This window comes from Zavarzinella formosa DSM 19928 (assembly GCF_000255705.1).
Classification (GTDB): Bacteria; Planctomycetota; Planctomycetia; order Gemmatales; family Gemmataceae; genus Zavarzinella; species Zavarzinella formosa.
On record NZ_JH636439.1, the window covers coordinates 948,389 to 1,006,059 of the forward strand.

Genomic DNA, 57,671 nt, shown 5'->3' on the forward strand with positions numbered 1-57,671 from the left:
TCTGCCCGAGGCCCCAAGCCGTCATGGCCACCTGGATGCCCCCTTCACTGATGGCTTGACGTCGTTGCGCCTCCGTCAGATCCAGGTGGTTGCCCGAGATGATGTCCCGGTCGGTGATCGCTCCGTACACCGTCGAAACACCCGTCAGGTCCGCTCCCGAACCGAGGATCGCCCCCGCGACGGTGTGGCCTCCGTCGTAGTATCGCGTGATGGCCCCGCTGGCCAAGGCGCCGAACGCGGCCGCCGCCATCACCGCCCCGGCTCCGGGAACCAAGATGGTCAGGGCGACACCGCCGGCAATCATGGCCACGGTTTCCCACTTGGGCAGGTAATCCAGCGCGATTTGGAAGTCGCTTTCCGGCGGCGTCGGGTTCGCGGCGAGAGCCTGGCTGCCAAGCGGGGCCGCTGTGTCCGAATTCAGTTTGGCCTGGGCGGCGGCCACGGCGTTTGTCTTGGCTTGCTCAAGTCGGGGGAACAAGCCCGCCATTTCCGCGTCGTGGTCCCCGATTCGTTGGGCCACTTGGGCGTCGGTCGCAGTCCGGATATCAGTCAGCCGGACTTGAATGTCCGCAATGACGTCGGCCACCGCCTTGGTGACCAATTGGGTGGTCTTCTGGTCGGCGTCCGTCGCTCCGTTCCGGACCGCCGTGTCCACTTTCTGGAGATCCGCGACCACTCCGTCATGGCGGGTGGTTGCGGCCTTTTCGTCCTTGGTCTTGGCGGCTGTCGCGTCGTCGGCGGCGCGGGTGTGTCGGGCGTCAGCCGTCTTGTCGTGGTCTTCCTTGGTGGAATCCGCTTCGTCCTTGGCGGCCCGGTCGTCCTGTTCGGCCACGGTCCGTCGGTCATCACGGGCGTCGGACGCTTCTTCTCGCTCTCGCTCGACCTCGGCATCCTGTGTGTCGTCGGCTTCCTTGACGGCCGCTGTCGCCTCGTCTTTGTCATGAGTTGCGGCATCCGCGTTTGCCTCATGCTCATCAGCCTTCCAAGCCGCATCTTCGTCGGCCACCGTGTCGGAGGCGGCCTGGGCATCCGCCTCAAGGTCGGCCACATAATCGTCGGCCTCGGTCTGGACCGTCGCCGGCAGGTCATCGATTTTCTCCTCCGTCAATGCGTCGTCAGCTTCTTCCTCGGTGATGTCCTTTGAGAGTTCGTCGGTGAATTCCGCCTTGGCGTCGGTTGCCTCGGCCGCAATGTCAGACGTTTCCCCGGTGATCCACAGCGCCATTTCGTCCCGCACCAACCCGGCGAACCGGGTTCCGGCCTGGCTCGCCCAAGAATTCACCACCGACCCGACGCTAGACATGATGGACCCGATTTCTGTCTGCCAGGCAGCCAGCACCGTCGTGTCCCACGCAATGAGGTCGGCTTGGGTCGCACTCAGCGCGGCCGTGTCGGCGGCCGTGGTGGTGTCATACCAAGCCTTGATGGCGGTCGCCTCGGCCACCTGACGAGTTTCCCACGCGGTGGCTTGGGCATGGGTCCATGCCACACCGGCCGCCGTATCGGCCTCGTCTTGTGTCACTTGGGCGTTGACCATCGCATCGTCCAAGGCCACGCCGGCGTCGGTGACGGTGTTAATGTACGTTCCGTAAGCGGCTGAGTTTGTCCGCTCCTCGGCTGTCTTCGCGTCCTCGCGGGCGTTCTTCCACGTCTGATCGGCGTCGGAGAATGTGAACTCCATCGCTTGGGTCGCGTCGGCCACCGCCGTGTCCCGCGCCCAAGCCGCCGCGTCGATGGCATCCGCAAGTGTCTTGTCGGCGTTGGCCAGGCCGTCGGCCAGCGTTTTCTTCGCGGCCGTCAGCGTGTTGTCGTAAGCGAACTCGGCGTTGGCCACGGTGTCTCCCCGGGCCTTTCCGGCATCGGCAATGGCGGTCGCGAGTGTCTTTTGGGCGTGGGATTTGGCTTCCTCCCGGTCAGCCGCCGGCTGGGCCATCGCCTGATCGAATGCCAGATTCGCCGCGGCACGGGCCTTCAATTTGGTCGCGTTCGCGTTCGCGTATCCGTCGAATTTGGCCTTGTCGATCTCGTTCATCCGGGGCTGGTGCGCGATTCGAATGTCACCCAGTTTTGTGGCCAGATCTATTCCGGCTTGGTCCTTGAGCAGGGTGTAATCTCTCTGGGCTTGTTGTCGTTGAGTTGTGAGGCTGTCACGAAGGGCGTTCGCGGCGTTTTGATCCCTCATGCGGCTGGCTTTCTTCATGCCCGGATAGTACGTCCGGTCCATGAAGTTCCAGAATGCCTGCGAGCCGTTCCGGAGCGTCTTGGTGTATGCCTTGTCGGCCGCCTTTTCGTCGGCCTTGATTTCGTTTTTCTCACTCAGCCGGTCGCTGTCGTACGTCCGGTCCAAGGCTGTGGTGGTGGTGATCCATGCCTGATCGGCTGCCCGCAGCGCGGGGGCAAGGATCGCCCGCGCGGCCGCGTCGGCTGTGGCATATGTGGCGTCCGCGTTGGAATAAGCAGTCGCCCGGACATCCCTGGCGGCGGCAACCGTGGTGTTGTAAAGAGAATCGGCCTGGGCTTTCGCCGCCGGGACGGTGGGTTCGGCTTGGGCGACGATGCCATCGTAGGTTTGCTGGAGTTGCGCAACGGTGGTGTTGTAAGCCGTCCGGGCGGCCGCCTCAGCCACCGGATAAGCGTCGAGGGCCTGTTGCTTGGCTGTCGTGAACGTGGTCCAAGCCTGGGCCACCGTGTTTGAGTAGGCGTCGTCCGCCGCCTGCTCGTCCGCCGCCCGGTCCGATCCGGCTTGGGCGTTCGCGGCCTCGTAAGTGGTTTTGGCCGCCGCAAGGGCCTGGCTGTATGTGGCCCAAGCCTGCGCCACCGCCGCGTCGCGGGTTTGTTGGTCGGCGGCAATGGTCGCGTCATAGGTCTGGTCGGCCTGCGCCCGGGCGGCGGTTTCCGCGTCGGCCGCATCGATCATCGCCTGATTGTAAGCTGCGGTGGCCGCGTCGTACTGAGCTTGCAGGGTGGCTTGTTCGGCCGCCGCTTGCTGGTCCAGAAGCGCGTCGGCCTGTCCTGCGGTGGATGCGAACAAAGCTTGGGCTGCCGCCTCCGCGGCCAGTATTGTCGGATCTTGGCCAAAGTCCGGGACGGTCGTGCTGGCCTCATCGTCCGTGCCCGCCGAATAAGCCGCCTCCAAAGCAATTTGGGCCGGGTCGTACGCTCCTTGAACCTGGTCAAACGTGCCCTGTTGGATTGCGTTGGCCAACTGTTCCGCCTGTGTTGCGGCGGTTTCAGCGACGGTGTCGGCCTGATCGCGGCTAGTGGTCTGCTGGGTGACTTCATTGAGATACGCCTGCTCGGCGATGGCAATCACCTGTTGAAGATGGGCATCCCCGCCCGCCACTGTGCCGGCGTAAGTGGTTGCATCGGTTTCCACCGTGTTATCCAGTGATTGCTTGAGGGTGGCCATCTGATCGGCCAGCGTTTGGTCGTCCGTCGTCTCTCGCTGCTGGAGCGCGGTTTCGGCGGCCAAGGCGGCGGCCACATAGGCTTGATCGAGGTTGGCGAGATCTGTGGTGTAGCCGTTGTTGGCGCCATCCACGTCCGTGTTGTATTCGTCGTCGGATTGATCTGCGGCCGCATTATAAGCGGCGATCGCCGCCTGGACGGTCGACTCGAAACCGGCGGTGTCCTGGCCAAGGGTGTTTGTGTAGTCCGTGCTGGCGGCGATCAAGGCGGCGGTCTCGGCGGCCGCGTCAGCATTGATCTGGTCCATCAGCGATGTGTCCGGGCCGTCGGATGTCGGCGGGTCCGGGTCTTGCTCAAGCGGTACCAAGGCTGCTTGGGCTGCTTGGTCCGCCGCCGTCTCGGCCGCCTGTTCGGTGGCGATGTCCTGTTGGATGGCCTGTTGAACGGCCGCGTCTCCAGAGTCATCGACCACTTCGTCCCCGACGTCCGGGTCTCCGGTGACGGCAACCACCACGGCGGCTTCCCCGGAATTTCCGTAGGAATCGTAGACGGTCACGATGGCCGCGAAGTCCTCCCCGGCGTCTCCGGAGGGAGCGGCCGGGAATGCGTGTGACGCGCTTGCTCCGCCGCCGCCGAAGTCCCACATGTAGGTATAAGGCCCGCTACCGCCGGTCGCCGACGCAGTGAACTGGACGGGCTGGCCGGGACTGGCCTCCTCCAAGTCACCGGACGCGGTCACGATGAGTTGGGACAGGACGTGGACGGTGACCGACTTGCTGGCCGAGTTTCCGGCGTCATCGGTTACGGTCAGAGTGGCGGTGTAGTCCTGGCCGGAGCCGCCGGCCGGGGGGTCCGGGTAGACGTGCGATGGGTTCTGTGTGTTGTCGGTGTCACCATCTCCGAAGCTCCAGGCGTACTGGTATCCGGTTCCGCTGCCGCCCGACGCGCTGCCCGTGAAATTGGCGGAGTCCCATGTGTTTACGATCGTCGGACCGGTCGCAGTCACTGTCAGTGGCGTGGCGTCGGCGATGAACACCGTGGCCATGCCGCCCCCCGACGCCGGGGTGTACGAGGGCGAGCCGCCTCCTGACGGCGGATAGGTGAGATACAGGTCCACCGATTCGGTCGATTCTTGAATTTGGTCGGCAAGAGCCGTGACAGTGATATCAACGGTGGATTGCCCCGCCGCGAAGGAGACCGATCCGCCGATCGCCGTGTAATCGACGCCCGAGGTGGCTGACCCGCCCACGGAGTAAGAGACGGTAAGGCTCGTGTCGGTGCGGTCGCGGGTAAACCGGAAGTGGCCCGGCTGCGCGGTGTGGCCGGGGAAAGGTTCGGGGGCGTTGTCAAGGGCCTGGACCGAAACGATGGCGTCGTTGTCTTTGATCGTCACCGTGGCCGAGCCGCCGGTGACCGTGTAACCGCCCGAATAGCCGCCTGAACCGCCACCAATAATGGTGGCCACCACTGTCTCGTCCGGCTCTTCCGCATTGTCGTCATACGGGGTGATCGGCACATCGACGTAGCCACCTCCGCTGGGAATGTAGACGGATGAAGTCGGGTAAGAGTAGTCGCTTCCGGGCATGGCCGTGCCACCGAAAGAGAGCATCACGGAGACGCCCCCCGATCCTCCGCTGCTATGTACCCTGATTGTTCCCGGATCAGGTCCATTCTCGGACGCATCTCCGTCTTCGGTCGTCAGCCATACGGTCGCGCCTCCGGAAGTCCCTCCTGAGGTTCCGCCGGAAGTCCCACCCGAGGTCCCTCCTGACGTTCCCCCCGAGGTTCCTCCTGAGGTTCCGCCGGAAGTCCCTCCTGAGGTTCCGCCGGAAGTCCCCCCCGAGGTTCCTCCGGAAGTTCCCCCCGAGGTTCCTCCGGAAGTTCCTCCGGAAGTCCCTCCGGAGGTTCCCCCGGAAGTGCCGCCTCCCGACGAGAAGCTCTGGTCCATTGGCGCACGAAACAGCAGTTTCTGCACTGTTGGCGTGGCTGCCGCCGTCGTCGGCTGATTCGTTGCTGTTGTTTCGCCGCTCCAGAACTCTTCCACGCTTGCCGCGTCGGCATTACTTGGCGAAACAGTGGCAGGAGCCGTCGTCTCGCTTGAGTCTGTCCCGAAAAATCCCCCGGTTTCACCGAACGACAACGTCGTCGGCGTGATCGGTTGCGGCCCGTCGATGGAAAGCGGCCCGGTCGTTTGGCTTACGGCATACTGGCTTGGGTCGCCCAAGTTGAATCCGGCCATCATGGCCGGCATTGTGCGGTCTTCCAGTCGCCAGAGGTCCAGTTTTTTGTTCTTTCGTTTTCCGGGGGGAGTTGATCGGAGCCACGCCCGCAGGCGGCCGAGAAACTCATTAACGGGCCGAGACGGGGCGCGGTCGCGCGGGGAGGCGTGCGATTGCATTTTGGGATCCGTTTTTTTAAGGGACTGGACGCTAAAAGAGTCTTTATTTCAAACTTGATGAACGGACGGGGATTCTGACAGAACCGACAGGGTAATGTCAAACATAAAATTAAAATAATCTTAAAAAATCGTAAACCACAATCCGCATTATCGGAAAAATGCCCTGACATGAAGTTGTTGCGGTGAACACCCGGACACTCTTGCCCTCCGATTGACTCACACCAAGATGACGGAACCGCATTCCCTTTCCACGAGCCGCCGTGCGAACGCCACCACGCATCTTGTTTGCGTCCTACCACGGGTATTTTGATCCGGCCAGCGGAGCCGCCCTTGCCACCCGCGATCTGCTCGAACTTCTCGCCGTGAACGGGTGGCCGTGCGGGGCCGTTTGCGGTCCCGATCTCGATGCTCCCCCGTCGGCTGATCGCGCCGCGTGGCTGGCCGCGCTTGGACTGAGCGTCACGACCAAGGACGTGACGGCCGGGGTTCCGCACCGTCTGTTCCACGTCGCCGGCAGCGTCCGGGCCACGGTGTTTGTCCCCGCCGGATGGGCCGGGAACCGGCCGGCGACCACTGCCGAAGCCGATGAGTTCATCGGCTTTTTTTGTCGGGTCGCCGCCGCCTTCAAGCCTGATATCGTGCTCACTTATGGCGGGCACGAGGTGGGTCGGAGGCTCATGGTCGCCGCCAGGGAACTGGGGGCAAAGGTTGTTTTTGCCCTGCACAACTTCGCCTACGACGGTCCGGCCGCGTTCCGGGGCGCCGACGCCGTGTTTGTTCCGTCCCGGTTCGCCCAGTATGAGTATGCCCGCCGCAGAGTCACGGCGGCCGTCCTTCCGTGCCCGTTTTCGTGGGAACGAGTCCGGGCCATGAACGTCTCGGGCCAATTCATCACGTTCGTCAATCCGGTCCCGGACAAGGGAGTGTTCGTCTTTGCCAGGATCATCGTTGAGTTGGGCCGGCGGCGGCCGGACATTCCGTTTCTCGTCGTCGAGTCCCGAGGCCGGGCTGACTGGCTGGCGAGGACTGGCGTCGATTTGGTCGGTCTGCCGACCGTGCATCGCATGGCCAACTCGGGCAACCCGGCGGCCTTCTATGCCTTGTCCCGCGCCATCCTCATGCCATCGTTATGGAATGAGTCCTTGGGCCGCGTCGCCGCGGAGGCTTTGGTCAACGGCCTCCCGGTGGTCGCCTCTGACCGCGGGGCCTTGCCCGAGACTCTCGGAAGCGCCGGATTATGCTTGCCATTGCCCGCGCACTGCACGCCGGAAAGTCGCCTGCCTCCGTCGGCGGACGAGGTGAGCGCGTGGTGTGCCGAGATCGAACGGTTATGGGATGATGCGGCGTATCACGAAGACCGGCGACAAAAGTCCCTTGCGGCCGCCGGGCGATGGAGGCCGGAAGTCTTGCTCGCCCGGTTTGAAGAGTTCTTTCACCGAGTGGCCGGGACATGACGGAATGAACTCCATTCCGTGCCGATTCGAGCGATCAAAGGCTTATTCTCTCGCCTTCACGAACAAATCGGTCCACGATTGATAGGCGGCGGCGATCTCTGCCACGGCGACCTCTCGCGTGATCTTCTTGGCGAGGAAGTTCACCAAGGGTTCCCAAAAGGTGGTACGGCCGACGGCGAAGCCGATGAAACCGGGAACCTTGGCGGCCGTTGTCAGCCATTGGCGCACTTTCTTGTCGTCCTCGCCCCGGCCTAGAATAATGCAGCCGACTTTGTCTCGCCCGGATCGGCGAGCGGCGGCGACGACGTGTTTGCAATCCTCCGTCTCGTCGAGGCCCTCGATCTTCCAGACATCCGCCTCGACCCCGGCGTCTTGCAACTCGTGGATGGCCTGAATCACCAAGGCGGGCCGCAACCGGAGATCGTAGGCTTTCTTGTCGTTGGCCAAGTTCTGTAATTCGGTCGGTGTCGGAGGCACGAGCAACTCGAACATGAACAGTCGATTGCTTCCCCGGAGGTATTCCGACAGTTGCTTCAGACGGGCCGCCTGCCGCCGGTTTAATTCCCGGTCCCCCTCGGGGTTGTAGCGCACCAACACTTTGCAGAAGGTCGGGTCGAAGCGTTCGATGTGGCGGGCAAAGTCCTGGCCGTATTCAAAATCGAATTCGTCGTGGCCGCTCTGTTCGGCCGGGCAGGCGGTGATGAAACCCTCCCGACGGGCCTCCTCTAAAATGGCCGCCCCGAACTCTTCGTCCACGAGGATACCGGCGTGATCCTTCGGCACCCCGTTCGCCACGGCGGCGCGGAAGCCATCGAAGATTACTTGTTTGGCGGCGGCGATCTCCGCCGTTTGTTCTTTGCTCAGCGGCTCATGCCAGCCAAACAGGTTTTTCGAGAACGTGGCCCGGTGATCAAAGGGCAGCACAAACAGGGGTTTGTCGTAGCCAATCGTCATGATCGTCGCCTCCGTCAAATAGTCGGTCGCCGGTTGATGGGGAAATCTTACGCATCTTCGCCTCCCCATTAATAGCGTTGGGTCGGGACATGTCGGACAACATGACGTGATTAATGATCGGAGGCGAACCGGCATATTGCCGGCCGAACCGAGGAAGCGGAAGAATGGCTTTCGTCTGGTTTCCGGCGTGGCGGGCCAGCGTCAAGCCAAGATGTCTTTCACAACGTGGCCGTGAACATCTGTCAGCCGGAAGTCGCGGCCGCTGTATCGGTAGGTCAGTTTTTCGTGGTCGAGGCCGAGCAGGTGGAGGATGGTGGCGTGCAAATCGTGGACGGCGACGCGGTTCTCCTCGGCTTTGAAACCGAACTCGTCGGTCGCCCCGTGGGCGATTCCGCCTTTCACCCCGCCGCCGGCCATCCACATGGTGAATCCGTAGTGGTTGTGGTCGCGGCCGTCGCCGTTCTCGGACACCGGGGTGCGGCCAAATTCCCCGCCCCAGATGACCAGAGTGTCTTCCAGCAAGCCCCGTTGTCGGAGGTCTTTCAGCAAGGCCGCGATGGGGCGGTCAATCTCTCCGCATTTCTTCTTCAACTCGCCGTTGATCCCGGAATGGTGGTCCCATCCGCCGTTCGATAGTTGCACGAAACGGACACCCCGCTCGACCAATCGCCGCGCCAAGAGACAACCTCGGGCGAATTCACCTTGCCCGTACATTTCACGAATTCGCAATGGCTCCCGGCGGGTGTCGAACGCCTCTCCGGCGGCGGTCTGCATTCGGAAGGCCGTCTCCATCGCCCGGACGCGGGCTTCCAATTGCGGGTCGTTCCCGTTTGCCACGGCATGGTTGTGATTGAATGCCTGGAGTGCGTCGAGTTGCCGCTTCTGATCATCGGGGCCAATGGCCGGGTTTCGCAGGTGACGGATCATCTTCTCCGGATCGGATTCGGTGGCGGATACGCGAGTCGCTTGGAATTGGCCGGGCAGGTAACCGCTTCGCTCGAAGCCGACTTGGCCGAAGCCGCCGCCGAGGGAGACGAAGCCGGGCAGGTCCGCGTTCTCCGAACCCAACCCATAAGAAACCCACGACCCGATCCCCGGATGGGTGGCGTCGATCCGGCCGCTGGCCATGAAGTTGGCGGCCGGCGAGTGGTTCGGATTGGTTGCGTAAACCGACCGGAGGAGGCAGAGTTCGTCCACGCATTCCCGGATGTTTGGAAGCAAATCGCTCACCGGCAATCCAGATTTTCCGCCCGGCCGGAACTTGAACACAGAGGGAAGCAACCCGCCGGTGACACGCTCCGTGCGCAGGTCAGCCGCCCCTGGCCGCTTTCCGGCATGTTTCTCAAGGACCGGCTTCGGGTCGAACATATCGAGTTGCGACGGCCCCCCGGCCATGAACAGGAAGATCACCCGCTTGGCTCGGGGTTTGAAATGCGGTTTCCCCGCCGCCGGAGAAACCGTTGGCGCGTCCACGGCGTGTAGATAGCTTGACAGTCCAAGCAGACCGACGCTGCCGCCGAGTTCACTGAGGAACGACCGGCGAGTTTGGGCGAACGGATCAACAGAATTAAATCGGTTCATAAGAAGTTCGCCGTCAGTTCAGAAACAGAAATTCGTTGCTCGCCAGAAGAGTTTGGGAGAGAAGTTCCCATGCGGGCACGCCTCCCTCTTTCGCCGGTTGAATCAATCGCCGGGCGGTCATCAATTCATCAGCGGTCGGGTCACGCAGAAGCACCCGTCGGAACAAAGCCTTCGTTCCGTCTTCGATTGATTGTCCGGTGGCTGTCGCCTTGGCCAGCGTAGCTGCCGACTGTCGGACGAACGGGCTGTTGAGGAAGTAAAGCTGTTGAACCGGCGTCGTCGTTGACTCGCGTTTCTCCCCGTGGCCCCTTGGGTCCGGCAAATCAAACAAGCGGTGAATGTCGGCGGGGCGTTCCCGGCTTACCCTTCCGTAAACCGTTCGGCGAACACTCTTCGGGCCGTCCAGATTGTCCGACGGTCCGCCGCCGGCGAGACTGAGTTGGCCGCTCACTTGAAGGATCGCGTCCCGCCATTCTTCCAGTTCCAACCGCTTGCGGGGCGCCCGCCACAGCCACCGGTCATCCGGGTCGGAGGCGGCCGCTTTCTCATCGTGCCGGCTCGATTGCCGATACGCGGCGGATGTCACCAATTCCCGGACCAGCCATTTCACCGACCAGCGGTTGGCGACGAACCGGGCCGCGAGGTCGTCAAGAAGTTCGGGGTGGGTCGGGCGGTCGCCGAGCGAGCCGAAGTTGCTGGGGGTGGTCACCAAGTGCCGTCCGAACACCCAGCCCCATACCCGGTTCACGAACACTCGCGAGGTCAAACCGGCGGCATCCGTGGTGATCGCGTTGGCCAATTCACGCCGACCGCTTCCTTCGCGGAACGGTCTTGCTTCCCCGCTTGAAAGCACGCCCAAGAACCGCCGGGGGACGATCTCCCCCGGCCGGGCCGGATTGCCCCGGATGAAGACGGGTAGGTTCCGGTATTGGCCGGGTTTGTAATCAACGACTGTCCACGCCGGGTCGTCGCCGTTGACCCATGTTCCGGCATCACGGACGACGTTCGCGGTCGGCCCCGATGTGTCCAATGCCTGTTCCCGCTTTTTAAGGTCGGCCATCTTCGCTTCAATCGCCTTGATTTTGGGATCAAACACGGTGGCGTCTTTCTTCTCCTTCAGGGCCGTTCCGCGCATTTCCTTCGCATAGCCAAGCCGGAGCGTCGCATCAAGCAGATCAAGCCGGACGGTCATGAGGGCATTTTGGCCCGCGTCGGCATCGGGTTTCAACGGCCGCTCCGCGAGTTGGGTGTTTGCCATCACCCCGGCGAGGGCGTAATAATCTTCTGCGGTGATCGGGTCGAATTTGTGATCGTGGCAGCGGGCGCATGCGACCGTCAGGCCGAGGAATCCACGGGTAATGACGTCCACTCGTTCGTCCCATTCATCGGCGACGAACGCGGCGATCACATCTTTCGAGAGTTTTGGCTCTTTGTGGTAAACCGGCGAAAGCCCCAGGAATCCAAGAGCCGCGTAATCCGCAGGCTGGGTGTCCGGCGCCAAGTCGGCAGCGAGTTGAAGCCGTATAAACCGGTCGAAAGGGACATCGGCATTGAATGTCCCGATCACCCAATCGCGGTATCGATAAGGAAAACGGGGCGGTTTGCAGGTCGCCTCACTCGTGGAATTGTCCTCGGCATAGCGGGCCACATCAAGCCAGTGGCGCGCCCATTTCTCCCCGAATCGCGGCGATGCAAGCAATTCATCAACCAACCGCTCGTAGGCATCCGGCCGGGTGTCGGCGGCGAACGCTTCCACTTGTTCAAACGTGGGAGGAAGGCCGACAAGGTCAAAGTAAACTCGCCGGATTAATGTCCGAGCATCCGCCGCCGGGGCGGGCGAGAGTTTTTGCTCGTCGAGCTTTTGAAGAATAAAGGAGTCTGCTTTTCGGGCCGGCCACTTTGGGTTCGAGACCTTCGGAGTAGGCCGTTCAACGACCGGCTGAAACGACCAGAATTTTCGGGCCGCTTCCCCAACCTCCGGCTTGGCTGTTGCCGCCGCCGGGAGCGGCGCCCCCATCTTCACCCATCGCCCGAGATCGGCCACAATGGCATCCGGCAGTTTCCCCTTCGGGGGCATCGCCGGGGCATCAGCCGCATGGGCAATAGACCGCAAGAGCAGACTCTTCTCATCGTTCGCTTTGACGGCCGGGCCGGAATCGCCTCCCCGACGGATGGCCTCCGGGGTGTCGAGCCGAAGGCCGCCTTTCTCTTTTTTCGCACCCGCCGAGTGACAGGAGTAGCAATGTTCGACGAGGATGGGCCGGACTTTCTTTTCAAAGAAATCAACGCCGTCGTCAGCCCGCCCGCCTGTCGGCATAAAAGTGACAAGCAGGAGGGTGAACGTGGCAAATGTTTGTTGTCGGCGATTCAAAGCTTTGGCTGGACGGGTTCCGGCTTGCATGACCGTCACAAAGAATGGGGATGCGGGTGGGAATACCAAACAAAGTTATCGTAAATGATACAGGCGCCGTTGTCGAGCAACGTCGTGGGAATCCAAAGCCTTTCATCGCGTTTTGACAGTTCATTGAGGCAAGAGTGGTGATTCAGCCGTCATGCGCCTTGGCATAGAATCCATCTCCTGTCGGCGTAACATGTCTTTCGTGTTTGAACCCGCTCTTCCATTCTGATCCGGGAGTATTCATCATGAGCCGAACTTGTCTTTTATGCTTTGGATTGCTGACGGGATTCGTCGTTCCACCCCTCGCCGCGCAAGAACCGAAAACTCCCGGCAAAACAGACGGCACCAAGGAGATCATCGGGACGGTTGAACGTCTTGATCCCCGCTTTGATTCGCTGGTTCCCAAAGACGCCCAACTAGAAAAGATCGCGGCCGGCTACATCTGGACCGAAGGCGCGGCTTGGCACAAATCCGGCAAATTTCTCCTCTTTTCCGATATTCCCAACAACGTCGTCATCAAATGGAAGGAAGGAGAGGGCACCTCTGAATTCCTGAAGCCCTCCGGCTACACCGGCGACAAACCTCGCGGCGGCAAAGCCGGTGACGAACCCGGTTCCAACGGGCTAGCCGTCGATGCCCAAGGTCGGCTGCACCTGTGCGAACACGGTGACCGCCGTGTCACGCGGCTTGAAAAGGACGGCAAAAAGACTGTCTTGGCCGACAAATACTTGGACAAGCGGCTCAACAGCCCCAACGATTTGGCCATCCATCCCAATGGGGATATCTATTTCACCGATCCTCCCTACGGTCTCGACAAAGGTGCCAAACGCGAACTCGATTTCACCGGCGTCTATCGCATCAATGCCAAAGACGGCAAGTTGTCACTGATCGCCAAGGACTTGAACCCAAATGGCATCACGCTTTCGCCGGACGCGAAGAAACTCTACGTCACCAACGGTAGCAAGTGGGTGGTGTTTCCTGTGAATGAGGACGGCACAACCGGCGAAGCAAAGCTCTTCGTTGATCCCGCCCAATGGACGGCCCCCAAGGTGAAGGGCGGCGGGGTCGATGGCTTGAAGTGCGATTCCCAAGGCAATATCTGGGCGACCGGTCCGGGGGGCGTTTGTGTCATGGCGCCGGATGGAACGTTGTTGGGCCGATTCCTCACCGGAGATCGCACGGCGAACCTTTGTTTCGGCGGAGAAGACGGACAAACATTGTTTGTTTGCGTTAATCACCGGATGGCCAAGGTGCGGGTGACAGCCAAGGGAATTGGCTGGTGATCGACCGAGGGGATCATTTCCACGGCGATTCGATCCCCTTTTCTACGAGAGAATTTTACATTTCAAGCCCGGGTTCTTTCCTTCGATCTCGAATAGAATTTTCCCCCTCTCCGAGGTTGTTCACTTTTGGGCGGGGTAATGATTGAGGTGACGCAGCTTTTGAACGCGGCCGATCAAGGCGACCCGCAGGCCGCCGCCCATTTGTTGCCTTTGGTTTATGACGAACTTCGCCGCCTTGCCGCCGCCCGATTGGCGGCCGAGCCGTCCGGCAACACACTTCAGCCGACCGCGCTCGTTCACGAGGCATACCTCCGGCTGGTCGGGGCTTCCGGCGGTGATCAGTGGGATCATCGCGGCCACTTTTTCGCCGCCGCTGCCGAGGCCATGCGGCGCATCCTCATTGACGACGCCCGGCGCAAGGCGGCCGAGCGGCACGGCGGGGCGATGCGACGTCAGGAACTCGATGCGGATGTCTCACCCGTCCCCGAACCCAACGAAGATTTGCTTGCGCTGGACGAGGCTTTGAACCGGCTGGAGGTTGAAGACCCGCTCAAAGCCAATCTCGTGAAACTCCGGTATTTTGCCGGACTGAGTCTCGCCGAGGCGGCGGCCGCCCTTGACCTGCCCGAGCGGACGGCCGGGCGGCATTGGGCCTTCGCACGGGCCTGGCTTCGGCGGGCCGTCGAAGGGTCGTCGGAAAAAGAATCATAAATGTTGGCCAGGTTTTGGCCGGAATCTCGCATTGGGAACAAGGCGACCGGCAATCGTGAGGGTTTCTCGTTATGACGGAGGAACAAGTCTTTCTGGCCGCTCTCGACTTGGACAATCCGGATGACCGCACCGCTTTTCTGGAAAAGGCTTGCGGCGGGGATGTCGCATTCCGTCGTCAGGTGGATGAACTGCTGGCCGCCCATTTCAAACCGGGTGAGTTCCTGAATGAGCCGCTTGGCCGGCAGTTGGGGTCCGGTTTGGCCACACCGGTCCACGACTGCTTGGTGAGTCAGATCGCCAATCAGCGAGGCGGCGCCGGGGCGGGCGAGAAGAAGCCGGAAGAGGAACACGACGACCTGCAATTCTTGAAACCATCCGCCCGTCCCGATTCGCTCGGCCGGATCGGCCACTACGAGGTGCTGCAAGTTCTCGGCCGGGGAGGGTTCGGAATCGTCTTCCGGGCGTTTGACGAGGCACTCCAACGAGTGGTCGCGCTGAAAGCCCTGGCCCCGACGGTTGCCGCCACTTCGCCGGCCCGCAAACGATTCTTGCGAGAAGCCCGGTCGTCGGCGCGGGTTCGGCATGAAAATGTTGTTCAGATCCATGCCGTCGAGGAACAGCCGTTGCCCTATCTGGTGATGGAATTCATCCCCGGCGAGACCCTTCAGCAGCGAATCAACCGCACCGGCCCGCTGGATGCGCCGGAGATCGTGCGCTTCGGCCGACAGATCGCCGAGGCGTTGGCCGCCGCCCACGCCACCGGGTTGATCCACCGGGATATCAAGCCGTGCAACGTGTTGATCGAAGAGGGGCATCAGCGAATCAAAGTCAACGATTTTGGCCTGGCACGCGCGGCCGACGACGCCAGCCTGACCCAGAGCGGCATGTTGGCTGGCACGCCGATGTTTATGGCCCCGGAGCAGGCGAGGGGAGAACCGCTCGATCATCGGGCCGACTTGTTCAGCCTTGGCAGCGTGCTGTATGTCATGGCCACCGGCCGGCCGCCGTTTCGCGCCTCGACCACTTACGCCGTGTTGAGGCGGGTCATTGAGGATTCCCCGAGGCCCATCCGGGACTTGATTCCCGAAACACCGCAATGGCTTTCAGACATCATCGCCAAACTGCAAGCCAAGAAGTCGTCAGACCGTTTCCAGTCGGCCCGCGAAGTGGCCGATGTTCTCGCCGACTGCGAAACCCGGCTTGGGATGAACCCCCCGCCCAAGAGTTTCTCCCGCATCTCCCGGAGCAGACCTTCGGCGTCGAGGTTCGGCCAGTGGAAATGGCTTGTGGCGGCAGTTTTATTTCTCCCGGTGCTTGCTCTCGCCGCGACAGAGTTTATCGGGCTGACACATTGGCTTCATCATCAGCAGCCGATCCCCGACCAATCAAAGAATGTTGAAGGAGAACAGACGCGGCTTGAGCGACCGCAAGACAATGGATTGCCTGTGGATTTCAACAACACGCTGGCAATGAAATTCAAGCTTATCCCGGCCGGAAAGTTTAAGATGGGTTCCTCGCCGGAAGAAATCGAATATTGGCTGAATCTGGTCGAGCAGGAGGGGCACAAACTATTTTTGCGTTCGGAATCGCCCGAGCATGAGGTGGAGATCACGAAACCATTTTATCTGGGCGCCACGGAAGTCACCGTCGGGCAGTTTCGGCAGTTCATTGAGGCGAACCCCAAATATATGCCGGACGATGATCGCTGGAATGATCCGGGGTTTAAGCAAACGAACGAGCATCCGGTCGTTTGGATTTCGTGGCGGGACGCGAGCGAATTCTGCAATTGGTTGAGCAAGAAAGAAGGAAGAAAGTACCGGCTGCCCACGGAGGCCGAGTGGGAGTATGCCTGCCGGGCCGGAACAAATACTCGCTATTGTTACGGCGACGACGAAGCCCAATTGGACCGGCATGCTTGGTTCATCAACAATTCAAAATTTGGAACAAAGCCGGTGGCCGGAAAAAAGTCCAACAATTGGGGGCTTTTCGACATGCACGGGAATGCCTGGGAATGGTGCCAGGACTATCACGATTTCGACTATTACCAGAACAGTCCCGCGCGCGACCCGATGGGGCCCGAAGACGGCATGAGGTACGTCAAACGCGGCGGCGCATGGTGTTTTGGGGCCGTGGATGCCCGCTCCGCTTATCGCAGCCACACCGGCGGCGGCTGCGAGTGCGGCTTCCGTGTTTTGCTTGTCGCGCCTCCCGATAATGCCCCGGCAGAGAACGCAAAATAGGATTGGCCACACACCAACTCGATTCGCCTTCCGTCATTGATCACTTCGTTATCTTCCAATCTGTTTCATCTTCAAAAGCGTTTCCGAGAAAATCTGGAAAATGTTGGCCAGCTTTTGGCCGGAATCTCGCATTGGGTGTGACCAGCGAAGGATTGCAGTCAAACCCCGCACCACAACGGCGGGTGGTTTCGTGCGTGCCGGTTGGTCGGGCCGTGCGAGATGTGACGGGGCTTGGGGAATATCTCCAAGGTCGCGGCTTTAACGAAGGCTCTCCACAATCCGAGGGATGACGAACGGCTTGGTGACCAACCCGATCCGCTGTCGCTTCTCCTCCTTATCCTTGCGGGTGTTCCCATTAAGAACCAACGAAAGCACGGCTCGTTTCGCCTCCCCGGCTCTTTCCGGACGCTGCGTCTGGAATCGCTCGAAAACCGTGACGTTCCGGCGGCTCCGGTGATCAGCGCCCTGAATCCTTCGGCCAACAGCAACACCGTGCCGGTTGGTGGCAACATTCAGGCGACCTTTGACCAGTCACTTAATGCCACCACGGTCACCGGCCAGACGTTTGTGGTCCAAGGCATGCAGAGCGGGCAGTTGCGGTCGGTTGACGGCGATGTCTTTGGCGCAGTCGGATCAACCGTCACGGTCGATCCGAGTTTTAACTTCCACGCGGGCGAGTTGGTTCAAGTAACGGCCACTTCCGGCATTCAAAACAATGCCGCCGAGGGGGCGAAGCCGAATGTCTGGCAACTGCGCGCGGCGACTGCGCCAGCCAGCGCCACTTTCACCAATTCCCAGACCCTGTCGTCGGCCGCCGCCACTTTCAGCGTGGCCTCCGGGGATATTGATGGCGATGGCGATCTCGACATTATCTTGGGGAACTACAACGGGCCAAGCACGGTTTTGAAGAACAACGGCGCGGGTTCCTTCACGGTTTTCCAGTCTCTGCCCGTCAGTTCCAAAGCCACCAGCGTGCAGTTGGCGGACGTGGACGGCGACGGAGACCTCGATCTCTTCGTGGGCAACTACGGCCAGGCCAGCACGGTCTGGAAGAACAACGGAGCGGGTTCCTTCACGATTTTCCAAACCCTTCCTGCCAGTTTTCAAACTCAAAGCGTTGCCTTGGGGGATGTGGACGGCGATGGCGACATTGACGCCGTTTTGGGGAACAACGGCCAGCAAAGCGTCATCTTGAAGAACGATGGCGCGGGCACTTTCACCGCCTCTCAGACTCTGCCGAGCAGCCAAGCCACCACCAGCGTGCAGTTGGGGGACCTGGACGGCGACGGAGATCTTGATCTTTTCATGGGCAACTATGGCCAGCCCAGCATGGTCTGGAAGAACGACGGCACCGGTGCTTTTGGCAATGTCCAGTTACAATCCTCCAACTTCAAGACGTTTAGCGTGACTTTGGGGGATATTGATGGTGACGGCGACATTGATGCCGTTTTGGGGAACTTAAACGAAGCAACCGTCATCCTGAAAAACAATGGTGCGGGCGTCTTCTCCACGTCCCAGACTTTGCCCGTCATCCGGGCCACCACCAATGTGCAACTGGGAGACTTGGATGGCGACGGCGACCTCGATCTCTTCCAGGCGAACAATGGTCAGGCCAGCATCGTCTGGAAGAACAACGGCGCGGGCAGCTTCACCAACTTCAACACCTTTTCCTCCAGCCCAAACACCCGAGGCATGGCGTTGGGAGACTTGGACGGCGATGGCGACCTCGATGTCTTCTTGGGTAACAAGGATCAGCAAAGTCAAGTCTGGTCGAACCTCTCTGGCCCGGTGAACACCCTGCCCGCCGCCACCACCACTGTCGGAACGCCAGTGGCTTTGACGGGTATTTCGGCGGCTGATGCCGCCATCGGTTCGAGCAAGGTCGCCGTGGTCTTCAGCGTCACGAACGGCGCCTTGGCCTTGGCGACCGATGTCAGCGGAGGGATAACCGAGGCCGAGGTTACCGGCAACAACACCGGCACGTTGATCATTATCAGCACTTTGGCCAAGATCAACGCCACCCTGGCCAGCGCGACCGGCTTGGTTTTCACTCCGGCCAACGGCTTTGCGGGGCCGGTCACCTTGACGATGCTCTCCAACGATCTTGGCGCTCTGTCCGGAACACCCCTTGGCACCAGCAGCACGCAGACCATCACCGTCACCACCCTCGTCGGCGTGGGCTCGGAACTGGACTTCACCCAACAACCGCAGGACACACTGGCCGGAGTGGCGTTGCCGCCGGTTGTGGTGCAGATACGCGATGCTTTTGGCAATCCCGCCAACAGCAATGAGATGGTCACCATCCGCTTGCAAAACAACCCGGGCGGGGCGGCCCTCAGCGGCACATTGAGCGTGCCGGCCGTCAATGGCGTGGCCACCTTCACCAATCTTGTGCTGAGCAAAGCCGACGTCGGCGCCACGCTTCTGGCTTCGACGAATTCGCTCCCTTCCGTCGCCTCGAATCCCTTCAACGTGCTGTCCACGGTCAAGAAGTTTACCGTCACCTCCACGGCGGGCGTCACTGTCCCGGCGGGCACGCTGGTGACGTACACGGTCAAAGCGGTCACGGCCGCCAATCAGGTCGTCGATTTCGATGGCGTGGTCAAATTAAGCAGCACAGACAAGCAAGCCGTGATCGCCCCCGCCGGTTCGGTGACCTTGGTCAACGGCATCGCCACCTTCGATGTTCTCTACAAGACGGCGGCCAGCCAGAGCGTGACGGTCACAGATACCGGCAAGGGCCTCATCAAGGGCGTGTCGGCCTTGATGAATGTGGCTCCGGCGGTCGTTGACATGTTTACGGCCACCGGAGTGGCCATGACAACGGTGAACAAACCGTACACGATCACACTCCGCGCCTTGGACACTTACGGCAACTTGGTCACCAATTACACCGGGACGGTGCAGGTGACCAGCGGAGGCGCGTTCAAATCGAGCGCCCCTCTCTCTGTGACGGGCAGTTACACCTTCAAAGCTACTGACAAGGGCACGAAGATCTTCACCGTCACACCGACCGTCGCCGGCCAGCGATCTTTCACGATCACCGACACGACACCGGGTTCCATCGTCAGCCCCGTCTCCGTGCCGACACGAGTGCTGCCGGACAAATCGGCGGTCATGGACGGAGCGGACTTGGTAATCGCTGGTACGGCTGTAACGGATACCATCGTGGTGCGTCCGGTCAATGTCGCCGGGACGCAAGTGGAGGTCTTGATCAATAACGTGGTGGTGGCTGGCGGGCCGTTCAGCCCGACGAGGAATATCCTCGTCTTCGGATTGGCCGGCGATGACATCATTCGCATTGATCCGGGGGTTTCCGGCGGTCCCGCGCCGGGCGCCTTGGTTACCATCCCGGCGGTGATCGATGGCGGCATCGGCAACGATACGATCAGCACCATTAACAGTCTGGCCAACAACATCTTGGTCGGCGGCGACGGCAACGACAAACTCACGGCCGGCGCGGGGAATGACATCCTCTTGGGCGGCTTGGGCGCGGACATTCTCCGGGGAGGCAACGGCAGCGACTTGTTGCTGGCTGACAAGTCCGCTGTTGAAGCCAACACGGACGCCTTGCTCCAGTTGATGGCCGAATGGGGAGGCGGGGGCACCTACCTCAATCGCGTGAACCATCTCCGGGGAACCTTGGCGGGGGGAGCCAACGGCACCGTCGTCTTGTCGCCCGCAACGATCACCAAAGACACTTTGGCCGATCAACTCTTCGGTGAGGGTGGTGCGGAAGACTGGTTCTTGTATTCCTCCCTTGACATGATTACCGGCGAAGTCGGCGAGATTTTCACCAGTCTGTGAATTGAAGCGTGAATTTCCTGAATTCCCTGCCCGCCGTTCAACGGCGGGCAGGGGGTGTTTCAGATTGGCCGTTTTTCCCCCGATCATGCCGGATTCAGCATAATCCGATTGCGTTGATCGGCCGGGTCGGGTAATTTCATGCTTAACTCTCCAATTTTTCCCGCCGTTGGTCCGGTCACCCCGGAGTCCGTTTTAATGCCTCATTCGCATCCTCATGCGTTTACCCATTTCAATCCGCTTGTGCGCGAGGGATTGGCCCTCCCCAGTCGTCGAAACCTGCTCAAGGCTGGTTTGGCGGGGATTGCCGGGTTGTCGGTGCCATCGCTGTTGCGTCAGCAGGCGATGGCGAACAGCACGGCCCGCAAGGGGAAGAGTGTCATCCTGTTGTGGATGACCGGCGGCGCAAGCCATATTGACACGCTCGATCCGAAACCAGATCGCCCCATCGAGAACCGGGGGCCGTTCAAGACGATCAACACCAAACTGCCCGGCGTGCAAATTTGCGAACACCTGCCGATTTTGGCGGGAAAACTGGATCAGTTCACCATCCTCCGGTCGGTTGATTCGGCCGGGAGCAACCACGAACCCAATCGTGTGATGCAATCCGGCTATCGGGATGCCGAGCCTCGCGAGAACCGCGATGCCGAGCGTCGGCCGGCGATTGGCAGCATTGTCTCGCGGCATCACGGGCCGAATCACCCATCAATGCCCGCTTATGCGACGTTCATGAAATCCCGGTCGCATGTGGCGTTTGCCGGTGATGCCGGGAAGGCCCATGATCCGTTTGTCCTCAATCAAGCGGCGGCCGGTTTGCCCGTGCTGGATCTCGTCGGTGGAAACACCGGAACGGTCACCGAGGCGAATCTCTTCAAACTGGCGAACGGAGTGAGCTACGACCGCATTGACGAACGTCGGGGACTGTTGAAGAACTTTGACACGGTGCGAAACGAACTGGACCGCACCGATTCGATGGCGGTGATGGATCGGTATGGCCAAAAAGCCGTGGACATGCTGATCGGCGGTCGGATGGCCTCGGCTCTTGATCTCTCCAAGGAACCGGAAGCTATCCGCGAGCGATACGGCAAACATCTCTGGTGTCAACAGGCCATGCTGGCCCGGCGGATGGTGGAGGCGGGAACGGCGTTCGTCACGCTCGACCTGAGTTATCACACGGCCTCCGGCACATGGGACAATCACGGGGACAATATCCCTCCGTATGGCGGCATTATGAAGGGCTTAAAGCCTTTGCTGCCTTTGTTCGATCATCTCATCACCACGTTGGTGGAAGACTTGGCCCAACGGGGGAAGTTGGATGATTGTTTGGTGATTGCAATGGGGGAGTTTGGCCGCACGCCGCAAACGGGAACGCAGGCCAGCACCGATGGCCGAAACCATTGGCCGCCGGTGATGTCGATGCTGATGGCGGGCGGGGGGTTCCGGCATGGACAGGTGATCGGAGCCACGGAACAAGACGGTGGCCGCATCAAAGAACGCCCGGTCACCCCCGGCGATCTCGCGGCCACTATTTACAACCACTTCGGCGTCCCGCAAGACACCGTCTATGTGGACCCGACCGGCCGACCGATCCCCGTGGTGCAGGAATCAGGTCGGCCGATTGCCGAATTAGTGTGAGCCGACGACCAGCATCACACCGGCCATCACGGCCATGCCCAAGTCTTCGATCAGCGTCACGGAAGACATCGGCAGGTTGAACACCGTGCCGAGACAGGCGCATTTGATTTTTCGCCGGTTGAGCAGACTATTCATAACTCCCGCTGTGCCGAGCAACATCAAGACCAGCGTGACACTATTCACGATCATCGGATTTACCGGGGACAAATAGGCGATCCCCAAGCCCAATTCGATGAACGGGTAGGCTAACGCATACGGCCGCGAGCGGGCGGCAAGCAGATCGTACATCGCGTAGGAATCGGCAAAGGCCCGCACATTCAACATTTTGAAGAACGAAAACACCAAGAAGAATCCCGCCATGAAATGGGTCATGGCCCGCGACCATTCAAAGCCGCCAAAGGAAACTTCGAGCAATCCGACCGCCAGCAACAGATAGCCGACGATCAGAAACAACGGAGTGTAACTCGTCTTTGGTTCTTCGGCCGCTGCCGGAACCGGGGTCGGCGGCGCGGGTTTGTCATCGGGAATCGGGTCAAGAATCTTGAAACCGGCGGCGGCGACTTTGTCCGCGATTTGGCGGGGGGTCACGTTGTCGACGTCCACCCAAAGCCACTTTTCCGGGGCTTCCGTCATCACTTTCCAATCGCGCAGACCTTGCAATTGTTCGAGATGCGGCCGGACCTTGGCCACGCAGTTGCCGCAGTTGAGATTGGTTCGGAAAATCATCGTGCCGCTGGACATGGCGAACTCCGGGAGAGATTTCACACGGGGCGAGGCCGGTTCGGACGCCACCGACCTCACCCGACAACCAATTTGATGCTCGGATCCTCGCCGGGATTCCAATCAAACAGCATGAGTTTGCCAGAAGACCCTGATTTTAATTCCCACAGAGGCAAGCCAAACAAATGCCGCGGATGGGCCGAGGCCATGTCAATCGCTTCGGCCAAAGTCACCCCGGACTGACGGATGACCGTGCCAATGCAAGTGTCCGTGAAGACTCCAGAACCGGCGAGGAAGGGAGTGCCAGGGACGATTACGCGTCCCCCCGCTTGTACTTCAAATTCATTTCCCCATTCTCGATATCGACCCGGAGGCAGGCCCGCAAGCGAACTGGCGTCGCAGGTGATGATTGACCGGGAAACGGTTTTCCCCCGAATGATGCTTTTGACCACGGCTGCCGGGAGATGATGACCGTCGGGGATGAAACTGGCCCAGAGATCATCGTTGGCGAGTTGTTCCCAGATGTAGTTATCGTGTCGGGGCAGGATGGCATGGGAGCCGTTGCCCAAGTGCGTGCTGAGGCTGGCCCCGGCTTGAACCGCCTCCCGAATCCGGGCGGGGGTCGCGGAGGTGTGCCCGATGGCCACCACCACCCCAAGAGCGGTGACTTCTTCGATGAACTTTAACGCCCCCGGCAATTCCGGGGCGAGCGTGACAAGCCGGATCATCCCGTTGGCGGCTTCCTGCCAGTGGTTGAATTCGTCGAGATCCGGGTTGCGCGAATGGGCCAACGGATGCGCTCCGCGCGCTCCGTCTTCGGAGGAAATGTACGGCCCCTCCAGATGGAATCCTGGCACGGCCTTGGCCACCGTCGAATCCTGCTTGACGGCTTGGGCCAGCGTGGAGAACCCGTGTCGGATCGCCTCAAAAGAGTTGGTGACCAGCGTGGGCAACAATCCGGCGATGCCGTGTTTTCGGGAATGATCGACAACGTGCCGCACTTCGGCGACAGTGAGTGTCGGGGCGTTGAAACTGATGCCGTGGCAGCCATTGATTTGCAGATCAAACAGGGCAGGAGATATCCACCCGGCCTCGGCATCCGGGGTGGTTGATCCCGCCAGGGCGACCGACATAATCCGGTCGCCATCGAACACCACATCGACGAGATCGCCCGTTGAGTAGTGTTTTGCACGCAACAACATGGTTCACCCCACTCGGGCGATGACGCATTTGAGATAAGAGGTTTCCAGACAACTCAGCGCCGTGGGATGGTCCGGGGCTGGTCCGCGTTTCTCGATCAGTTGCACCGGCCGATGTGCTTGGGCGGCCGCCTGAGCCATTACATCAGTCAAAACATCGGAGCTAATCAGCCCGGAACAACAACACATCACCAAAATCCCGCCGGGGGGCAGGAGCAACAGCCCTTGTTTCAACAGGTGCCGATACCCCTTGATGGCATCCGGAATGGCCGACCGGGTGCGGGCAAACTTTGGGGGATCAAGGACGACCAGATCGTAATTCCGGCCTTCGGTCACGTATTCATCCAGTTTGCGAAACACATCCCCTTTGGTGAACGTCATTCCCGTCAGGCCGTTGAGTTCGGCATTCTCGCGGGCCAAGTTCAACGCGGCCTCGGAGACATCCAGACATTCGACACTTGCCGCCCCGGCTCTCGCACAATTGAGACCGAAACCCCCGGTGTACGAAAACGCATCCAGCACCCGTCGGCCCTTGGCCAGTTTCGCCACGGCCGCCCGGTTGTCCCGCTGGTCGTGATAGTACCCGGTCTTTTGTCCTTCGGCGATGTTTACCCGAAGTTTCAGGCCGTTTTCGATGAACGTGAGATCCGGCGGGGGAGACTCGCCCCGGAGCAGGCCGTCCTGAAGTTCAAGCCCTTCCAGTTGGCCGACGCCTTTTTCCGTCCTCACATACACGCCTTTGGCGGCGGTCAGTTCTTGGAGAATTTCGGCCAGCATTTCCCGCCGGTTGGCCAGTCCCAAGGCGGTGAACTGCATTGACAGCCAGCCATCGTATTCATCGACAATGCAGCCCGAAAACGCATCGGCTTCGCTGAACACCAGCCGACAACCCAAACCCGGCCGGTGAAGGCCGAGGTCGTCGCGCAATTTAATGGCTGTTTGAAATTGCCCCCGGAAGAAATCGGCATCCAACGGCCGGTCCGGTTCCCAAGAATAAAGCCGGGTGACAATCTTGCTGCGGGAGTTGTACAACCCGCGGGCGACAAACTTCCCGGCGTTGGTCACCAAGTTCACTTCGTCGCCATCAGCGGGGGAACCCTCGGTCCGTTCCACGGCCCCGGCGAACACCCAAGGGTGTCGGGCGTAAAACGGGAGGACCATCTTGGGCTTGAGAACCACGGAGGGGATGACGGCGGGCATCAGACGGCTTTTTCTTCAATGGCTTTGAGGTATTCGAGCGTGCGGGGGAGATCATCGCTCACCGATTTGGCCCGCAGGAGTGCCCGCACCCGCATGAGGAGTTCGGTTTTGTTGATGGGTTTGGTGAGAAAGTCGTCCGTTCCCAGATCGACGGCCCGGTCAATGTCGGCGGGTTGGTCGAGGGCGGTCACCATCAGGATACCGATGTTCCGTGTCGCCGAATTCGCCCGGATTTGCTTGCAAACCTCGAAGCCGCTGAGTTTCGGCATCATCACGTCGAGCAAGACGACATCTGGCTGCCACTCGGCGACGAGCTTCAAGGCTTCTTCGCCGTTATGGGCCAAACGAGTGTCGTAGGGAGTCTCGGCCAGATAGGCTTCGAGCAATTCAGCCCCCGGCACGTTGTCTTCGGCAATCAGGATTTTGGCGCTCGTCGGCATGCTCACTCTGCGAAACTCCGGCAACATCCATTCGTGGGGATATTGTACGGATCATGCCTCTCGATGCCCTTCCGTCACTTCACCAACTTCATGAGTTCTTGGTGGGATCGCAAGATTTGCTGGAAGCCCTCCAGTTTGCGAAGCGGCTCGGTGTCGGGATCGGTGGCCAGCATTTCCCCGCCATAGCCCCGGCCGACGGACCACGCGAGCAATCGGATGGCTTGGGCCGAGTATTCTGGCCGAGTCTTCCCGGCGTGGGCATAGACACCCGCGAGTTGATACAACGCGAGCGGCGACGAATCCAACTTCCGGCATTCGCTTGCCTCCCGCAACGCCTCGTCGATCCGGCCAAGACGGGCAAGCACGACGGCCCGGCCCCGGCGGGTGAGCAAGTCGTTCGGATGATATTTTCGCAGCTGATCAAGCACTTCGGCGGCCTTCTTGTCGTTCCGCAACGGACCCGAATAAATCCAGGCGAGGTTTTGCATGGCCGGGTACGAACGCGGATTGATGCTCAAAGCCGCTTCAAAATCTCCCACGGCCGCCGCCGGTTCTTTGTTGGCGCGGGCCAGGCCACGTTCCACCCAGCCCGCTTCGTCCGTCGGCGTCAGGCTCATGGCCAGCTTCATGTCATCCTCGGCCCCGGTTTTGTCCCCGGCGCCGGCCTTGGCGCGAGAACGCATGATGAACAACCGGGGAGAGTGTTCGCCGAGATCGATGGCTGCTGTGAAATCCACAACCGCGTCGGCGTGGCGATTGAGGAATTGCAACGTCACGCCGCGACGGACGAATCCTTCCATGAATTTCGGTTCCATTCGCACCAGACGATCAAAATCCGTGAGGGCTTGCGGGTAATCCCGCATCGCGTGGTACGAAATCCCTCGTTGAAAATACGCCTGTGAGAATTGCGGACGCAGAACAATACACGTGCCAAAAGCGCCCGAGGCTTCCGCATGCTGACCAAGCCGGGCGTGTGAATGCCCCCGCAAAAACCATGCGCCAACATGCCCCGGCTCATCGGCGCAAATTTGCCTTAACAATTCCAAGGATTCCTTGTCGTGCTGGGAGGCCGACATATCACACGCCAACCGGAAGCGTTCCGTTCTGGTCAACGACCCGACTGGTTTCGCCCGCAGTTCGGCGGCATCCGTCCGGCTGGCCCGATCCAACAGGAACAACAGAGTGTCCGTGTCTTCCAGCAACCGCCGCCGGTCTTCGTTGGATAGATACCGAACAGCTTCGCGCTCGGACCAGTCGGCATCCTCCCGAACACCGTAACGAGAGAGAATCGTCTCCCCTTTCTCGGCGGCCTGTCTGATGGCGGCCGAGTCGTCCGGCGCCGTGGCCAGGGCGAGTTGCGCTTGCTGAATCTCCGGTTGCAAGATGGCAAACTGCTCGGCCGCCGACTCGTGATGCAAGTTGATTTCCCGCAAATGACGATGTCGGACCACGATGAGGGAAACTGCCGCCACGGCGAAAGCGATCATTGCCAAACCGCAGGCAAGAGCCGGGCCGGAAGTGAGCCAGCGATTTCGGCGAACCCACTTGCGAATGCGTTCCCGATAAGAAGGTTCCCGGCTGAATCGGAGGGGTCGATTTTCCAATTGCCGTTCGAGATCTTCCGCGAGTTCGTTGGCTGATTGATATCGTTCGCCTTGGTCCGCCCCCAGACACTTCAAAATGATGGCTTCGATGGCCGGCGTGACGGCCGGGTTCGATTCTCGCAATTTAAAACCGGCCGAGCATTGGGCCTCCGTCATGCGGCGCAGGGCGGTCCCCACGTCATCCGTCCAGACTTCATAAGGCAAACGGCCGGTGAGCAGTTCAAACAACACCAAGCCGAGGGAATACAAATCGCTCCGACCATCGAGCCGGACGGGTTGGTCCGCAACCGCCAGTAATTGTTCAGGGGACATGTAGGCCATCGTCCCCCCGATCACCATGCCTGCGGACGAATCCCGGCTCATCTCCATTGCCACGTTGAAATCGAGGAGCATGGGAATGCCATCGTCGGAGAACAGCACGTTCGCGGGTTTGATGTCGCAATGCACCAACCCGCGTTGATGGGCATGAGCCAGCCCGTGCGCCAGTTGCAAACCGATCCAAAGCACCGCCTCGACGTAAGATTTTCCGGCCAGCGGATCGAGGGCGACGGTTGTCGGTACGCCGGGATAGTCGGCGTGCCGCAATTGTTCGTGAAAATATTCTCCGTGGGCGGGAAGGCCCGTTTGCCTCATGTTGCGAATGATTTCGGCGAGAGTGACCGCGCCGAGGTAGGGCATGCAAAACGCTTGAAAATTTCCGTCTTGGTGCGTGGAGTAGACAGGAACAATATTGGTGTGTTGCAATCGTGCGAGTGTCTGACATTCACCCCAAAGCTGGCGGGCGATCTTCAGAACCACGGGGCGGTTGGCAAGGTTATCCTGATGAGCCAAGTATACCCGGCCGATCGCGCCACTGCCCAAAACCCGGATGAGATGAAATCCCGCGAATACTTCGCCCGGTTCGGGAAGATTCTCATCCGGGGCCAGGTCGTGAAGGGATTTCTCCGGGTTTGAACCGGCAAAACGGCCTTCAAGAACATGGGTCGGGTGGTGGGGGACATCGGAGGAATGTCCCGGCCGTTTCCAGACGGCCACCCGGACGACAACGGATGTCGGGCAATCCGGATCACGAGAGGGCGCGGGCTCTGTGGCTTCCTCACTTTGGTTGGAAGGGGAGTGATTCGAGAGAGACAAACCGTGGAAAACTCTCGTCGCTTCGTTTTCTCCGCTGTCAAGCATTTCTCTCCCATCACACCAAGTGCTTTTCAACGCTCAGCAATGCAAATCACGGACCGGTCGTCGGGGGCGGATCGCTCGGGGGCGGATCGCTCGGAGGCGGATCGCTCGGAGGCGGATTCGTCGGGGGCGGATCGCTCGGAGGCGGATCGCTCGGAGGCGGATCGCTCGGAGGCGGATCGCTCGGAGGCGGATCCGTGGTTGTCGGATCCGTGGTTGTCGGATCCGTGGTTGTCGGATCCGTGGGCGGCGGGCTAGCCGGTGGGGTTTCACTGCTGTCAGGTGGAGGATCTGATGGCGGCGGGGGAGGCGGGGGGACGCCGGGCAAGCCGCCGTCGCCAAGTGATGTTGGCCCGGTTGATTTCGGAGTTCCTGGCGGCGGGCTGCTACCAGGGTAAGGCACCGGTGTTCCCGTTGAATCCACCGGTTGGGCTCCCACCGGGTCGGTCAATGTCAAATAATCGAGGTCATATGTCACCGATGAACTCAGCAGTCCCCCGGATTTGTAAGCCGTCAGTTTCGTGGTGTATGAACCATCTTCGAGCCACACATTGAATGTTTGTGATTGTCCGGCGATGACTGTCAGGCGGGCGACTTCATGATTCTGCGAATCAAGAATCACAAGGCTGACACTCATTTGGCCCAGCAGACCGCCGCCGTTGGCCGAGAGGGAAAATTTGGCGAGGGCTGGTTGATCGACAGTGAGCGAGGCGGTGGTTGTGGCATTCGGAGCCAATGTCCCTTGGCCAAGATCTTGGAAGTCAACCAACACGTTTCGGAACGACACCTCAATTTGATAAGCCCCGAGGGAGGCCAGGTCCAGCAACCCGTTTGTGGCCACTTGCAGGTATAAATTTTGGTCGGCCGGGGTGAAAAATTGGAAGGTGGCCGTGTCCGCATCGCTGGTAATCAATTCGGTGGCGATGGCCCGGCCGGAGCTGTCAGACAGGTAAATGGCGGGCAAATTGCCGCCCGTCTGTAAGCGGCGGATGGTGACCATTCCCACCCCTTGCTGTTGCCCGTTGGCCGGGGCCGCTTGAAACTGATACCAGTCGCCAAGCAACGGCAAATCCAACCGGCCGTTGACCCGGTAATAGGAATGCGAATCATGCCCTTGGGGAGTAATCAACGAAAGGGCACTGCTTAGGAGGTTGTTTGAGCCTTGATGGTCGGGGGCCGTGTCGCTGTTCGGAGTCGATGAAGGATTGCCGTAAAGCGATTGAATATTGGCGATGTCTCCGTTCGTCAGGCCGGTGCGAATTCCGGAGTACTGTTCGTACATCGGCGAGGCCGGGTCGTTGCTGTTGCCGATTCCGAAGGCGTGACCGGCTTCCTGAAGCATCGCCGAATAAAGATCGTACCCGTTACCCCCGTTGATCGAGAATAAAATATTGCTGTTCAGCACAATATCGCCGGCACGGGTGTCACCAGTTGTTCCGGGGGGTTCGGTCACGGCCAGCACACTAGTGTCCATCGCGCGGGCCGCGATGCGGATATCGCCGAACCGGCCGTCTCCCTGCGAGGAACCGGAGACCCCGATGGGATACCCCATGTCGTTCGCTTCAAAGAGTTTCACCGGCGTCTGATCCGCCCAAGTGTGCAACGCCCGCAAGATGATGGCTTTGCCATCGGTGGCTGAAATCCCCTCATTCTGAAACATCAAAAAAAGATTGCTTCCCACGCCGTTCACCGACGTGCCATCCGGAACGAAGCTGACCGTCACTTGTTCGGCATCACCCCAGGGGATGCCAAAAGTGGCGGGCGTGCAACGATCTTCCAGACGGCAAACATTCAAACGGAGAGAGTTCATGAGAGCATTCCTCGCATGGATCTGAGGGTGGTTTGCTGTGGTTGCTCAATGGCCGACAAAGACCCCGTCCCCTCAATGGGGGCATGGAGTGATGTCATGCCGCTTGCGGTCGTGGAAAGGAAGTGATTGGTTCCAAGTGCTGGTGGCGAGAGCAGTCGCCGACACCTGTTCCACAATCCGCAAGATTCACCCAAACACTACAACCGAAATAATCGGAACGTCAGAAATTTGATTGAAATCAGTAACTTTTGTGATTTTCTGACAGGGCTGAAATAAATTCATTCTTTGGCCATAAATCAATTCTCCTGTGGAAATAAGAGACCTGCAAACAGTCATAATCGGCGTCGGCAAAATCCGTATCAAATCAGCATGATTATCAACGAGACACTTCCATACCTCACGGCAGCTCACCTTGGCCTTGGGGGACGCATCAAGGAAACCCCCTCCGACTTTGAAGTGGAGGAAATTCCGGCCTACGATCCGTCCGGCGAGGGAGAACACCTTTACCTATGGGTTGAGAAGACGGACATGGGCGCGGAGTTCTTCAGCCGACAAATTGCCAGGCGGTTGAACATTCCTCCCGGCGACATTGGCACGGCCGGTTTGAAGGATCGTCGCGCGGTCACCCGACAGTGGGTCTCCGTGCCGGTCAAAGCCGAGACCGGACTGCCCGGCTTGGAGGGGGAGGGGATCCGGGTGTTGAAGGTCACCCGGCATGGGAACAAACTCCGGGCGGGCCATTTGCGGGGCAATCGCTTTCGGGTGTTGATTCGCGGGGCCAGCCAAGATGTTCCGCTTGCCCCGGTCTTGGACGCCATCCGCCAGAACGGTTTGCCGAACTTTTACGGATCGCAACGTTTCGGCCGCAATGGCGAAACACTTGCCCTTGGCTGGAACATGCTCATGGGGCAATCAGTCAAAGTGCGCAACCCCTTCATGAAGAAATTGACGCTCTCGGCCGCCCAGTCCTATCTCTTTAATCGTGTGTTGACCAAGCGAATGAGCGATGGTCTGTTTCGCACCGTGTTGGCCGGGGATGTTTTGGCAAAGTGGCCGGCCGGAGGAATGTTTACCAACACGGATGTCTCGGCGGATCAGCCCCGTTTTGACGCTCGGGAAGTCGTCCATGCCGGGCCGATGTTTGGCAAGAAAACCTTCCCCACCACCGGGGTGGCCGCCGAACGGGAGCAGGCTGTTCTCACGGAGTCAGGTGTTCCCACGGAAGCGTTCGACAAATTCGGTCAATTGCTGTCAGGAACCAGACGACACAATCTCGTCTACGTGGAAGACCTCGCGGCCGAATGGGAACCGGAGGGTCTTCGTTTGACGTTCACATTACCCGCCGGCAGTTACGCTACGGTGTTGCTCGGTGAGGTCATGAAAAGCGAAGTGGCGGGAGATGATTCCCCGGATGCGGTCGATGGATAATGAGTTGATCTTTGTCTTGGTTGTTTCCAAGCCGGAGCGATCATCCCCAGATCTGTAATGGTTTGACAATCCGGTGGCCGAAGAGGAGCAGGGCAAGACCCATCGCCGTCAACCGGATGACAAGCACCGCCCCGGCGGCCATCGCCCGGCACCGTTCCCGCTCATCTTCCGGCATGGAGTCGATGTGCGGCATGAGTTGGCGAACGACATCGTTGAACAACTCGGCGGCGAACAGCCCGCCAAGGCCGCCAAGGAGGATGGCCCACTCCCAAACTTCACAAGAGAGAGTGATTGCCCCGGCCACGATGAGCGCGGCCGAGAAAATATGGACGGCGAACCCCGAATGGCTTCGCAAGCCGAGTTTGACTCCATGAAGGGCCGCGCGCTGTCGGGGGCGCCGGCAGGAGCGCACCACGAGCGGCACTCGGTCGGGATGGCTGGCGGTTGTGGCTTCGCTGCTCATCTCCGCAACATACCGTCATCGATCTTCTCTTGGAAGACGAAACGGCGAACTACACTATCCTCTTCCCGATCAAGCATGTGGAGGATGATGGATGGCCCGGCTGAACTCTCAACCCAAGTTGGAAAGCCGCTGGCGGCACTCAATCGGCGATCATGTTATTTCATTGGCTTGGTCTTCGGATGGTTCGCTCATCGCGGCCGCCTCCGTCAGCGGGCCAATCACTATTTTTGACATGGCAACAGGGGAAACCAAGCATACCCTGCCTGGACATGCCTTCGGCACAACCGCCATCAGCTGGCATCCGAAGGAACTCCTGCTGGCCTCGGCGGGGCAGGATGGCAAAGCCCGGATATGGAATCCCGTGACCGGGGCCGAGGTGATGGCGGTTGCGGGCGGTTCCGCTTGGGTGGAACATATTGCCTGGTCTCCCAAGGGAGATTCGCTGGCCACAGCCGCCGGGCGAAAGGTGCGGCTTTGGGGCAAACAGGGCGAAATGCTGCGGGATTATCCCCCGTTTGCCAGCACTGTTTCGGGAATTGAGTGGTCGGCTCGCGGCAAGGATTTTGTCGTTTCCGGCTACGGCAAGGTTTCGTTTTACCGCCCCGATGCGGCGGATGTGGTGAATACGTTTGAGTGGAAAGGCTCCATTCTTGGTCTGGCGTGGTCCCCGGACGGAAAGATGCTGGCGGGAGGCGGTCAGGATTCCACCGTGCATTTCTGGTATGTGAAATCGGGGGACGACCTGCAAATGTCCGGCTACCCGATGAAAATCACGGCTGTGAGTTGGGATTCCACCAGCCGATATCTGGCCACCAACGGCGGGGAAATGGTCATCGCCTGGGATTGTTCCGGAGACGGCCCGGCCGGGTCCAAGCCCCTGATGTTCGAGCGGCATCCACAACCTGTTGCCGATCTCTCCTTTCAAAACAGAGGTCCGGTGTTGGCCTCCGGGTGCCAGGGGGGGATTATCGCGTTGTGGTATCCGGGCGGGACGAAAAAAATTCAGGCGGAGGCGGATTTTGGGGAAGGCGTCTCCAAGGTGGCATGGTCGCCGGGGGACGGGCGGCTGGCCATCGGGGGAGAGCAGGGCGGAGTGGGGCTGTTCACCGTGTGAACAGGGGATTCTTGGCGAAACCAAGAAAGGAAAAACCGCCACGGCCAGCTTTTTTTGACGACCACTCCGCCGAGACCGGCGTTCACCGCCATCTCTTTCATTTCCGAGGGGGTGTAAGCGGCGGTCACACTGACCGGACCATCGTAGTGCATGATCGGGGAGCGGCTCAGCAATCGCGTCATGGCATAGGCCGCCCACCAGCCCAGGTGGCATCTCCGCAAATCGCTGACGAAAACACCCTTTCGGGCGACCTCGGCCATCCGTTTCAAGAGGAGGATGGTGTCCGGCGGGTCCAGATGGTGCAGGAACAGGGAACACACCACGGCGTCATATTCGCCGGGGATGCAGTCCTGTAACACGTCACACGTGAAGAAACGGACGGCGGCCCCGTTCATCTCCGCGCGTTTTGTCGCCTCGGTCACAGAAGACGGGTTAATGTCGCAGGCGGAAATTTCGACCGGGATGCCGGCTCGCTGAAATCGTCGCCAGAGTTTCACCGGGAGATCCCCGGAGGCCGTGGCGATATCCAGCACGCGAAACGGCGTTGGGCCGTGTTGGCGGGCCAATTGCCGCAACGATTTCCAAAGAGCCGCATCGGGTCGGCTAATTTTGTTGACGCGACGAAGTCCGGCCAGCGCTTCGGAAACTTCGACCGGGTCTGCGGCGGGATCATCCATCAACTCAGGCACGCGGACACGGGCAAGCTGTCGTGGCATTTATCTTCACTCGGGAGATTAGCGAACCCGTTTACTTGATTCAGGATACCGATTTTTGACCGCAACCGACTTGAGTCTATTCCCAAAAATTTTTCGGGCTTCTGTTTCGGACGTCCGGGCGACATCCCTTTTCCCCCTGACGATCAAGTTTGCCACATCGTGTCCAACAAGCGGGATTCGCGGGATTCACCGGATCCGATGAATGCCGAAATTCCTTCAAATATCGTCAACGCAAACAATCTTTCCGATCACCCCGGTTTGGCGTCCGAAAATCGAGACTTCAAAAATCTCGTTCATTTCAATCAAGGAAAATGCCGATTGCCGTCTCTGCCAGATGTTCCGTTGCCACGGTGGGGGCGACGGATCTGGTGATGCCTCCGACGGAGTCGAATATGACGGGGTTTTTCTTCGGATTGGCTAAACAAAAGCGGAAGTCCCGCCGACTGAGCATCGACACGCTGGAGGCACGCGATGTGCCGTCCGCCAGTGATTTGGGAGCGGCCACCGATTTCAACCTTGTCGCCCTCAACAATATTGATGTGCATGACAGCGATGTCGAGGGCCGGGTGACCGTCGGCAATGATGCCGCGATCAAGTCGTATGGCATCGGGGACAAACTGCCGGATTCCTTCGGAACACGAGACGATCTGATTGTCGGACATGATTTGACATATCAGTACGGACAGGTTTTCAAGGGAAACATCGTCTACGGGGACACGGGCGTTCTTGACGGCGTCGGCACTCCCAACGGGACCGTGCGACAGGAAGCCAATGTCTTTGATTTTGCGGCCGCCAGCGCTGACCTGACCGCGAAATCCACCCAATGGGGCGGCGAGGATCCCAACGGCCTGACCAGCGTGCGGCATGGCAACATCACCATGCGGGGGATGAATCCGACGCTGGATTTCTTCACGCTCACCCAAGCCCAGCTGGACGGGGCGACGAGTATTGTCCTCAAGGCTCCGGCCACGGCCACCGTCATCATCAATGTCCCGGATGGCTCGGTGGACATTAAGAATCTCGGGTTTTCCCTGCGGGGAATCGCCGCCAATCATGTGTTGTGGAACTTCCCCGAGGCGACGGATATCAACATCTCCGGCGTGGGATTGAAAGGGAGTTTCCTTGCTCCGCAGGCAAACTTCAACTTCAACAATGGCCAGATCACGGGAACCGTGATCGCCAACAATTACGCGGGCAATGGCGAACTGCATTTGGATCAAAGCCGGATTAACGTCGCCATTCCCCCCTATGCCTCGATTCAGGGCTTTGTGTTTGTGGATGTGGACCAGAACCATGCCTATGATTCATCCATCGACGGCTTGCAGGACGGGGCGGGCGTAACCTTGACGGGAATTGACGCGTTAGGTCGCCGGATCAACCGGTCGTATCTCACAGTTGACGGCGGGCAATTTAATTTCGGAAATCTCTGGGCCGGAACATACACCGTGACGGTGCAGCCTCCCTTCAAATACATCAACAGCATGGAAAGTGGCATTCCGGGCACGGTGAACGGTTCGACCACCGGCACACCCGGCGTGAATCAAGTGAGTTCGATCTCGCTTGGCAGTGGCGACAATGCCCTGAATTATGAGTTGCCGTTGCTTGGTGTGTCTGCGTGATTGGTCTTTTCGCACAAATGCGATTCAACAAAATCCCCGTCAAACATTCTTCGTTTGGAATGGTTTGACTGGGATTTATTCATTTGAGGGGTAATGTTCCAGCTTCCTTTCTCCTTTATCGCTTGCCGTCGCGCGCGGCCGCTGGTACGCTGCCGATGAGTTGGTTCCATTCCCCGCAGACGAGGCATCATGGCGATTCAACCCCTGTCCGTTGGCGTGTGTAGTTGGTCTCTTCAAGTGAAATCCATTCCCGAATTGAAGGGGTTTATGGACAAGCTTGGCGTGAATCTCGTGCAAATTGCCTGTGGCGATCCGCATCATGCCGCGTGGGACGAAGGGGAAGCCATGCCGGCCGCCGCGCTGGCGGCGGGCTTTGAACTCGGCGGGGCGATGCTCGGCTTCCCCGGTGAGGATTACACGACCCCCAAACACATTGAGAGAACCGGCGGTTTTGGCGATTCGGCCACCCGGCCCGAACGGCTGGAACGATTCAAATGGGCGCTGACCCGGACCCTTGAACTCGGTCTCACCGACCTGATGCTGCACGCCGGATTCCTCCCGGAACCGGGTGATGCCGCCCGCAAACCGTTTCTCGACACCTTGGCCACCGTGAGCCAGCTCGCGGCTGAAAAGGGAATCACCGTGGCCTTTGAAACGGGCCAGGAATCGGCGTCTCTTTTGCGGCGCACGCTGGACGACCTGAAGTGTCCGAACCTAAAAGTGAATTTTGATCCGGCGAACATGCTGCTCTATGACAAGGATGATCCGCTGAAGGCCGTGGAACTGCTGGCCCCCGACATTCGGACGGTGCATATGAAGGACGCCAACCGCCCAACGACCCCCGGCGAATGGGGCGAGGAAGTCCCGCTGGGCAAGGGCCAGACGAACACCCGCGAGTTTCTGCTGGCGCTCAAGCGGATCGGCTACCAAGGGCCGTTGTTCATCGAGCGCGAAGTCGGCACGCAGCAGCAACGGTTCGATGATATTGCCCACGGGGTAACGTTCATTCGTTCCGTGTTGGGATAACTTTCGGAGGCTGCCATCGACCTGTTCGACGATGTCCGCGAAGAAAATCGTCGGCTGGCCCGCCCCCTCGCGGCCCGGATGCGGCCCCGTTCCATCGACGAGTTCATCGGGCAGGAACATTTCATCGGTCCCGGCAAATTGCTTCGGCGAATGTTGCTGGCGGACCGATTGAACTCGTTGATCTTTTATGGCCCTCCCGGCACGGGGAAAACCGCGCTGGCCCAAGTGATTGCCCATCACACGAAGAGCCGTTTCCAACGGTTGAATGCCGTTTCGGCCGCATCCAAGGAAGTCCGCGAAGTCTTGGAAGCCGCTCGCACTGCCTTGGAACTGCACGGCGAGCGGACCATTTTGTTCATCGACGAGATTCACCGCTTTAACAAAACCCAACAAGACATTCTGTTGCCGGATGTGGAAAGCGGCGTGGTGATTCTCGTCGGGGCGACAACGGAAAATCCATTCTTCGCCATCAACTCCCCGCTTCTGAGTCGTAGTCAAATTTTCACGTTTGAACCACTCTCGAAGGATCACATCAGAACGATCATTCGCCGGGCGTTGGCGGACACCGAGCGGGGATTGGGCGAGTTGGAAGTTCATCTCCATGATGATGCGATGGAGTTCCTCGCCACCGCGTCGGACGGGGATGCCCGGCGGGCGTTGACGGCCTTGGAAATCGGCGTCCGCTCTTGTTTCGAGACGCCCATCGAATTGACGCTGGAGGTGGTTCAAGAATCCATCCAGCGCAAGCTAATGAGCTTCGACCCGACCGGCGACACTCATTATGATCTGGCCAGCGCCCTCATCAAAAGCCTCCGGGGCAGCGACCCGGATGCGGCAATCTATTGGCTGGCCCGCATGTTGGAGTCGGGCGAAGATCCCCGCTTCATCGCCCGGCGCATGGTCATTATGGCCAGCGAGGATGTGGGCAATGCCGATCCGCGAGGGCTTCTGGTAGCCCAAGCGGCATGGGATTCCGTGGAGCGAGTCGGGTTGCCGGAATGTCAACTGGCCCTTTCACAAGCGGCCATCTATCTCGCCACGGCTCCGAAATCCAACTCGGCGACGATGGCGATCATCACCGCCCGCAAGGAAGTGCGCGAGGGCCGGACGATTCCGGTGCCCAAGCATTTGCGGGATGCCCACTACGCCGGAGCGGCCGAGATTGGCCACGGCAAGGGATACCAATATGCCCACGACTACGAAGGGGGCTATGTCGCCCAAGATTACCTTGGCGTGGATCGCACCTTCTACACGCCGACCGACCGGGGCTATGAAGTTGAAATCAAGCAACGAATGGATGAACTGAAAAAGCGACGAGAAGAGAAAAAGTAGTCATTTCCCGTTCCAAACGCCCGAGATGATGGCCGCCATTGGCCTGTCCCCTTTTGCGGTTGTCCAGTTCCATTGGATCGCCAGCCAGCTTTCCTTCGGGTGAAACAATCCCGGCTCCCGTTTGCCGGGAGGAAGCAACACCAACACCGCCGGATGGGTTCCTCCGGAGGCTTTGCCGCTCAGTTTCTTGAGAGCAGGGAATGCCAGATCGGCCGGGTCACGATCATCAGCCACCGGGCAGAGGATCAGAAAATCCGGCGAGGGGGATGTGTCTTCGTGATCGGTTGAGGCCGGCTGTCGGGCATAGCGTAGGGTGTAGATGCCGGCCGAAAGTTCTTGGCCGCGAAAGTCAGTCCACGGTTCGGCACACGAGATCAGTCCTGCCAATGCGCCCGGACGGAGTGAGGCGTCTGTCGCCTTCGGTTTCAATGGCCAGTCCGTGCGAAGCCAGACCGTGAGGCGTTGTTTGCCAACACTCACCCGCAACGCTTTCTCGCCCAGCAGATCACGGATGGGCTGGCTCGCCGATTCCGGCGGTTTGATCTTGGATTGTTCGTGGGCTGGCTTGTCGTCCGCTTGCAGCGGAACGACCAGAAAGACGACGGCAAGAAGGCTCCGCATCACGTTCATCCCCGACGGTCGGGGGGTGGCACGGCCCGGAGTTTTTCCGGGAGGACGAAAGAATCATCGTGTTCGAGAAGCATGGGCTTCATCGCTGGTTTGGCGGGTTTTGCCGGCAAAACTTTCCCGTTGTTCCGGCTTTCCTCCAAGGGAACCGGCTCGTCCGAGGCTTCCAACAAGGATTCATCGGAAGCGGTGGCTGACGGTTTCTTGGGAGGCGGCGACGCCGGGGAGGGGATAACGGCTCCGTCGAGATAGACCTGATACCGGAAGTTCCCGATGGTCAATTCATCGCCGGCTTTGAGCGTTCCCTCGACCACTCGTTCCCCGTTGATGCGGATTCCATTGGTGCTGCCAAGGTCGCGGACAACGAGGTAATCCTTCACAATGGCCACACAGCAATGGCGGCGGGACACCTTGCGGGAATTCAATTGCAAATCACACTCGGCATGTCGTCCGAGCAACACGATTGGCTTGTCGAGGAGAATACTCGGGCCATCCGTGAGAGCCAGCAACTGTGCGGGCATAACGGGATCCGATCCGGAAAACACCGTGAGGGGAAATACGGGACGAGCCAATGCGTGAAGTATACCAAACCACCGTCCGAAAGGGAAACGATTCGGGCCGGGCGAAATGGTTCTCTTTCCTCACACGGCTCATCCCAACGCTTCACGCAAATCGGCCCGCAAATCGGCCACATCTTCGATTCCGACACTTAGCCGAATCAGCCCGTCGTCCACGCCTCGGGCGACGCGAACTTCCTTCGGAATGCTGGCGTGGGTCATGGTTGCCGGGTGATTGACCAGACTCTCAACCCCGCCGAGGCTTTCCGCGAGACTAAAGAGTTTTGTCCGGGTCAGGAACTTCCGGGCGGCGTCGGCCCCGCCGTGCAGTTGCAGGGAGATCATCCCGCCGAAGGATTTCATCTGTCGGGCCGCGATGGCATGGCCGGGATGGTCGGCGAGGCCGGGGTAATAAATCTTCGCCACCTGCGGATGGACGGCCAGCCAGTCCGCGAGTTCGGCGGCGTTGGCTGAATGTCGGTCCATTCGCAGAGCCAATGTTTTGATGCCGCGAAGCGTGAGGAAACAGTCGAACGGGCCGGGCACGCCTCCGGCGGCGTTCTGGTAAAATTTCACCGGTTCGAGCAGGGCCTTGGGGCCGATCACTGCCCCGCCGATCACATCTGAATGACCGCCGAGGTATTTCGTGGTGCTGTGGACAACGATGTCCGCTCCGAGTCGGATTGGTTGTTGCAAGTACGGCGAAGCAAATGTGTTGTCCACGGCGAACAACGCCCCATGATGATGGGCCAAATCCGCAATGGCCTTGATGTCAAGGATTTGCAACAGCGGGTTGGTCGGCGTCTCGATCCAAACCAGTTTGGTGGCCGGAGTGATGAGTTTGGCGAATCCCTCGTGAGAGGGATCTTCCGTGTATTTCGTCGACAGGCCCCAAGGTTTGAAAACTTTGTCGAGCAATCGGAACGTGCCGCCGTAGAGGTCGGCGGCCGCCAGCACTTCATCGCCCGGTTTCAACAAACCTTGAAAGACGGCCGTGGTGGCCGCCAATCCGGAGGCGAAAGCCAGTCCGCGTTCGCCTCCCTCCAGTTCGGCCAGACAGGTTTCCAACGCGGTCCGGGTTGGGTTGCCGCTGCGGGAATACTCGTAGCCTTTGTGATCGCCGGGGGCCGCTTGAGTGTAGGTGGAGGTGGCGTAGATCGGCACAATGGTTGCCCCGGTCGCGGGGTCGGCGGCCTGTCCGGCGTGGATGGCCCGCGTGGCGAATCCGTGGGGTTCTTCGTGAGGCTGGCTCATGATTGGCTTCCTTTCAGGGGCTTCGGGTCGGCCTTCTTCGTCCAGTAATCAATCAGGTCGATGCGGGTGACAATCCCCATCACTTCGCCGTGATGGGTGGCCAGCACGCCGGTGTTTCCGGCCATCAACAGGCGATAGGCTTCGTCCAGATGGGTGATGATGTCGAGTTGCGGGAGGGGCTTCGCCATGATCTCGGCGATGCTCACGGTCGCCGGGTCGCGGTGGTCGTGCAAGATGCGGGCGAGCGTCACTTCCTGCACACTGCCGACGGGTTTGCCGTCCTCCAACACCGGCAATTGCGAGATGCCCGCTGTCTGCAACATGTTGATCGCGTCGGCGGCCGTCGCGATTGGGCTGACGGTGAACATCGCCCGTTCGCCTCGCTTTTTGAGAAGATCGCCCACGGTGAAAACATCGGTCTTCACCCATTGCAGTTGATTGGCGATCAACCACGATTCGTCGAAGAACTTGCTGAGGTAGTTTCGGCCGGTGTCAGGACAGATCACCACCACGAGATCGTTGGCCGTCAGACGCCGGGCATAGCGCAGAGCGGCGGCGATGGCGGTGCCGCACGAACCGCCGACAAGAATCCCCTCCCGTCGGGCGACTTCGCGGGCCATGTGGAACGATTCCGCGTCGCTCACCCGCACCCAGTCGTCCACCAACTGGCCGTTGAATGTCTTGGGAACGAAATCCTCGCCAATGCCCTCGACTTTCCATCCATGCGGTGTGCCCCCGGAGAGAATCGACCCCTCCGGATCAGCCCCGATGATCTTTACGTCCGGGTTGAGTTCCTTCAGATATTTGGCAACCCCGGAAATGGTTCCGCCAGTACCGACTCCCCCGACAACATGCGTCACCTTTCCGTCCGTCTGCTCCCAAATCTCCGGGCCGGTGGTGCGGTAATGGGCCTCTGGGTTGGAGAGATTTGTGAACTGGTTGGGCCGCCAGGCGCCGGGAATTTCCCGTGAAAGCCGGTCGGCGACGCCGTTGTAGCTATCCGGTGAATCGGGGGCGACGCTGGTGGGGGTGATGACGACTTCGGCCCCGTAGGCTTTCAACAGGCTGATCTTCTCGCTCGACATTTTGTCCGGCAACACAAAGATGCAGCGGTAACCCTTCACGGCCGCCCCCATCGCCAGCCCGACGCCGGTGTTCCCGGCGGTGGCCTCGATGATGGTGCCCCCCGGCCGCAACCAGCCGCGTTTCTCGGCATCGGCAATCATGGCGACCGCCACGCGGTCCTTGGTGCTGCCGCCGGGGTTGGCCGCCTCGACTTTGGCCGCGATGACGGGAGCCAGCCCTTCTGTCACCCGGCGAAGTTTCACCAGCGGAGTGTGGCCGACGGTTTGAAGGATATTGTCGTGCATGGGTTCCTCCGGAGGCGATTGACCTGACGGCCCGAAATCTCTTTTGCCGAAATCATTCCCTTGATTCAGTGTACCGCGAACCGGGGGCCTTTCGTCAACGGGGAATCAGACTTGGAGAATCTGGCTTCAGAAAACCATCTCATCTTGAGGGGTCATCAGAGGATAATGCTTACCCGGTTCGGACGAGGAAGATTTATTGAGGCTGGCCGGTCGGCGGGTGATGAACGCGCCCGGCCGCCACCGTGCGGGTGGTTCTTATGGCCCATTTTGAAAGGGGCCAAAAAATCGCGGATTCCGCAGAACCATGACGGATTATGCCAAAATCATTTGGGCAGGTGGGTGTAATCGCCGGGGAATTCGCATGGGTGGTGTCCAGTTTTTGACCGGAAAATGACCAGTTTTGGGCTGAAAACGACAAAAAAGTGGTCGAAAAGCACGTCTTGGAAGCCATTTTTGAACACATTTTTGACCTGATTTGAGGCAGATTTTTACCAGATTTTTGAAAACCTGATGCCTCGTTTTGCGCGAATTGTCCCCTTGCCGTGAAGTCTTTGCGAACTCCTCTTGATGCCCGCTGTTCGAGTGTTTGGCCGGTTGATAGACCACCCTCGCGGGTTATCTCCCCATACTCAGGAGTTTCAACATGATTCGGTTTTTGAAATTCTCCGTCGCCTCGCTGGCGATGGTGGCGATGGTCGGTCTGGCCAAGGCCGACGACATCAAAGTCGGCGACGCGGCCCCCGTGTTTGAAAGCGTGGACGACCAAGGCAAGCCTTGGAAGTCGGCCGACCACGTCGGGAAGAAAATCCTCGTCGTTTACTTCTACCCGGCCGACCTGACCGGCGGTTGCACCAAGCAAGCCTGCGCTTTCCGGGACGACCAAGGCAAGTTGACGGAAAAGGGTGTCGAAGTTGTCGGCGTCAGCGGCGATTCAGTGGCCAACCACAAGATTTTCAAACAAGTTCACAAGCTGAACTTCCCGCTGCTGGCCGATGAAAAGGGCGAAGTGGCCAAGAAGTTCGGCGTGCCCGTGAAGGCCGGCGGCGTGTTCAAGACAAAGGACGCCGACGGAAACGCCGTCGAACTGAAGCGTGATGTGACTGCCGCCCGATGGACTTTCGTTATCGGCAAAGACGGCAAGATTCTCTCGGTCAACTCGTCGGTGAAGCCGGCCGAAGACAGCAAGGCCGTGCTGGAACTGATCGAAAAACTGCCCAAGTAAGTGATTGCTCGGCATGTGTCCCCTGTTCATCATGAACAGGGGATGTCTCGTCAGTCCTTCTTCGCATCGGGCCGGTTTTTCGAGAAAAAATCTAGCCAGGCGAGCAAGATGGCATCTCGCAATTCTTTGGAACGCCGCAATTCCTCCAGCGGTGTGCCCCAGTAAAAGCCGATCACCCCGGCGTTGTGTTTCTTGGATCCCGCGACGAATTTGGCGAAATCGTCCATCGAACATTTCAGCGGAAACGTTTCCTCAATCACCACCGGCTTCCCAAGCGAAAACCCCTCCAAGGTCTTCAATGCCTCGTCAACTTTGTCTTGCACTGGGTACAAGTGGACGCAAACAAAATCCAAATCTTCAACGATTTTCGATGGGATAAATCCCGAGGTCAGCCCCGGCCGGTCAAGACTCCAATCAACCAAACCGATGGTGATGAGATGTTGTTTGTCAACCTTCCGAATGGCCGTCTTGAGATGTTTCACCCATTGAGCGGCAATCGCCGGTCGGGGCCGCCCGGCTTGATCGAGAGCGATGGCTTGCACGAAATGCTTGCCGCCGAAAGTCGGTCCCAGCCAATCACCGTCCTTGCGTTTCCCGCCCGGAACCACCGGTTCGTTCATCAAGTCGTAGCAGAACACAGCCGGACTCATCGCGCATGTTCCGGCCACTGATTCCCAAAAACGAGCTTGGGTATCCCACCGGTCTTTTTCGGAGAGCTTGTCGTACCACGCGGGGACATCCTTCTTGTGGTAACATCCCAATCCCGTGAGATCGAGGTACAAGTTTTCTGACTCGGCCAGTGCCAGTAGTTTTTTCAGTCGCCCCAAATTCTTCTCGTTCGGCTTATCCGGCCCATCCATGAACTTGCCGACTTGCAGGTGAATGCGAACGACATTCGCTCCCAATTTTCGCATGTCCCGGAAAGCACGTTCAACTTTCTCCCATTCAGACTCCCAATAATCCTCAATCAATCTCCCTTCCGCGTCGTGATCGTAATTAAAGCCCCAAGGGGCGAAGGCCTTTCCCGTGGGTTTTAGCACGAACCCTTTGCCGTCGTCAGAGACAACGATCCTTGGAATTTCCCCCATTGCGAACGAGAGCGGAGCAGTGACGAGAAGCATCAACGCAAGGCGGAACATCGCGTTTTCTCCTTGTTTCCGTTGACAAGTTCACATTCCCAAAAGAGAAGAGAACGTCGGTCAGGCGAAATCCGAAATCACGATTTGTTCTTGAAGGCGAAGAACAAGATTCTCCCGATGGTTGGAAAAATCACTCGCCCACAAGATAGACAACGGGAGTGATGCTATGGTACGATTATTCTCACTCCACCCGCGCGCCAAGAAACCCGCCAAGCCGCACGGCCACAATCAACGGTCCCACCTTGTGGTGGAATGATCTGACATCCCCAACCGCTCTCCGACGGACTTACGATGTCCCGATTCGGTTCTCTCCTTGCAACGGCTGTTTTTTCGATCACTCTCCCCGCCGGACTGGCGGCTGCCGACCCGTCTCGCGCCGAGACGGAGTTCTTCGAGAAGAAAATCCGGCCGGTGTTGATCGAGCATTGCGCGAAGTGCCATTCGGCCGAGAAGAAACAAGCAAAGGGAGGCTTCCGGCTTGACTCCCGAGCGGAGATTTTGAAGGGAGGCCGCTCCGGGCCGGGGGCCGTCTCCGGCGATCCGGCCGCGAGCCTGTTGATGCGGGCCGTGCGCGGGACCGACAAAGAACTGAAGATGCCGCCCGAGGGCGAGCCTCCGCTCAACGCCGACCAAATCCGAGATCTCGCGGCTTGGATTCAGATGGGCCTTCCTTTTCCCGGAACCGCAACCTCGGGGCCGACGGCGACGACAATGGCCGATCTCGCCAAGGCCCGACAATTCTGGAGTTTGCAACCGCCGAAAGAAACGGCCCCGCCAACAGTGCGGGCAGGCGACTGGCCAAAGGAACCGCTTGACCGATTCGTCTTGGCCCGATTGGAAGAAAAAGGTCTGACACCATCCCCTCCGGCGGACAAGCGAACGCTTCTTCGCCGCGCGACCTACGACCTGACCGGTCTGCCGCCGACACCCGAAGCGATGGAAGCCTTCTTGGCCGACCAATCGGAAAGTGCGTTCGAGAAGGCGATTGACCGGTTGCTCGCATCACTGGCTTACGGCGAACGCTGGGGCAGGCACTGGCTGGATGTCGCCCGGTATGCCGACACGAAGTGGGTCGGGGCCGGGGAAGAACGCCGCATTCCGTTTGCCTATGCCTACCGCGACTGGGTCATCCGGGCATTGAACGAAGACATGCCCTATGATCGCTTCATCCGTCTCCAACTGGCGGCCGACCAGATTCCGAACGCCCGGCCAACAGATCAGGCCGCCCTTGGTTTTCTGACAGTTGGCCGATGGTTCACCGGAAACATCCACGATGTGATTGACGACCAGATTGATGTTGTCACCCGTGGTTTGCTTGGGCTGACCGTCCAATGTGCCCGTTGTCACGATCACAAGTTCGATCCGGTTTCCGCGAAGGATTATTACTCGCTCTACGGCCTCTTTGCCGCCGCGAGGATGCCCGCCGAGGGCGCGGGAATCCTTGCCGAATTGCCCGAGACAGAACCCCCGCCGGTGGATGCCGCCACGGAGGCCGAAATCGCCCGGCTCCGGGAACGCCTCGACAAACAACTCGCCGACCGACAGGAACGAGTGCGGGCTGAATACCGCACACTAGAGAAGACGGCTGCCTACCTCATGGCGGCGACCCCCTTGGTCGGCAAATCCGACAACGACATCCGGGCGGCGGCGAAGGCCCAAGGACTGACCGAACCAATCTTGTTTGGCTGGGCCAGAATGCTCCAACGGTTCAACAAAACTCCGCATTCCGTTTATGGCCCTTGGTTCGCGTTCGCCTCAATCCCACCCGCTGAATTTGCGGAAAAAACTGCCGCTGTTACCGAGAAGGAAAAAGCGGCCAAGATGCTGAATCGGCACGTCGCGGCGATTCTCATGTCGCCGCCGAAGTCGCTGGACGATCTGGCGAACCGATACGCAAAACTCTTCTCGAAGTTCGATTCGCCCGAGACATCGACTGATGCCGATCAGGAAACCGTGCGTCAACTAATCCGGGGCAATGACGCCCCGGCGCAAATTTCGATGGGTGAACTTGGCCAGTTCTTGTCAAAAGATGAACTTGCTGAAATGGTCCGGATGCGGCGGGAAATCTTGGCGAAAATCACCCCCCTATCTGAGCGGGCTGATCAATACCTGTCATTCCGACATGAGGCCGCTCCGGCAATCGCGGAAGTCCGGAAGTTCATCGAAACTCGTCAGGCGGCAGTGGCGGCTGAAATCCGTTCGCCCAAAAAGATCGCGGAATACTTGCTCGCCGCCCGCGAGGTCCAAGGGGCCGATGAGTTTGCTTTCAAAACGATTGTGAACGGGAAGAAACTCAATGACCGCCTGTTGCGACGATGGGTGACTTATCTGCGACAGTGCGAGGACCGAGACGACCCGGTGTTCGCCATTTGGCGAGCGTTCGCTTCGCCGGATGATGCGACCTTTTCCACGAAAGCCGCCGAGATCACATCGGCTATTCGCAAAATGCCCCGTAATAACATCGTCGCCGCGGCGTTTGCCGCCACGCCGACAACGCTCAAAGATGTTGCCGAGCGATATGGCGAACTCATTGCCAAACATGCTGGTTCCACCGTTATCGCAGACCCGGCCGCCGAAGCGATTCGGCAGGTGTCGGTTGCCCGCGAGTCCCCGCTTGGGTTCAAGCCGGATGAGGTGATGGATTACTTCACGCGGAAAGACACGGATGAATTACGAAACAAAGAAGTCCAATTGGCCCGAGTCTACTTTGATTCACCCGGCTCGCCGCCACGGGCGCCGGTTCTGCGAGAGTCACCTCGTGGATATGCCCAAAAAGTGTTTGTGCGCGGCAATCCGAGCCTGCCCGGCGATGATGCTCCGAGCCGTTTTTTGGCTGTGCTGGACAAGGAAAACGGGCCGCGATTTGATTCCGGCAAGGGCCGCGAACAGCTTGCCACGGCGATTACCGATTCGGCCAATCCATTGACCGCCAGAGTGATAGTGAACCGGGTCTGGCAATGGCATTTCGGAGTCGGTTTGGTTCGCACTCCGAGCGATTTCGGCACGCGAGGGGAAACGCCGAGCCAACCAGAATTGCTTGATTATTTGGCCCGCCGGTTTGTCGCCGAGGGGTGGTCGCTCAAGAAACTCCACCGCCACATCTTGTTGTCGGCGACGTATCAACAAGCAAGTCTGGATCGTCCGGCGGCGCGGGCGGTTGACCCGGAGAATCGGCTGTTGTGGCGGGCGACGCCGAGGCGACTCGGATTCGAGGAAGTCCGCGACTCTCTGCTGACGGCCGCCGGCCGACTTGATCCGTTGGGCGGCGGACTGGCCGATGATTTGACCCGCCCCAATGCCTACCGCCGGACCGTCTATGGCATGGTTGATCGCCTCTCCCTGCCCGGCTTCTTTCGCAATTTCGACTTCCCCAGCGCGGATGCCCACGTCCCCGGCCGGTTCGAGACCGCCGGTCCGCAGCAGGCCCTCTTTTTGATGAACGACAGATTTGTCCTTGATCGTGCGGCCGACTTGGCCCGAAGGACGGAATCGGCAAAGACTCCGGAAGAGAGAATCACCACGATTTACCGTTTGACTTATGGCCGCGCCCCATCCGCCGAGGAATTGTCGCTCGGGCTGGCGTTTGTCGGCACTGCGAAACCCGTGGCTGAACAACCGTTGACCGATGCGTGGCAGTGTGGAACCGGCGAATTCAGCGAAACCGAAAAACGCATGATAAGTTTTCAGCCATTTACGTTCTTTAGCAATGGCCAATGGAAGGGCGGCCCGCAGGAGAATGATCCGGCTGTCGGCCGGGCGAGTTTGCATGGTCGCGGTGGGAACGCCGGTCGGAATGGCCGCATCGCCGTCGTTCGCCGTTGGGTTGCTCCTCGCGATGGCACCGTGTCGATCACGGGTGTTTTGTCTTCCCAATCAAATTCGCTTCAACCAATCGGCGACGGAGTCCGTGGCCGGATTGTCTCCGGACGGCATGGGCTTCTTGGAGCGTGGCTTGTCCACGGTACCGAAGAAACAACCGACGCCACTAATGTGGTGGTGAAAACCGGGGATGTGATCGATTTCGTGGTTGACGCCCGTGGCCGGGAGCAGCACGGAGGGTTCGAGTGGTCACCGGTCATCAAGGTGGCCGGAGACGCGAAGGCGGTGTGGGATTCAGGCAAGGATTTTAGGCCGCCAACCGCCACTGCCGTCCCGCCGGTGTTTGGCCCGTGGGAGCGGTTTTCGCAAATATTGTTGGAAGCCAACGAGTTTGTCTTTCTTGACTGACCGGGAGTCGCCGACATGATTGGTTCGCACTTTGTCCCGAACGGTTTGCCCTCTCGTCGCGACATGCTCTTTCGCGGCGGCGCCGGTATCGGCGGCTTGGCTTTGGCGCATTTGCTCGGCGAAGGCAAGTCAGCAATCGCCAGTGAACTGGGTCGGCCGCATTTCGCACCCAAGGCGAAGCGGTTTGTCCATCTGTTTGCCAATGGCGGGCCGTCGCAGGTTGATCTGTTTGACCCGAAGCCATTGTTGAAAAAGCTCAACGGCAAACCGATCCCGCGCGACATCATTCCCGGCGCGGGCGATGCCCAGGCGAGTCGCAGCCCTGCTTTTGACTCGCAGTGGAAATTCCGCAAATACGGCCAGAGCGGGATCGAGATGAGCGAGTTGCTGCCGAACCTCGGCAGTGTGGTTGATGACCTTTGCGTCGTCCGGTCAATGCACGCTGATGATATCTCGCATGACGGCGGGATCATGTTCATGAACACCGGGGCGGTTCGGCTCAGTCGGCCGAGCTTGGGGTCGTGGGTGACTTACGGGCTGGGTTCTGAAAACCAAAACCTGCCTGGCTTCATTGCTCTCTGTCCGGACGGCTATCCGCTGAACGAGGCTCAGAACTGGCAGTCGGCATTTCTCCCGCCCTCGTATCAAGGCACTTTTGTCAATTCCAAGCACCAAGAAGTGGACAAACTTGTTGAAAATATCAAGAACTCGCGGGTGTCGTCGGCCGATCAGCGGGCGCAACTCGACTTGCTGGCCCGGTTGAACGCGGCCCACCAAGCCGCCCGCCCGGCCGAAGGGCGGTTGGAGGCCCGCATCCAAAGTTTCGAGCAGGCATTCCGGATGCAGGTCGAGGCGGCCGAGGCGTTCGATCTGACCAAGGAACCGCAAAAGATACTCGACATGTATGGCCCCGGCCCGCAAGCCCGGCAGTTGATCTTGGCCCGGCGATTACTGGAACGCGGGGTGCGAGTCGTGCAGGCGTGGTATGGCCCCGGCTTCCCTTGGGACCATCACGGCGAACTGGACGAACGCATTCCCAAAGCTTGCGCCGACATTGACCGGCCGACGGCGGCCTTCATCAAAGATTTGAAACAACGAGGAATGCTGGACGACACTCTCGTCGTCTGGGGTGGGGAATTTGGCCGGACCCCGACGGCCGAACTCCCGCACCCGACGACGCGACCCGGTCGGGATCACAACCGCCACGGTTTCACCATCTGGATGGCCGGCGGCGGGGTCAAGAAGGGGCATGTTCACGGGACGACCGATGATGCTGGATTCGCCGCCATGACGGACAAAGTCCACGTTCACGACCTTCATGCAACAATCCTGCATCTGCTCGGGCTGGACCACGAGAAGTTAACCTATCGATACGCCGGCCGCGATTTCCGTTTAACCGATGTTCACGGGCGTGTCGTTCGCCAAATCTTAACGTAACCGGCGGCGAAAAAAGTGATACAATGTTGGTGCATACCAATACTTCCTGCCAAAGTATCGCACCAATATGCCACATTCATTTTGCCCCGGTCCGCTTGCGCGTCGTGAGTTTCTGGCCGCCGGGATGCTTGGCATCGGCGGGTTGACGCTTCCCGATCTGTTTCGCATGCGAGCGCAGGCGGCCGGTTTGGGCAAGGAATCCGACCCGGAAACCTCCATCATCTTTGTGTGGCTTCCCGGCGGACCGCCCCACATTGACATGTACGACATGAAACCGGACGCCCCGACCGAGATCCGGGGGCCGTTTAACCCGGTTCGCACCAAGGTTCCGGGAATCGATGTTTGCGAACTGATGCCGCGACATGCGGCCATTGCCGACAAATTCTCCGTCGTCCGTTCGATTTCGCATGATTTCGCCGATCACGGCGGCGGGCACAAACGCATGATGACCGGGGTTGTTCCCGCAACGCCCGTCGATACGGTCAACGATGCCCCGGCGACCGGTTCCATCGTCGCCAAATGCCGCGAGCATCTGAACCGTGGCGTTCCCAATTATGTGTCGATGAATCCGGGGGGACGCACCGGCGATGTGTTCGCCCAAGGAGCCGCCTACTTGGGAATGGCTCACACGCCGTTCACGGTGCAGGGCGACCCGAGCCAGCCCCAATTTAATGTTCCCGGACTTGCCCCCATCGCTTCGGTGGCATCCGGGGCCAACGACCGTTTCAAATTGCTCGCCGGACTTGATCGAATCAACCGAAAGATTGATGCCTCTGGCGCGATGGACACACTGGACCAATTCCAGCAACGCGGCGTCAACATGCTCACGACAGACCGGGCCAAAAAAGCCTTTGATCTGTCTTTGGAATCGGATTCCGTGCGAAATCGCTATGGCCGCCATTGTTGGGGCCAGCGGGCTCTCATGGCCCGGCGTCTTGTGGAGGCGGGGGTCAGCTTTGTCACTCTCATCATGGAGAATCCGTATCAATCCGGCGTGCCGTCATTGAAGCAAGGCACCTACAATTGGGATTCGCACGCGGTGAATTGTCATATCTGGGATGATTTGAAGGTCCGTTTGCCCATTTACGACCAAGCGGTCACGGCGCTCATTGAGGATGTTTATCAGCGGGGTCTCGACAAAAAGACCATGATTCTCGTGACCGGCGAGTTTGGACGGACACCACGCATCGAGAACACCAAAGGATCACAGACTGGCGTGATGCACCCCGGCCGGGATCACTGGCCGCAGGCGATGTCGCTCATCATGGCCGGCGCTGGCATGAAGACGGGGCAGGTGGTCGGTTCGACCAATTCCAAGGGGGAACACCCCAAGGATCGCCCGTTGACGCCGAATGATCTCTGGGCCACGGTCTATCGCCATCTTGGCATCGACTTCAACGAGTCGTTCCTCGATCATCGCGGCCGCCCGATGCCAATTCTGCCCACCGGAACACCGATCAGCGAACTTCTCTGATCGGGTTTATTTGCCGGTCAGTTTTTCCAGTTCCGGAATGCGTTTCTTTGCTTCCTCGCCGGCTTTGGTGGCCGGGCCATCGGCGAAGATCAGTTTCCACAATTCAATCGCTTTCTTTGCCATGTCCGGGCGCAGTTTGAGATATTGAGCCGGCAAATCACCGGAGGCATAGGAATCGAGAGACTTCGCCTCCGCGACAAGGAACTTCCGTTGTTCCACCAAGTCGTCGGCTTCCCAAGGCTTGTCAGTTTTGGCCTCATAATCCAGCAGTATCTTCTTTGCTTCCTCGGCGGATTTTGTGCCAAGCCAGCGGTTCATACAGCCTTGCAGGAGCATCAACCCGCTGAACTGCGTTTCCCGTTGTTTCAACCGTTCCTTACCCTCTGCCAACAGCGTTTTGGCGGCGTCCTCTCGCGTTGGTTCGGTGTCAGTTTTGGCGCGCGTGGCCGGATACTTCTTCGCCAGTTCCTGCCGTGGTTTCACCCCCTCGTCGAGCCAGCGAAGAGTCTCGGGGATAATCTTTCCATCGGGAATGCCATGCCCGAGTTTGTCTTGCACCCAGACTCGTGAACGCGCGCCGACCATTTTCAATTGCGGCCCCCGCCATCGTTCCACTTCGCCCCGGTTGAAGTCTTCCGTGCCGGTCACGAAAGCCACGCTTAGACGGTCGATGCAACGCTGCCGCAGCCATGATTCTTGCCGGAATTCTTCGGCCGCGCAGAACGACAGCACGCCGCCAAAATGTTCCGGAAGTGCGAATGCAATGGAGCAGGCGATCCGACCGCCGCCTGAGAAACCAGCAACATAGGTGCGATCCGGGTCGGTCGGCAGCGTTCGTCGCACTTCATCCAACACGTCCAGCACGATGCGGACACGCTTCTTCATCGGACAATCGTTGCCCGCCTCGCGCACGCCGATGAAGACGAAACCAAGTTCTTTGCACGCCGTCTCAAATTGTTTCCAACCGGCGGGTTCTTTGCCAGGCGAAATGAAGAGGACGACCGGCAGCAGTTTCTTCGGATCACGTTTTGGCGGCATGAACAAATCGAACGACTGTCTCGTCGAATCATAGTCCGGGAGGAAGTCTTTCGGAATGGGATCAAGGCTGCGGTTGGTCAGGGCAAACGTCCAGTCGAGGCGTGTCGGAGCGGTGACCGCGACCATGGTTTGGTAACCTTCCTTTGGCGGGGCCGCGATAGAAGTGGCGGCCAGTGAAAAGCCCAACAGAAGCATAAGGATTTTCATGTGTTTGATCTGCACGGCTATGCCAAGCGGCTGGTAATGAAACATTCCGGTCGGGCTACTGTTGATGTATCATCGAAAGACGGGAACCACACCCTGACGTTCTCAAATCGCGAGACAACTGAGAGGCGTGCTCCGTATGCCCTTGTTGGCATTTTCAACCAAGTTGCCCGCTGAATCGCATTTTTTGGCTACGAATTGAACACGGTCCTTTGGCTTTCGGCTTCGTAAATTGGATTCAGCATGTTCAATATGTTTTTTATCCTCTCCTAACGGGAAAGTAACTGCTGGCGATGACATCACCTTCGACGCCTCCAATTCCTGCCGAACCAACTTCTCCCCCAACCACGGGCCGCGAGGTCACAAGGCTCAAAGACCTTTCCGCGCAGCAGTGGAAGTCCGGGGCTGCCGCCTGGATGGGCTGGCTGTTCGATGGCCTCGACATGCACCTGTATGTGCTTATCGCGGCTCCGTTCGTGGCCGGTCTGCTTGGTGTTGCCGATCAGAAAGATCCGCAAGTTGGCTTTTATAGCTCGTGGATTCAGGCGGCTTTTCTTTTCGGCTGGGCCTTGGGCGGCGGCTTTTTCGGCCGGATCGCGGACCGGATCGGTCGCAGTCGGGCTCTGATGCTGACGATCTTGACTTATGCGATGTTCACCGGGCTGTCGTACTTCGCGCAGACATGGTGGCAGTTGATGATCTTCCGATTCCTGGCCGCCCTCGGGATCGGCGGGGAATGGGCGGTCGGCGCCTCGCTGTTGTCAGAGACCTGGCCGCGCGCCTGGCGGCCGTGGATGGCGGCCGTTCTCCAGACGGCGGTGAATCTGGGGGTGATGCTCGCCGGGTTGGCGAATTTCTTGTTGCTTGGCTGGGCCGGTTATCCGCACCGCACGGTGTTTCTGGTCGGCGTGCTGCCGGCGTTCATTGTGTTGTGGATTCGCCGGGCCGTGCCGGAACCGGAGGAATGGCAGGGAGCCAAACAAAAAACCGGCCACGTTGAACCACGTTTTCTGGACCTGTTTCGCGGACCGGTTCGACGAATCAGTGTGTTGACGCTGCTTGTGTGTTCATTTGCCCTCACGGCGCATTGGGCGTTTCTGTTTTGGTATTTGCAGCACTTGCGGAATCTGCCGGAATTGAACCAGTGGAATGACGCGGAGAAGAGTCAATTGGTCAGCCGGATCGTCTGGCTGGTCATCGGGTCATCGATTGTCGGCAATTTTCTGGCGGCCGCGCTGGCTCGCTGGCTCAAGTATCGGCGGGCCATTGCCTGCCTGTGTGTCGGGTATTTCCTGGCTCTGATGATGACCTATGGCACTCCGCTTGAACTCCGCGAACTGTGGTATGGCCTTGCCGTGATCGGACTTTGTCAGGGAGTCTTCGGCCTGTTCACCATGTATCTGCCGCCTCTTTTCCCGACATTGTTGCGCACGACGGGAGCAGGTTTTTGTTACAACTTTGGCCGAATTGCCGCCGGAGTGGGCACGGTGTTGTTTGGGTTGTTCACCGAAGTGGGAGACTATCGGCTGGCGCTTTTCTACGCCGGATTCCTGTTCATCCCGGCGGCGGCGATCGCGCTGCTGATGCCGGAACCGCCTGACGAAGAGCCAGCCGTGCCAGTGAGCAAAGAGGAAGGGCGCGTCTCGTGAACACCACATTCGATTCTCATGGGAATTGTCGGGAGTTTGGCTTCGAGGCCGACGACCATTGGGCGAAACGGCCCGCCGGGATCACATGGACGGAAGTGGCTGCCGTGGCCGTCGATTCCAAAGACCGAATTTATGTTTTCAACCGGGGGGACCATCCGGTTCTTGTGTTTGACCTGGACGGCAATTTTCTTGCTTCGTGGGGAGAGGGGCTGTTCGTGCGGCCGCACGGTTTGACCATCGGCCCGGACGATGCCATCTATTGCACGGATGACTTGGGCCATGTGGTCCACAAGTTTACCCCCGATGGCCGGCTACTGCTGACCTTGGGTGTGAAGGGGCAGCCTTCGGACACTGGTGCGACGAGCGTGGACTATCGCACGATTCGCCATGCCGGCCCGCCTTTCCATTACCCGACGAATTTGGCTATTTCCCCGGAGGGAGATCTCTACATCACCGACGGATACGGCAACGCCCGCGTCCACAAGTTTTCCTCTGAAGGTCGGCTCTTGTTTTCATGGGGCGAGCCAGGCGCCGGATCGGGACAATTTCATGTGCCGCACGGCATTGCGGTGGATCGGCAGGGAACGGTATTCGTGGCTGATCGTGAGAACAGCCGAATACAACTCTTTGCTCCGGATGGGCGGTATCTTTCCGAATGGACAGATGTGGTCCGGCCAAGTCAGATTTTTATCGACCTCTCGGGTGATATCTATGTGGCCGAGCTGGGCTATCGCGCGGGGATGTGGCCGGGCACGAAACCCCCGAGTCCGGATTCGCCGGGTGGTCGTGTGAGCATTTTTGATCCGAACGGTCGGTTGCTTGCTCGCTGGGGTGGCGGCCGGAACCCCTGCTCACCCGGCGATTTCTTTGCCCCGCACGACATCTGCCTGGACTCTCGGGGTGACATTTATGTGACCGAAGTAACCTGGTCCGCAGGGGGCAACCGCGGATTGGTTCCGGCCGATTGTCACTCGCTTCAAAAGTTTGTTCGCAAGCAGGGAGACTGACGCGATGAAAGCCTGGCGATTCCACGGTTTCAGCGACATGCGACTGGACGACGTGCCGGAACCCAAGTGCGGGCCGGGCCATGTGCTTGTCGAACCGCTTTGCGTGCAACCCAGCGTGACGGAGGCTCAACTCGCTTATGGCATCCCGACGCTGGCTTATGATCGGATCAAACGTCGATTGGAGACTTCGGCCCCAATACAGCTTTTCGGTCACGAGTTTTGTGCTCGCATTCTTGAAGTCGGTTTGGGAGTCGAAGGATTCCAACCCGGAGATCGTGTCGCCGCACGGGCCAAACTGCCCTGTGGCGACTGCCCGTTATGTCGCACGGAGCGAGGCGACCTGTGCCGCAAAGGCCCGGTGATCGGTTTCGATCTGCCGGGTTGTTTTGCCGAACGGGCAATCCTTCCGGCCATTTCACTCGTGAAGGTGGATGATCGCATCTCGGACAGCGAGGCCGCCTGCCTGCAATCGTTGAGCGACAGCGTTGCCGCCGTCGAGACCGCTCAATTGAAAATCGCGGACACCGTGGTGATTTTCGGCCAGGGAAGCATGGGATTGGAATGTTTGCAGATTGCCAGATTGAGCGGCGCCGGCTTGATAATCACCGTGGATGTTCGTGACGAGGCATGTGAAATGTCCCGTCAACTCGGGGCCGATCATGCGCTCAACGCGCGTTCGGTTGATGTGGTTTCCGCGATCCGCGACCTGACCGGAGGAATCGGGGCTGATGTGGTTTTCGAGTGCGCCGGCGGCAGTCCGAAACAGGGGCTTGCCGGTCACCAGTCGCTCTTGCAAGCCATCGACGCGGTACGCTCCGGGGGCAAAATCATCGGAGTATCTTGGTTCGGCGGCCCGCTGGAACTCAATATCGATTTGTTCCGTGAGCGCAGCCTGCGATATCTCTTCCCGGATGTCAGCACCCGAGGGCATCTTGAGCATACGGTGCGGTTGGCGGCCACGGGCCGTGTGCGTCTGACGCCCACGATTGGCCATATTCTCCACGGAATCGAATCCGTCCCGAAGGCGTTTGAGATCACGGCGAACAAGGGGCGATACAAGGCGATCAATCCGGCTCAGGTATTGATGCGTCTTTGACCGATTTTGATCTGCATTTACGCCCAAGTCAGCATGGGGGCGCTGTTAACGGCCACGGTCGCGGTTTCAATGGCCGCACTGTAAGCGGTTGAACCGGCGGTGGTGATTTGGCCCGCCGCCAACCCGTCGCTTTGGTCCCATGCCTTGTATTTGATCGTTGCCGAGCCGACAAACCCGTTATTAGGCACGAAACGAATCTTGTCTGTTGATTTCAGCAACAACGCATGATTCGACGAGACAATGCCGAGCGATACCCAACTTCCGTCGTCCAGCGAATATTCCCATGTCCCGTTCTTGTTGTCGGCCGCCGTGATGGCGATCCCGGCAACAGTCCCGGCATCCGCATCAGTCACGGCGGAACCGAGCAAACTTCCCGAACTGACTCCGGTTGATTGGGAATCGTTCTTCGCCACCGAAGAGAGTTGAACATTCGGCGTCGTGTCAAGCACCGGCCGGTCGTTATTGCTGTTCACGGTGATGGTCGCCGATTCCGTGGCGGCGCTGACGGACTTGCTCCCGGTCAAAGAGCCAAAAACGCCCGCTTGCCCGGTCGTCTGGTCCCAAGCCCGGTAGGTGAGCGTTTCGACACCGACAAAAGAGGGCTTGGGAATGAAGCGGATCAAATCGTCCGGCCGCAGAAACATTGCTTGGGATGAACTCGAAGCGGAGAGCGGGTTCCACGTCGATTCACCGGCGAGTTGGAATTCCCAGACGCCGTGCGTTGAAGGAGCTTTGATGACAGCGATGCCCTGTTCGGCCCCGGCATCCGGGTCGGTCACGGCGGTGCCGAGGAGACTCCGCACGTTGTTGCCCGCCGGGTCGACCGTGTTGGGGGCGATCTTCGTGAAGGTCGGTTTTGGCAAGATGTTCAACACAGGGGGATCGTTGACCGGAATGATGGTGATACTGGCCGATTTCTCAGCGATGCTGAAGGGGCTGCTTCCCCCGATGGTGTCCGGCAAGGAGAGATTGGCAAAATAACCCGCCGTTCCACGGGTGCGATTCCAAGCCCGGTAAGTGATGGTGGCTTCGCCATTGAAATTCGCATTGGGCAGATAGCGAATCTTGTCCGTGTTGTTAAGGAGCAGGGCGGAGGCCGTCGAAACATCTCCAATGGCTTTCCACGTTTTTCCGCTGTTGGTCGAAAACTGCCACACACCGGTTGTCGTTCCGGTCAATCCCGAGATGGCCACTCCGTTTGTCGATCCGCCGAGTAGCGTTGAAACCAAATCTCCTGTCGGTTTGCTGTCTTCCAAGATGGCGGTGAGGGAGACTGCCGGAGTGATATTGAGGAGCGGGGCAACGCTTGCGGGAGCGGCCGCCACCGAGGAAATGCTCAGGGTTGCCGTTTCCACGCCAGCGCTAAAGTCCGTGCCGGCATTGCTGTTTGTTGTGGTTCCGGGTTCGCCGATGGTACGGTCCCAAGCCTTGTAGGAGAGCGTGATGGTGCGGATTGAACTGCCGGTCGTAGGCCGGAAGCGGAGGCGATCCGTCGGGCCAAGGAGGAATGCGGAGGAAGCCGAGACGTTTGGCAATCGCGTCCAATCGGTATCACCCGCCAATTGATATTCCCAAACGCCGCCAGTTTTGCCGAACGCCGTGACGGCCAATCCGGGAGGGGCAATGCCATCCACATCCGTGACGGTTGATCCCAAGA

38 protein-coding genes (1 of these 38 cut by a window edge) are annotated in these 57,671 nt (G+C 59.5%); 19 read left to right on the plus strand and 19 right to left on the minus strand.

Going from position 1 to position 57,671, the window contains the following annotated elements:
• Positions 1-5,017, minus strand: a 5,017-nt coding sequence (locus tag BGIM_RS68030) for a PKD domain-containing protein (RefSeq protein ID WP_315849817.1), incomplete at its 3' end; no start/stop codon positions are given.
• On the opposite strand from BGIM_RS68030, the gene BGIM_RS64650 reads away from it, so the two are divergent.
• Positions 4,992-5,414, plus strand: a complete 423-nt coding sequence (locus BGIM_RS64650) for a hypothetical protein (RefSeq protein WP_238537518.1) — start codon at positions 4,992-4,994, stop codon at positions 5,412-5,414. The two genes, BGIM_RS68030 and BGIM_RS64650, sit on opposite strands and share 26 nt — an antisense overlap.
• A gap of 652 nt (positions 5,415-6,066) precedes the next feature.
• Positions 6,067-7,260 carry a glycosyltransferase gene (locus tag BGIM_RS0104815; RefSeq protein ID WP_020468664.1) on the plus strand — a complete coding sequence of 398 codons (1,194 nt, stop codon included), beginning with the start codon at positions 6,067-6,069 and terminating at the stop codon, positions 7,258-7,260.
• Between the two features lie 42 nt (positions 7,261-7,302).
• Here BGIM_RS0104815 and BGIM_RS0104820 read toward each other — a convergent pair whose 3' ends face one another.
• The 3 genes from BGIM_RS0104820 to BGIM_RS0104830 form a co-directional block, all read right to left on the minus strand.
• Positions 7,303-8,214, minus strand: coding sequence for a 2-deoxy-5-keto-D-gluconate 6-phosphate aldolase domain-containing protein (locus BGIM_RS0104820; protein WP_020468665.1), 912 nt, complete (start codon positions 8,212-8,214; stop codon positions 7,303-7,305).
• Between the two features lie 201 nt (positions 8,215-8,415).
• Entirely contained in the window at positions 8,416-9,795 is a 1,380-nt protein-coding gene (locus tag BGIM_RS0104825) for a DUF1501 domain-containing protein (protein WP_020468666.1), read from the minus strand.
• 13 nt (positions 9,796-9,808) lie between these two features.
• A complete protein-coding gene (locus BGIM_RS0104830) occupies positions 9,809-12,196 on the minus strand; it encodes a PSD1 and planctomycete cytochrome C domain-containing protein (RefSeq protein WP_020468667.1) in 2,388 nt (795 codons plus the stop codon).
• Positions 12,197-12,438: 242 nt separating this feature from the next.
• On the opposite strand from BGIM_RS0104830, the gene BGIM_RS0104835 reads away from it, so the two are divergent.
• The 5 genes from BGIM_RS0104835 to BGIM_RS0104860 all read left to right on the plus strand — a co-directional run bounded on the left by BGIM_RS0104835 (position 12,439) and on the right by BGIM_RS0104860 (position 21,866).
• Complete coding sequence (locus BGIM_RS0104835) at positions 12,439-13,476, plus strand: SMP-30/gluconolactonase/LRE family protein (protein WP_020468668.1); 1,038 nt, start codon at positions 12,439-12,441, stop codon at positions 13,474-13,476.
• A 138-nt stretch (positions 13,477-13,614) separates the two neighbouring features.
• Entirely contained in the window at positions 13,615-14,187 is a 573-nt protein-coding gene (locus tag BGIM_RS0104840) for an ECF-type sigma factor (RefSeq protein ID WP_020468669.1), read from the plus strand.
• Positions 14,188-14,258: 71 nt separating this feature from the next.
• Positions 14,259-16,427, plus strand: coding sequence for a bifunctional serine/threonine-protein kinase/formylglycine-generating enzyme family protein (locus BGIM_RS56940; protein ID WP_020468670.1), 2,169 nt, complete (start codon positions 14,259-14,261; stop codon positions 16,425-16,427).
• 231 nt (positions 16,428-16,658) lie between these two features.
• The gene (locus tag BGIM_RS0104855; protein WP_020468671.1) at positions 16,659-20,234 is read left to right on the plus strand and encodes a beta strand repeat-containing protein; all 3,576 of its coding nucleotides are present in this window, start codon (positions 16,659-16,661) and stop codon (positions 20,232-20,234) included.
• Positions 20,235-20,429: 195 nt separating this feature from the next.
• Positions 20,430-21,866: a DUF1501 domain-containing protein gene (locus BGIM_RS0104860; RefSeq protein ID WP_020468672.1), complete on the plus strand. Its 1,437-nt coding sequence runs from the start codon at positions 20,430-20,432 to the stop codon at positions 21,864-21,866.
• Here the strand turns inward: BGIM_RS0104860 and BGIM_RS0104865 are convergent.
• The 6 genes from BGIM_RS0104865 to BGIM_RS0104890 all read right to left on the minus strand — a co-directional run bounded on the left by BGIM_RS0104865 (position 21,858) and on the right by BGIM_RS0104890 (position 30,015).
• Entirely contained in the window at positions 21,858-22,658 is an 801-nt protein-coding gene (locus tag BGIM_RS0104865) for a heavy-metal-associated domain-containing protein (RefSeq protein ID WP_238537519.1), read from the minus strand. The genes BGIM_RS0104860 and BGIM_RS0104865 overlap by 9 nt on opposite strands.
• A 5-nt stretch (positions 22,659-22,663) precedes the next feature.
• Positions 22,664-23,788, minus strand: coding sequence for an N-acetylglucosamine-6-phosphate deacetylase (locus BGIM_RS0104870; RefSeq protein ID WP_020468674.1), 1,125 nt, complete (start codon positions 23,786-23,788; stop codon positions 22,664-22,666).
• A 3-nt stretch (positions 23,789-23,791) separates the two neighbouring features.
• Positions 23,792-24,985 (minus strand): class I SAM-dependent rRNA methyltransferase, encoded by a 1,194-nt coding sequence (locus BGIM_RS0104875; protein WP_020468675.1) that lies wholly within the window; start codon positions 24,983-24,985, stop codon positions 23,792-23,794.
• Positions 24,985-25,425 carry a response regulator gene (locus tag BGIM_RS0104880; protein WP_029629746.1) on the minus strand — a complete coding sequence of 147 codons (441 nt, stop codon included), beginning with the start codon at positions 25,423-25,425 and terminating at the stop codon, positions 24,985-24,987. The genes BGIM_RS0104875 and BGIM_RS0104880 overlap by 1 nt, the downstream gene beginning before the upstream one ends.
• 74 nt (positions 25,426-25,499) lie before the next feature.
• Positions 25,500-28,208, minus strand: coding sequence for a serine/threonine-protein kinase (locus BGIM_RS0104885; RefSeq protein WP_020468677.1), 2,709 nt, complete (start codon positions 28,206-28,208; stop codon positions 25,500-25,502).
• Between the two features lie 46 nt (positions 28,209-28,254).
• The gene (locus BGIM_RS0104890) at positions 28,255-30,015 is read right to left on the minus strand and encodes a matrixin family metalloprotease (protein WP_020468678.1); all 1,761 of its coding nucleotides are present in this window, start codon (positions 30,013-30,015) and stop codon (positions 28,255-28,257) included.
• Between the two features lie 369 nt (positions 30,016-30,384).
• Between BGIM_RS0104890 and truD the strand changes: the two genes are divergently transcribed.
• Positions 30,385-31,443: a tRNA pseudouridine(13) synthase TruD gene (gene truD, locus BGIM_RS0104895; protein WP_020468679.1), complete on the plus strand. Its 1,059-nt coding sequence runs from the start codon at positions 30,385-30,387 to the stop codon at positions 31,441-31,443.
• Between the two features lie 40 nt (positions 31,444-31,483).
• Here the strand turns inward: truD and BGIM_RS0104900 are convergent, their stop codons facing one another.
• On the minus strand, positions 31,484-31,906 hold the full coding sequence (locus tag BGIM_RS0104900) for a diacylglycerol kinase (protein WP_020468680.1): 423 nt from the start codon (positions 31,904-31,906) through the stop codon (positions 31,484-31,486).
• 91 nt (positions 31,907-31,997) lie between these two features.
• Here BGIM_RS0104900 and BGIM_RS0104905 point away from each other — a divergent pair, with 91 nt between their 5' ends.
• Positions 31,998-33,020 (plus strand): WD40 repeat domain-containing protein, encoded by a 1,023-nt coding sequence (locus tag BGIM_RS0104905; protein ID WP_020468681.1) that lies wholly within the window; start codon positions 31,998-32,000, stop codon positions 33,018-33,020.
• Here the strand turns inward: BGIM_RS0104905 and BGIM_RS60175 are convergent.
• Positions 32,909-33,736: a methyltransferase domain-containing protein gene (locus tag BGIM_RS60175; RefSeq protein ID WP_084759693.1), complete on the minus strand. Its 828-nt coding sequence runs from the start codon at positions 33,734-33,736 to the stop codon at positions 32,909-32,911. The genes BGIM_RS0104905 and BGIM_RS60175 overlap by 112 nt on opposite strands.
• 392 nt (positions 33,737-34,128) lie before the next feature.
• Here BGIM_RS60175 and BGIM_RS0104925 point away from each other — a divergent pair, with 392 nt between their 5' ends.
• From BGIM_RS0104925 to BGIM_RS0104935, 3 genes are all read left to right on the plus strand, one after another.
• On the plus strand, positions 34,129-35,355 hold the full coding sequence (locus BGIM_RS0104925; RefSeq protein WP_020468685.1) for a choice-of-anchor A family protein: 1,227 nt from the start codon (positions 34,129-34,131) through the stop codon (positions 35,353-35,355).
• A gap of 189 nt (positions 35,356-35,544) precedes the next feature.
• Complete coding sequence (locus tag BGIM_RS0104930) at positions 35,545-36,381, plus strand: sugar phosphate isomerase/epimerase family protein (protein ID WP_020468686.1); 837 nt, start codon at positions 35,545-35,547, stop codon at positions 36,379-36,381.
• A 78-nt stretch (positions 36,382-36,459) separates the two neighbouring features.
• Positions 36,460-37,713, plus strand: coding sequence for a replication-associated recombination protein A (locus BGIM_RS0104935; RefSeq protein ID WP_020468687.1), 1,254 nt, complete (start codon positions 36,460-36,462; stop codon positions 37,711-37,713).
• Here BGIM_RS0104935 and BGIM_RS0104940 read toward each other — a convergent pair whose 3' ends face one another.
• From BGIM_RS0104940 to BGIM_RS0104955, 4 genes are all read right to left on the minus strand, one after another.
• Positions 37,714-38,334, minus strand: a complete 621-nt coding sequence (locus BGIM_RS0104940) for a hypothetical protein (RefSeq protein ID WP_157368613.1) — start codon at positions 38,332-38,334, stop codon at positions 37,714-37,716.
• 5 nt (positions 38,335-38,339) lie between these two features.
• Positions 38,340-38,861: an FHA domain-containing protein gene (locus BGIM_RS56945; protein WP_020468689.1), complete on the minus strand. Its 522-nt coding sequence runs from the start codon at positions 38,859-38,861 to the stop codon at positions 38,340-38,342.
• Positions 38,862-38,990: 129 nt separating this feature from the next.
• The gene (locus BGIM_RS0104950; RefSeq protein ID WP_020468690.1) at positions 38,991-40,151 is read right to left on the minus strand and encodes a cystathionine gamma-synthase; all 1,161 of its coding nucleotides are present in this window, start codon (positions 40,149-40,151) and stop codon (positions 38,991-38,993) included.
• Positions 40,148-41,521 carry a cystathionine beta-synthase gene (locus tag BGIM_RS0104955; protein ID WP_020468691.1) on the minus strand — a complete coding sequence of 458 codons (1,374 nt, stop codon included), beginning with the start codon at positions 41,519-41,521 and terminating at the stop codon, positions 40,148-40,150. The genes BGIM_RS0104950 and BGIM_RS0104955 overlap by 4 nt, the downstream gene beginning before the upstream one ends.
• A gap of 643 nt (positions 41,522-42,164) precedes the next feature.
• Here BGIM_RS0104955 and BGIM_RS0104965 point away from each other — a divergent pair.
• A complete protein-coding gene (locus BGIM_RS0104965) occupies positions 42,165-42,743 on the plus strand; it encodes a peroxiredoxin (protein WP_020468693.1) in 579 nt (192 codons plus the stop codon).
• A 50-nt stretch (positions 42,744-42,793) separates the two neighbouring features.
• Here the strand turns inward: BGIM_RS0104965 and BGIM_RS0104970 are convergent, their stop codons facing one another.
• Complete coding sequence (locus BGIM_RS0104970) at positions 42,794-43,882, minus strand: cellulase family glycosylhydrolase (protein ID WP_020468694.1); 1,089 nt, start codon at positions 43,880-43,882, stop codon at positions 42,794-42,796.
• 291 nt (positions 43,883-44,173) lie between these two features.
• On the opposite strand from BGIM_RS0104970, the gene BGIM_RS56950 reads away from it, so the two are divergent.
• From BGIM_RS56950 to BGIM_RS0104990, 3 genes are all read left to right on the plus strand, one after another.
• Positions 44,174-48,109 (plus strand): PSD1 and planctomycete cytochrome C domain-containing protein, encoded by a 3,936-nt coding sequence (locus tag BGIM_RS56950; protein WP_020468695.1) that lies wholly within the window; start codon positions 44,174-44,176, stop codon positions 48,107-48,109.
• A gap of 15 nt (positions 48,110-48,124) precedes the next feature.
• Positions 48,125-49,546 carry a DUF1501 domain-containing protein gene (locus tag BGIM_RS0104985; protein WP_020468696.1) on the plus strand — a complete coding sequence of 474 codons (1,422 nt, stop codon included), beginning with the start codon at positions 48,125-48,127 and terminating at the stop codon, positions 49,544-49,546.
• A gap of 67 nt (positions 49,547-49,613) precedes the next feature.
• Positions 49,614-51,020, plus strand: a complete 1,407-nt coding sequence (locus BGIM_RS0104990) for a DUF1501 domain-containing protein (protein WP_020468697.1) — start codon at positions 49,614-49,616, stop codon at positions 51,018-51,020.
• Between the two features lie 6 nt (positions 51,021-51,026).
• Here BGIM_RS0104990 and BGIM_RS0104995 read toward each other — a convergent pair whose 3' ends face one another.
• On the minus strand, positions 51,027-52,265 hold the full coding sequence (locus BGIM_RS0104995) for an alpha/beta hydrolase (protein WP_157368614.1): 1,239 nt from the start codon (positions 52,263-52,265) through the stop codon (positions 51,027-51,029).
• A gap of 413 nt (positions 52,266-52,678) precedes the next feature.
• On the opposite strand from BGIM_RS0104995, the gene BGIM_RS48725 reads away from it, so the two are divergent.
• From BGIM_RS48725 to BGIM_RS0105010, 3 genes are read left to right on the plus strand one after another with little or no spacing between them, the layout of a single operon-like run.
• Positions 52,679-53,911, plus strand: coding sequence for an MFS transporter (locus BGIM_RS48725; RefSeq protein WP_020468699.1), 1,233 nt, complete (start codon positions 52,679-52,681; stop codon positions 53,909-53,911).
• Positions 53,908-54,918, plus strand: coding sequence for a peptidyl-alpha-hydroxyglycine alpha-amidating lyase family protein (locus BGIM_RS0105005; protein ID WP_020468700.1), 1,011 nt, complete (start codon positions 53,908-53,910; stop codon positions 54,916-54,918). The genes BGIM_RS48725 and BGIM_RS0105005 overlap by 4 nt, the downstream gene beginning before the upstream one ends.
• A gap of 4 nt (positions 54,919-54,922) precedes the next feature.
• Entirely contained in the window at positions 54,923-56,014 is a 1,092-nt protein-coding gene (locus tag BGIM_RS0105010) for a zinc-dependent alcohol dehydrogenase (protein ID WP_020468701.1), read from the plus strand.
• A 17-nt stretch (positions 56,015-56,031) separates the two neighbouring features.
• Here the strand turns inward: BGIM_RS0105010 and BGIM_RS56955 are convergent, their stop codons facing one another.
• Positions 56,032-57,671, minus strand: the 3' end of a protein-coding gene (locus BGIM_RS56955; RefSeq protein WP_020468702.1) for a tandem-95 repeat protein. The gene runs 3,352 nt beyond the window's last position; the window shows 1,640 of its 4,992 coding nt (coding positions 3,353-4,992); its start codon lies off the right edge, out of view; it ends in the stop codon at positions 56,032-56,034.

Excerpts from the sequence above, each read along its gene's own strand:
- truD (WP_020468679.1), top strand. The coding sequence starts at position 30,385 with ATGATTATCAACGAGACACTTCCATACCTCACGGCAGCTCACCTTGGC.
- BGIM_RS0104880 (WP_029629746.1), bottom strand. The coding sequence starts at position 25,425 with ATGCCGACGAGCGCCAAAATCCTGATTGCCGAAGACAACGTGCCGGGG.
- BGIM_RS0104970 (WP_020468694.1), bottom strand. The coding sequence starts at position 43,882 with ATGTTCCGCCTTGCGTTGATGCTTCTCGTCACTGCTCCGCTCTCGTTC.
- BGIM_RS0105010 (WP_020468701.1), top strand. The coding sequence starts at position 54,923 with ATGAAAGCCTGGCGATTCCACGGTTTCAGCGACATGCGACTGGACGAC.
- BGIM_RS0104990 (WP_020468697.1), top strand. The coding sequence starts at position 49,614 with ATGCCACATTCATTTTGCCCCGGTCCGCTTGCGCGTCGTGAGTTTCTG.
- BGIM_RS0104860 (WP_020468672.1), top strand. The coding sequence starts at position 20,430 with ATGCCTCATTCGCATCCTCATGCGTTTACCCATTTCAATCCGCTTGTG.
- BGIM_RS0104840 (WP_020468669.1), top strand. The coding sequence starts at position 13,615 with ATGATTGAGGTGACGCAGCTTTTGAACGCGGCCGATCAAGGCGACCCG.
- BGIM_RS0104875 (WP_020468675.1), bottom strand. The coding sequence starts at position 24,985 with ATGCCCGCCGTCATCCCCTCCGTGGTTCTCAAGCCCAAGATGGTCCTC.
- BGIM_RS0104825 (WP_020468666.1), bottom strand. The coding sequence starts at position 9,795 with ATGAACCGATTTAATTCTGTTGATCCGTTCGCCCAAACTCGCCGGTCG.
- BGIM_RS0104905 (WP_020468681.1), top strand. The coding sequence starts at position 31,998 with ATGGCCCGGCTGAACTCTCAACCCAAGTTGGAAAGCCGCTGGCGGCAC.
- BGIM_RS0104950 (WP_020468690.1), bottom strand. The coding sequence starts at position 40,151 with ATGAGCCAGCCTCACGAAGAACCCCACGGATTCGCCACGCGGGCCATC.
- BGIM_RS60175 (WP_084759693.1), bottom strand. The coding sequence starts at position 33,736 with ATGCCACGACAGCTTGCCCGTGTCCGCGTGCCTGAGTTGATGGATGAT.
- BGIM_RS0104965 (WP_020468693.1), top strand. The coding sequence starts at position 42,165 with ATGATTCGGTTTTTGAAATTCTCCGTCGCCTCGCTGGCGATGGTGGCG.
- BGIM_RS64650 (WP_238537518.1), top strand. The coding sequence starts at position 4,992 with ATGGCCGTGCCACCGAAAGAGAGCATCACGGAGACGCCCCCCGATCCT.
- BGIM_RS0104820 (WP_020468665.1), bottom strand. The coding sequence starts at position 8,214 with ATGACGATTGGCTACGACAAACCCCTGTTTGTGCTGCCCTTTGATCAC.
- BGIM_RS0104940 (WP_157368613.1), bottom strand. The coding sequence starts at position 38,334 with ATGCGGAGCCTTCTTGCCGTCGTCTTTCTGGTCGTTCCGCTGCAAGCG.
- BGIM_RS0104985 (WP_020468696.1), top strand. The coding sequence starts at position 48,125 with ATGATTGGTTCGCACTTTGTCCCGAACGGTTTGCCCTCTCGTCGCGAC.
- BGIM_RS0104930 (WP_020468686.1), top strand. The coding sequence starts at position 35,545 with ATGGCGATTCAACCCCTGTCCGTTGGCGTGTGTAGTTGGTCTCTTCAA.
- BGIM_RS56950 (WP_020468695.1), top strand. The coding sequence starts at position 44,174 with ATGTCCCGATTCGGTTCTCTCCTTGCAACGGCTGTTTTTTCGATCACT.
- BGIM_RS0104830 (WP_020468667.1), bottom strand. The coding sequence starts at position 12,196 with ATGCAAGCCGGAACCCGTCCAGCCAAAGCTTTGAATCGCCGACAACAA.
- BGIM_RS56945 (WP_020468689.1), bottom strand. The coding sequence starts at position 38,861 with ATGCCCGCACAGTTGCTGGCTCTCACGGATGGCCCGAGTATTCTCCTC.
- BGIM_RS56940 (WP_020468670.1), top strand. The coding sequence starts at position 14,259 with ATGACGGAGGAACAAGTCTTTCTGGCCGCTCTCGACTTGGACAATCCG.
- BGIM_RS0104890 (WP_020468678.1), bottom strand. The coding sequence starts at position 30,015 with ATGAACTCTCTCCGTTTGAATGTTTGCCGTCTGGAAGATCGTTGCACG.
- BGIM_RS0104835 (WP_020468668.1), top strand. The coding sequence starts at position 12,439 with ATGAGCCGAACTTGTCTTTTATGCTTTGGATTGCTGACGGGATTCGTC.
- BGIM_RS0104995 (WP_157368614.1), bottom strand. The coding sequence starts at position 52,265 with ATGAAAATCCTTATGCTTCTGTTGGGCTTTTCACTGGCCGCCACTTCT.
- BGIM_RS0104900 (WP_020468680.1), bottom strand. The coding sequence starts at position 31,906 with ATGAGCAGCGAAGCCACAACCGCCAGCCATCCCGACCGAGTGCCGCTC.
- BGIM_RS0104925 (WP_020468685.1), top strand. The coding sequence starts at position 34,129 with ATGACGGGGTTTTTCTTCGGATTGGCTAAACAAAAGCGGAAGTCCCGC.
- BGIM_RS48725 (WP_020468699.1), top strand. The coding sequence starts at position 52,679 with ATGGGCTGGCTGTTCGATGGCCTCGACATGCACCTGTATGTGCTTATC.
- BGIM_RS0104885 (WP_020468677.1), bottom strand. The coding sequence starts at position 28,208 with ATGCTTGACAGCGGAGAAAACGAAGCGACGAGAGTTTTCCACGGTTTG.
- BGIM_RS0104870 (WP_020468674.1), bottom strand. The coding sequence starts at position 23,788 with ATGTTGTTGCGTGCAAAACACTACTCAACGGGCGATCTCGTCGATGTG.
- BGIM_RS0104935 (WP_020468687.1), top strand. The coding sequence starts at position 36,460 with ATGCGGCCCCGTTCCATCGACGAGTTCATCGGGCAGGAACATTTCATC.
- BGIM_RS0104955 (WP_020468691.1), bottom strand. The coding sequence starts at position 41,521 with ATGCACGACAATATCCTTCAAACCGTCGGCCACACTCCGCTGGTGAAA.